The sequence below is a fragment of the Melghirimyces profundicolus genome, from assembly GCF_003054245.1.
GTDB lineage: Bacteria > Bacillota > Bacilli > Thermoactinomycetales > DSM-45169 > Melghirimyces > Melghirimyces profundicolus.
The window spans coordinates 1-57,671 of the sequence record NZ_QBKR01000012.1; the positions used below are offsets into that span (position 1 = coordinate 1).

At 56.4% G+C, this 57,671-nt stretch carries 48 protein-coding genes, 2 pseudogenes and 2 riboswitches (1 of these 52 running past the window's edge); of the genes and pseudogenes, 40 read left to right on the top strand and 10 right to left on the bottom strand.

The window, feature by feature from the left end:
* Positions 1 to 595: 595 nt before the first annotated feature.
* The 4 genes from polX (at position 596) to C8P63_RS09520 (ending at position 6,968) form a co-directional block, all read left to right on the top strand.
* Complete coding sequence (gene polX, locus C8P63_RS09505) at positions 596 to 2,332, top strand: DNA polymerase/3'-5' exonuclease PolX (protein WP_108023557.1); 1,737 nt, start codon at positions 596 to 598, stop codon at positions 2,330 to 2,332.
* Between the two features lie 149 nt (positions 2,333 to 2,481).
* Entirely contained in the window at positions 2,482 to 3,468 is a 987-nt protein-coding gene (gene sleB / locus C8P63_RS09510; protein WP_108023559.1) for a spore cortex-lytic enzyme, read from the top strand.
* Positions 3,469 to 3,787: 319 nt separating this feature from the next.
* On the top strand, positions 3,788 to 6,148 hold the full coding sequence (locus C8P63_RS09515; RefSeq protein ID WP_108023561.1) for an endonuclease MutS2: 2,361 nt from the start codon (positions 3,788 to 3,790) through the stop codon (positions 6,146 to 6,148).
* Between the two features lie 148 nt (positions 6,149 to 6,296).
* Complete coding sequence (locus tag C8P63_RS09520; RefSeq protein ID WP_108023564.1) at positions 6,297 to 6,968, top strand: NfeD family protein; 672 nt, start codon at positions 6,297 to 6,299, stop codon at positions 6,966 to 6,968.
* A 103-nt stretch (positions 6,969 to 7,071) separates the two neighbouring features.
* Here C8P63_RS09520 and C8P63_RS09525 read toward each other — a convergent pair whose 3' ends face one another.
* Entirely contained in the window at positions 7,072 to 7,350 is a 279-nt protein-coding gene (locus C8P63_RS09525; RefSeq protein WP_108023566.1) for a hypothetical protein, read from the bottom strand.
* Between the two features lie 341 nt (positions 7,351 to 7,691).
* Between C8P63_RS09525 and C8P63_RS09530 the strand changes: the two genes are divergently transcribed.
* Complete coding sequence (locus tag C8P63_RS09530) at positions 7,692 to 8,891, top strand: MFS transporter (RefSeq protein WP_108023568.1); 1,200 nt, start codon at positions 7,692 to 7,694, stop codon at positions 8,889 to 8,891.
* A 440-nt stretch (positions 8,892 to 9,331) separates the two neighbouring features.
* Here the strand turns inward: C8P63_RS09530 and C8P63_RS09540 are convergent, their stop codons facing one another.
* A complete protein-coding gene (locus tag C8P63_RS09540) occupies positions 9,332 to 10,711 on the bottom strand; it encodes an RsmB/NOP family class I SAM-dependent RNA methyltransferase (protein WP_108023572.1) in 1,380 nt (459 codons plus the stop codon).
* A gap of 199 nt (positions 10,712 to 10,910) precedes the next feature.
* Here C8P63_RS09540 and C8P63_RS09545 point away from each other — a divergent pair.
* The 7 genes and pseudogenes from C8P63_RS09545 to trxA form a co-directional block, all read left to right on the top strand.
* A pseudogene (locus C8P63_RS09545) lies at positions 10,911 to 11,105 on the top strand (SelT/SelW/SelH family protein); the annotation flags it as partial.
* Between the two features lie 225 nt (positions 11,106 to 11,330).
* Positions 11,331 to 12,818: a spore germination protein gene (locus C8P63_RS09550; protein WP_108023574.1), complete on the top strand. Its 1,488-nt coding sequence runs from the start codon at positions 11,331 to 11,333 to the stop codon at positions 12,816 to 12,818.
* A 182-nt stretch (positions 12,819 to 13,000) separates the two neighbouring features.
* The gene (locus tag C8P63_RS09555; RefSeq protein WP_108023576.1) at positions 13,001 to 14,704 is read left to right on the top strand and encodes a long-chain-fatty-acid--CoA ligase; all 1,704 of its coding nucleotides are present in this window, start codon (positions 13,001 to 13,003) and stop codon (positions 14,702 to 14,704) included.
* A 222-nt stretch (positions 14,705 to 14,926) separates the two neighbouring features.
* Positions 14,927 to 15,511, top strand: a complete 585-nt coding sequence (locus C8P63_RS09560) for a fatty acid metabolism transcriptional regulator FadR (protein WP_108023746.1) — start codon at positions 14,927 to 14,929, stop codon at positions 15,509 to 15,511.
* Positions 15,512 to 15,585: 74 nt separating this feature from the next.
* Entirely contained in the window at positions 15,586 to 16,356 is a 771-nt protein-coding gene (locus C8P63_RS09565; RefSeq protein ID WP_108023578.1) for an electron transfer flavoprotein subunit beta/FixA family protein, read from the top strand.
* Positions 16,357 to 16,379: 23 nt separating this feature from the next.
* Positions 16,380 to 17,366 carry an electron transfer flavoprotein subunit alpha/FixB family protein gene (locus C8P63_RS09570; RefSeq protein ID WP_108023580.1) on the top strand — a complete coding sequence of 329 codons (987 nt, stop codon included), beginning with the start codon at positions 16,380 to 16,382 and terminating at the stop codon, positions 17,364 to 17,366.
* A gap of 181 nt (positions 17,367 to 17,547) precedes the next feature.
* Positions 17,548 to 17,862, top strand: coding sequence for a thioredoxin (gene trxA / locus C8P63_RS09575; RefSeq protein WP_108023582.1), 315 nt, complete (start codon positions 17,548 to 17,550; stop codon positions 17,860 to 17,862).
* A gap of 387 nt (positions 17,863 to 18,249) precedes the next feature.
* Here the strand turns inward: trxA and C8P63_RS09580 are convergent, their stop codons facing one another.
* Entirely contained in the window at positions 18,250 to 19,365 is a 1,116-nt protein-coding gene (locus tag C8P63_RS09580; RefSeq protein WP_108023584.1) for a hypothetical protein, read from the bottom strand.
* Positions 19,366 to 19,695: 330 nt separating this feature from the next.
* Between C8P63_RS09580 and C8P63_RS19100 the strand changes: the two genes are divergently transcribed.
* Positions 19,696 to 19,851 carry a hypothetical protein gene (locus tag C8P63_RS19100; protein ID WP_170109591.1) on the top strand — a complete coding sequence of 52 codons (156 nt, stop codon included), beginning with the start codon at positions 19,696 to 19,698 and terminating at the stop codon, positions 19,849 to 19,851.
* 35 nt (positions 19,852 to 19,886) lie between these two features.
* Here C8P63_RS19100 and C8P63_RS09585 read toward each other — a convergent pair whose 3' ends face one another.
* A complete protein-coding gene (locus tag C8P63_RS09585) occupies positions 19,887 to 20,846 on the bottom strand; it encodes a hypothetical protein (RefSeq protein WP_146172157.1) in 960 nt (319 codons plus the stop codon).
* Positions 20,847 to 21,063: 217 nt separating this feature from the next.
* Here C8P63_RS09585 and uvrC point away from each other — a divergent pair, with 217 nt between their 5' ends.
* Together uvrC and mobA are read left to right on the top strand one after the other, a co-directional pair.
* Positions 21,064 to 22,869: an excinuclease ABC subunit UvrC gene (gene uvrC, locus C8P63_RS09590; protein ID WP_108023588.1), complete on the top strand. Its 1,806-nt coding sequence runs from the start codon at positions 21,064 to 21,066 to the stop codon at positions 22,867 to 22,869.
* The gene (gene mobA / locus C8P63_RS09595) at positions 22,869 to 23,489 is read left to right on the top strand and encodes a molybdenum cofactor guanylyltransferase (protein WP_108023590.1); all 621 of its coding nucleotides are present in this window, start codon (positions 22,869 to 22,871) and stop codon (positions 23,487 to 23,489) included. Before uvrC ends, mobA begins: the two co-directional genes overlap by 1 nt.
* 47 nt (positions 23,490 to 23,536) lie before the next feature.
* Here mobA and tatA read toward each other — a convergent pair whose 3' ends face one another.
* Positions 23,537 to 23,725 (bottom strand): twin-arginine translocase TatA/TatE family subunit, encoded by a 189-nt coding sequence (tatA, locus tag C8P63_RS09600; protein ID WP_108023593.1) that lies wholly within the window; start codon positions 23,723 to 23,725, stop codon positions 23,537 to 23,539.
* Positions 23,726 to 24,404: 679 nt separating this feature from the next.
* Positions 24,405 to 24,592: riboswitch (Lysine riboswitch) on the top strand.
* Between the two features lie 123 nt (positions 24,593 to 24,715).
* Between tatA and C8P63_RS09605 the strand changes: the two genes are divergently transcribed.
* The 9 genes from C8P63_RS09605 to sdhB all read left to right on the top strand — a co-directional run bounded on the left by C8P63_RS09605 (position 24,716) and on the right by sdhB (position 36,524).
* Positions 24,716 to 25,957, top strand: coding sequence for an aspartate kinase (locus C8P63_RS09605; protein WP_108023595.1), 1,242 nt, complete (start codon positions 24,716 to 24,718; stop codon positions 25,955 to 25,957).
* Positions 25,958 to 26,478: 521 nt separating this feature from the next.
* On the top strand, positions 26,479 to 28,116 hold the full coding sequence (locus C8P63_RS09615; RefSeq protein WP_108023599.1) for a peptide ABC transporter substrate-binding protein: 1,638 nt from the start codon (positions 26,479 to 26,481) through the stop codon (positions 28,114 to 28,116).
* Between the two features lie 95 nt (positions 28,117 to 28,211).
* On the top strand, positions 28,212 to 29,138 hold the full coding sequence (locus tag C8P63_RS09620) for an ABC transporter permease (RefSeq protein ID WP_108023601.1): 927 nt from the start codon (positions 28,212 to 28,214) through the stop codon (positions 29,136 to 29,138).
* 1 nt (position 29,139) lies between these two features.
* Complete coding sequence (locus C8P63_RS09625; RefSeq protein WP_108023603.1) at positions 29,140 to 30,060, top strand: ABC transporter permease; 921 nt, start codon at positions 29,140 to 29,142, stop codon at positions 30,058 to 30,060.
* 12 nt (positions 30,061 to 30,072) lie between these two features.
* A complete protein-coding gene (locus C8P63_RS09630) occupies positions 30,073 to 31,095 on the top strand; it encodes an ABC transporter ATP-binding protein (protein ID WP_108023605.1) in 1,023 nt (340 codons plus the stop codon).
* A 72-nt stretch (positions 31,096 to 31,167) separates the two neighbouring features.
* A riboswitch (SAM riboswitch) is annotated at positions 31,168 to 31,271 on the top strand.
* 125 nt (positions 31,272 to 31,396) lie between these two features.
* Positions 31,397 to 32,536: a homoserine O-acetyltransferase MetX gene (metX, locus tag C8P63_RS09635; protein WP_108023607.1), complete on the top strand. Its 1,140-nt coding sequence runs from the start codon at positions 31,397 to 31,399 to the stop codon at positions 32,534 to 32,536.
* A 484-nt stretch (positions 32,537 to 33,020) separates the two neighbouring features.
* Positions 33,021 to 33,662 (top strand): succinate dehydrogenase cytochrome b558 subunit, encoded by a 642-nt coding sequence (locus C8P63_RS09640; protein ID WP_108023609.1) that lies wholly within the window; start codon positions 33,021 to 33,023, stop codon positions 33,660 to 33,662.
* A 313-nt stretch (positions 33,663 to 33,975) separates the two neighbouring features.
* Positions 33,976 to 35,751, top strand: a complete 1,776-nt coding sequence (sdhA, locus tag C8P63_RS09645; protein ID WP_108023612.1) for a succinate dehydrogenase flavoprotein subunit — start codon at positions 33,976 to 33,978, stop codon at positions 35,749 to 35,751.
* On the top strand, positions 35,748 to 36,524 hold the full coding sequence (gene sdhB / locus C8P63_RS09650) for a succinate dehydrogenase iron-sulfur subunit (RefSeq protein ID WP_245920816.1): 777 nt from the start codon (positions 35,748 to 35,750) through the stop codon (positions 36,522 to 36,524). The genes sdhA and sdhB overlap by 4 nt, the downstream gene beginning before the upstream one ends.
* Before the next feature lie 249 nt (positions 36,525 to 36,773).
* On the opposite strand, the gene C8P63_RS09655 is transcribed toward sdhB, so the two are convergent.
* From C8P63_RS09655 to C8P63_RS09665, 3 genes are all read right to left on the bottom strand, one after another.
* A complete protein-coding gene (locus tag C8P63_RS09655; protein ID WP_108023614.1) occupies positions 36,774 to 37,658 on the bottom strand; it encodes a DUF1002 domain-containing protein in 885 nt (294 codons plus the stop codon).
* A gap of 120 nt (positions 37,659 to 37,778) precedes the next feature.
* Complete coding sequence (locus C8P63_RS09660; RefSeq protein ID WP_108023616.1) at positions 37,779 to 39,317, bottom strand: fumarate hydratase; 1,539 nt, start codon at positions 39,315 to 39,317, stop codon at positions 37,779 to 37,781.
* Between the two features lie 112 nt (positions 39,318 to 39,429).
* Positions 39,430 to 39,684: a DNA alkylation repair protein gene (locus C8P63_RS09665; protein WP_108023618.1), complete on the bottom strand. Its 255-nt coding sequence runs from the start codon at positions 39,682 to 39,684 to the stop codon at positions 39,430 to 39,432.
* 138 nt (positions 39,685 to 39,822) lie between these two features.
* On the opposite strand from C8P63_RS09665, the gene C8P63_RS09670 reads away from it, so the two are divergent.
* Complete coding sequence (locus C8P63_RS09670; RefSeq protein ID WP_108023620.1) at positions 39,823 to 41,469, top strand: M2 family metallopeptidase; 1,647 nt, start codon at positions 39,823 to 39,825, stop codon at positions 41,467 to 41,469.
* Positions 41,470 to 41,498: 29 nt separating this feature from the next.
* Here the strand turns inward: C8P63_RS09670 and C8P63_RS09675 are convergent, their stop codons facing one another.
* Complete coding sequence (locus tag C8P63_RS09675; RefSeq protein WP_108023622.1) at positions 41,499 to 42,344, bottom strand: hypothetical protein; 846 nt, start codon at positions 42,342 to 42,344, stop codon at positions 41,499 to 41,501.
* A gap of 202 nt (positions 42,345 to 42,546) precedes the next feature.
* Here C8P63_RS09675 and C8P63_RS09680 point away from each other — a divergent pair, with 202 nt between their 5' ends.
* From C8P63_RS09680 to C8P63_RS09690, 3 genes are read left to right on the top strand one after another with little or no spacing between them, the layout of a single operon-like run.
* A complete protein-coding gene (locus C8P63_RS09680; RefSeq protein ID WP_170109592.1) occupies positions 42,547 to 44,130 on the top strand; it encodes a spore germination protein in 1,584 nt (527 codons plus the stop codon).
* Positions 44,127 to 45,338 carry a Ger(x)C family spore germination protein gene (locus tag C8P63_RS09685; protein WP_108023626.1) on the top strand — a complete coding sequence of 404 codons (1,212 nt, stop codon included), beginning with the start codon at positions 44,127 to 44,129 and terminating at the stop codon, positions 45,336 to 45,338. Before C8P63_RS09680 ends, C8P63_RS09685 begins: the two co-directional genes overlap by 4 nt.
* Positions 45,339 to 45,351: 13 nt before the next feature.
* On the top strand, positions 45,352 to 46,452 hold the full coding sequence (locus tag C8P63_RS09690; protein ID WP_108023628.1) for a GerAB/ArcD/ProY family transporter: 1,101 nt from the start codon (positions 45,352 to 45,354) through the stop codon (positions 46,450 to 46,452).
* 52 nt (positions 46,453 to 46,504) lie between these two features.
* Here the strand turns inward: C8P63_RS09690 and C8P63_RS09695 are convergent, their stop codons facing one another.
* The gene (locus C8P63_RS09695; protein ID WP_108023630.1) at positions 46,505 to 46,741 is read right to left on the bottom strand and encodes a YczF family membrane protein; all 237 of its coding nucleotides are present in this window, start codon (positions 46,739 to 46,741) and stop codon (positions 46,505 to 46,507) included.
* A gap of 140 nt (positions 46,742 to 46,881) precedes the next feature.
* On the opposite strand from C8P63_RS09695, the gene C8P63_RS09700 reads away from it, so the two are divergent.
* The 12 genes and pseudogenes from C8P63_RS09700 to C8P63_RS09755 all read left to right on the top strand — a co-directional run.
* A complete protein-coding gene (locus tag C8P63_RS09700) occupies positions 46,882 to 47,367 on the top strand; it encodes a hypothetical protein (RefSeq protein ID WP_108023632.1) in 486 nt (161 codons plus the stop codon).
* Between the two features lie 238 nt (positions 47,368 to 47,605).
* Positions 47,606 to 47,797, top strand: a complete 192-nt coding sequence (locus tag C8P63_RS09705) for a helix-turn-helix domain-containing protein (protein WP_211308273.1) — start codon at positions 47,606 to 47,608, stop codon at positions 47,795 to 47,797.
* Between the two features lie 211 nt (positions 47,798 to 48,008).
* Complete coding sequence (locus C8P63_RS09710) at positions 48,009 to 48,455, top strand: MarR family winged helix-turn-helix transcriptional regulator (RefSeq protein WP_108023636.1); 447 nt, start codon at positions 48,009 to 48,011, stop codon at positions 48,453 to 48,455.
* A 173-nt stretch (positions 48,456 to 48,628) separates the two neighbouring features.
* Positions 48,629 to 49,471: a glutamate racemase gene (gene racE / locus C8P63_RS09715; RefSeq protein WP_281258702.1), complete on the top strand. Its 843-nt coding sequence runs from the start codon at positions 48,629 to 48,631 to the stop codon at positions 49,469 to 49,471.
* A 140-nt stretch (positions 49,472 to 49,611) separates the two neighbouring features.
* Positions 49,612 to 50,649 (top strand): GerMN domain-containing protein, encoded by a 1,038-nt coding sequence (locus tag C8P63_RS09720; protein WP_108023639.1) that lies wholly within the window; start codon positions 49,612 to 49,614, stop codon positions 50,647 to 50,649.
* Positions 50,650 to 50,788: 139 nt separating this feature from the next.
* Complete coding sequence (rph, locus tag C8P63_RS09725) at positions 50,789 to 51,562, top strand: ribonuclease PH (protein ID WP_108023641.1); 774 nt, start codon at positions 50,789 to 50,791, stop codon at positions 51,560 to 51,562.
* On the top strand, positions 51,534 to 52,187 hold the full coding sequence (locus tag C8P63_RS09730) for an XTP/dITP diphosphatase (RefSeq protein ID WP_108023643.1): 654 nt from the start codon (positions 51,534 to 51,536) through the stop codon (positions 52,185 to 52,187). The genes rph and C8P63_RS09730 overlap by 29 nt, the downstream gene beginning before the upstream one ends.
* A gap of 7 nt (positions 52,188 to 52,194) precedes the next feature.
* The gene (locus tag C8P63_RS09735) at positions 52,195 to 52,707 is read left to right on the top strand and encodes a metallophosphoesterase family protein (RefSeq protein WP_170109593.1); all 513 of its coding nucleotides are present in this window, start codon (positions 52,195 to 52,197) and stop codon (positions 52,705 to 52,707) included.
* A 677-nt stretch (positions 52,708 to 53,384) separates the two neighbouring features.
* Positions 53,385 to 54,677 (top strand): trigger factor, encoded by a 1,293-nt coding sequence (tig, locus tag C8P63_RS09740; RefSeq protein WP_108023647.1) that lies wholly within the window; start codon positions 53,385 to 53,387, stop codon positions 54,675 to 54,677.
* 277 nt (positions 54,678 to 54,954) lie between these two features.
* A pseudogene (locus C8P63_RS19905) lies at positions 54,955 to 55,127 on the top strand (ATP-dependent Clp protease proteolytic subunit).
* 176 nt (positions 55,128 to 55,303) lie between these two features.
* The gene (gene clpX / locus C8P63_RS09750) at positions 55,304 to 56,566 is read left to right on the top strand and encodes an ATP-dependent protease ATP-binding subunit ClpX (protein ID WP_108023649.1); all 1,263 of its coding nucleotides are present in this window, start codon (positions 55,304 to 55,306) and stop codon (positions 56,564 to 56,566) included.
* Between the two features lie 213 nt (positions 56,567 to 56,779).
* Positions 56,780 to 57,671 carry the 5' portion of a lipid II:glycine glycyltransferase FemX gene (locus C8P63_RS09755; protein ID WP_108023650.1) on the top strand. Its footprint extends 236 nt past the window's final position, so 892 of the gene's 1,128 nt are visible here — the first part of the coding sequence; it begins with the start codon at positions 56,780 to 56,782; the stop codon falls past the right edge of the window.

A 57,671-nucleotide genomic window follows, 5' to 3' on the forward strand; every position in this document is an offset into this window, starting at 1 on the left:
TGCACTCACAGAGCACAAGTCTCGCCTGGGGTCGCTTCACTCCCCGGTCTCGCTATGCACTCACAGAGCACAAGTCTCGCCTGGGGTCGCTTCACTCCCCGGTCTCGCTATGCACTCACAGAGCACAAGTCTCGCCTGGGGTCGCTTCACTCCCCGGTCTCGCTATGCACTCACAGAGCACAAGTCTCGCCTGGGGTCGCTTCACTCCCCGGTCTCGCTATGCACTCACAGAGCACAAGTCTCGCCTGGGGTCGCTTCACTCCCCGGTCTCGCTATGCACTCACAGAGCACAAGTCTCGCCTGGGGTCGCTTCACTCCCCGGTCTCGCTATGCACTCACAGAGCACAAGTCTCGCCTGGGGTCGCTTCACTCCCCGGTCTCGCTATGCTGTCCTGCAGAGATGTAGAAACTGTCCGTTCCGAATCATCCTGCTGCGGGCAGGGGCAAACGCCTTCGGATGCAACACAGAGAAGCTTTTGCCCCTGAACGCCCTTGCAGGCTGATCCTCCGCCGGGCAGGACATCAAAGTCGCTATTTTGGGTAAACGCTTCCCCTTTTCTCGAAACGAACATGAAATCACAACGCTTCCAGGAGGATGAGCATGAACAACAAACAGATCTCCTCCCTTTTGAATCAACTGGCGGACCTGATGGAGCTCAAGGGAGAAAATCCGTTCAAAGCCAATGCATACCGACGTGCGGCACGGGCGGTGGAGAACAGCCGCAAGCCCTTGGACGAACTGGAGAAAGGCCCGGAGGAGCTGCCGGGTGTGGGAAAAGGGACCGCTCAAGCGATCCGGGAGATCATGGAGACGGGCAGGCTGGAAACCCTGGACCGACTGTTGAAGGAGTTGCCTGCCGGCCTTCCCGGTTTGATGAGTATTCCGGGGCTCGGACCCAAATCGATCCACCTTCTGTATCACAAACTGGGAATCACCGATATCGGGAACTTGGAAGAAGCTTTGAAACAGGGACGCGTCCGGGGATTGCCCGGATTCGGGGAAAAGAAGGAAAAAAACATCCTGGAGGGGATCCGGCGGATGAAAGAACGTCCCCGGAGGTACCTTTTGATCCATGTCCTCCCCGTGGCGGAAACGCTGAAGGAACGGCTCGCCAAACACCCCGATGTGGAGAGGGTGGAGGCCGCAGGGAGTCTCCGGCGGATGACGGAAACGGTGAAAGACATCGACCTGGTGGTTGCCACGGAGAAACCGTCATCGGTGGCTGAAAGCATCGTTTCGATGCCGGAGGTCACCGAGGTGATCAATCACGGAGAAACCAAAGTGAGTGTGATGATTCACCGGGGCTTCGACATCCAGGTGGATGTCCGACTGGTCCCTCCCGACCGGTTTATCACCGCCCTTCATCATTTCACCGGTTCCAAGGAACATAACGTCCGGATCCGTCAACGCGCCAAGGAACGAGGTTGGAGGGTGAGTGAATACGGGATCCATGATCCGGAGAGGGGGGAAGTGTTTACATTCAGCGGGGAAGAGGAGATGTACCGAAAACTTGACCTCCCCTTCATCGCTCCGGAAATGAGGGAAGACCGCGGGGAGATGGACAAAAAGCCTGATGAACTTCCCCGTCTTCTGAAAACCGGTGATTACCGGGGGGACCTCCATATGCATACCCGCTGGTCTGACGGGACGGCTTCCGTCCGCGATATGGCTCTGGCTGCGCGGGAACGGGGGTATGAATACATCGCCATCACCGATCATTCCCATTCCCTCAAAGTGGCCTCCGGTTTGACACCCGATGATCTGAAGCGCCAGCGGGAAGAGATTGACGCAGTCAATGAAGAGTTGGACGGAATCACGGTTTTGGCCGGTACCGAGATGGATATCCTTCCGGATGGGAGTCTCGATTTTCCCGATGAGGTTCTGGAGGAATTGGATCTGGTGATCGCTTCCGTTCACAGCGGGTTCCGACAGGACGGAAAAACCCTGACCCGTCGCATCCTGAATGCCCTTGAAAATCCTCATGTCCATATCCTCGCCCATCCCACCGGAAGGCTGATCAACCGCCGGGATCCGTATGAAGTGGACCTGGACCGGATTTTTGAAGCAGCCCGGAAGACCAAGACGATTCTGGAGCTCAATTCCAACCCCAACCGACTGGATCTGAAGGATCTCCATCTGAAACGGGCCAAAGAGGAATACGGGCTCCATTTCTCCATCAATACCGATGCCCATTCCCCTGAAATGTTGGATTTCATCCGTTTGGGCATTGCCACGGCCCGCCGCGGATGGCTGGAAGCCGACGATGTTATTAACACGTTCTCCCTGGATCGGTTGAGAAAGCGGCTGGACGAAATCAAACAACACAAGTGAACGGAACCTCCTTCCCCCTTCGGGAGGTACGCCACTTCCTTTTGTCCATAACCTGAACCCCCTTCGGGGGTTTTTTGTATAGGTGGAACGAATCTCGGGATACTAACAGCAGAAGAAACCAACCTCACCAGTGAAAGGTTGACTTGGCCATGACAAAGCGAATGTTGCTGTTATTCTGTGCCTGTCTGCTCCTCGTGGCCGGTCTGGTCACCACCGCCGCCAGGGCGGAACCCGCCTTCGGAAAACAAACGCTGAAGGTGGGGGCCACCGGGGGCGATGTTTACGAGCTCCAGGGTCGGTTGAAGTATCTCGGTTTCTATACCGGAAAGATTGACGGCCAGTTCCGGCAGCGGACCTACCGTGCGGTCCGTCTCTTCCAATACCAGTTCGGGTTGAAAGTGGACGGAGTGGTCGGGCCCAAGACGAAGAGGCAACTGGTGGATGCGTCCAAGGAATGGGCCCCGGGAGTAAGCCCCCGGATCTACAAAAAGGGTGACCGCGGACGATACGTATGGGAACTTCAGCGAAGACTTCAGTATATCGGCTTCTACGCCGGCAAAATCGACGGCAAGTTCGGTTCCCAGACCGACCGGGCCGTACGGGACTTCCAATATGAGTTCGCCCTGAAGGTGGACGGGAGAGTCGGTCCCAAGACCAAACTGAAGTTGTGGAAGGCGACACGCGGGTGGAAACCCGGAGCGAAGGGCAAAGAAAGAGGAAAGCCGCCGGCCATGACCCGCATCAAACCGATGAACCGAGTGCCGAGAAACACCAACGGGTTATCCAGGGGAGATATCCGCGTCATGTCACAGGCGGTACACGCCGAAGCCCGGGGCGAGCCCTATGTGGGTCAGGTCGCCGTGGCCGCGGTGATCCTGAATCGATTGGAAAGTGAAAAGTTCCCTGATTCCCCCGCCGCGATTATCTACCAACCTTTGGCTTTCGAAGCGGTCTCCGACGGTCAGATTAATATGGAACCCAACCAGCAAGCCAAAAAAGCGGTCAACGACGCTCTGAACGGTTGGGATCCCAGCGGAGGTGCCCTGTATTACTTCAACCCGGCCACCGCCACTTCCGACTGGATCTGGAGCCGGCCGCAGATCAAACGGATCGGAAAACACATCTTTACGAAGTAAGCTTCTGAAGCTCACCGGCTCCCCTGTGGAAAGCCGGTTTTTTTTGCACCGCCCCGGGTTGATCCGACATGCTATAATATTGGAGGATTAGAAGCGTTGTGAAAAAGTGAGCGGCAACATTTACCCCAAGCCGCTCCGGCTGCACTCACAGAGCACAAGTCGCGCCTGGGGTCGCTTGCGCTCCCCGGTTGCGCTATGCTGTCCTGCAGAGAAGGGCAGGACAACAAAGTCGCTATTTTGGGTAAACGCTTTCCCTTTTTTGAAACGAACACTTAAATAACAACGCTTTTAGCGAACGGGAAAGAGGAGGGAGCCTTCAATGGACTCACATATGCTTCATACCTTGGAATACGATCGCATCATTCGGCAGTTGACCGATGAAGCCTCCTCGGAAACGGGAAAAAAGAGAGCGGAAGAAATCCGGCCCTCCTTTCGTGAGGATGAAGTGCGACAAATGCTTCAGTCCACGGCGGAAGCCATGGATTTTCTGCGTCTGAAGGGGGACCTTTCCCTGCAAGGGGTCCGGGATATCCGTTCCGCTCTCCGCCGGGCGAGGCTCGGAAGCGTGCTCTCATCCTCGGAACTTCTGCATGTGGCGGGAACTGCGGAGGCCGAAAAAACCGTGCGTGCTGCTTTGAGCGGAATCGATGAGGAAGACGTTTCCCTTCCGATTCTCTTGGAAATGACGGGACGTCTGGCGGAAACCCGGCAATTGGCCCAATCCATCTCGTCGGCGATCAATGAGGACGGACGGGTCATGGACGATGCCAGTCCGGAGCTGGGCAGGATCCGCCGAAACATGATTCAGCTTCAGGGAAGTATCCGGAGTACGTTGAACGAAATACTGAGGAGCTCGAAGTATCAGAAAATGTTGCAAGAGCCAATCGTGACCCAGCGGAACGACCGCTACGTCATCCCGGTGAAACAGGAGTATCGGGGTGCATTCAGCGGGATCGTCCATGATCAGTCGGCTTCGGGACAAACCTTGTTCATCGAACCGCAATCCGTGGTCAACCAGAATAACCGGCTGCGGGAATTGGAGATGGCGGAAGAGCGCGAAGTGGAGCGTATTTTGGGTGAACTGACCGTTCAGGTGAGTGAATTGGGGGAAGAGCTGGAGCACAACCTGGAAATTTTGACAGAACTGGATTTGCTACTGGCGAAAGCACGTCTGGGCCGCCGCTTGAAGGGAGTGACTCCCCGGGTGAACACCGATGGCGTTATTTTTTTCCGGAAGGCTCGCCATCCGTTGATTCCGGAAGAGGAAGCGGTCCCGATCGACGTGGAGCTGGGTCGCGAATACCGGGCCATTGTCATTACGGGACCCAACACCGGGGGGAAAACCGTCTCCCTGAAAACGGTCGGTTTGCTTACCCTGATGGCCCAGTCGGGGCTGCCCATCCCCGTTGAAGAGGAAAGCAGTGTGGCTGTTTTCAGCGGGGTGTTTGCGGATATCGGGGATGAGCAGAGCATCGAGCAGAACCTGAGCACGTTTTCCGCTCACATGACCAACATCATCCGAATCCTGGATCAAATCGATGAACGGAGCCTGGTTCTCTTTGACGAGTTGGGTGCGGGGACGGATCCCACGGAAGGGGCCGCGCTGGCCATCGCCATTCTGGAACAGGTATTGAACAAGGGATGCCGGATCGTGGCCACCACCCACTATAACGAATTGAAGCTGTTTGCCCACGCCCGCGAAGGGGTGATCAACGCCAGCGTGGAATTCGACGTGGAAACGCTGAGTCCCACTTACCGCTTGCTGATCGGGGTACCGGGGCGCAGCAACGCCTTTGAAATCGCGGAACGTCTTGGACTTTCCCGGGAGATCATCGGGATTGCCCGGTCCCAGCTTTCCAGCGAAGAAAACCGGTTGGAGGATATGATTGGAGCCCTCACCGCCGATTACCGCAAAGCCGAGGAGGAGCGGGAAGAGGCGGAAGCCCTGCGCCGGGAAGCGGAGGATTTGCACCGGGAGCTGAAGAGACAACTGGAAACCTGGGAGAACGAAAAAGAACGGCTTCGGGAATCAGCCCGCCGGGAAGCGAAAACCATCGTCACCCGTGCCAGGCGGGAAGCGGAGGAAGTGTTGGAACAACTCCGTGAATGGGCGCGGGAACGGCCCGGGGAATTGAAGGAGCACCAATTGATCGAAGCCAAAAAACGGCTGAAGGAAGCAGAACCGGAGACCTCGTTGCGCGTGTGCTCCCGGGAAGAATCGGGGCCGACCAGAAAAATCGAGGTCGGCGACGAAGTTTTGATCAAGAGTCTCGGTCAGAAGGGTCAAGTGATCGACGAGCTGGGAGAAGACGAATTTCAGGTGCAGGCGGGGTTCATGAAAATGAAGGTCCGCGCCGGGGACCTGGAATGGAAATCCTCTCCCCGACCGGAGCAGACCGACCGCGGAAGCACCTCATACCGGCGCTCTTCCAACAGCGTCCGGCATGAGCTGGACCTTCGGGGGAAGATGGTGGACGAGGCATTGCCTGAGATCGACAAATATCTGGATGACGCGTTATTGGCCGGTTTTGATCAAGTTTCCCTGATCCATGGGAAAGGAACGGGGGCTCTCCGGACGGGAGTCCAGAAATACTTGGACCGGCATCCGAGAGTGAAGAAATACCGTCCGGGCGGCCAGGGAGAAGGTGGTCTCGGAGTGACCGTGGTCGAGCTGAAATGAATAAGGATGGGTAAGGGGGAATCGGGATGTTGGCGCGATTGGCCCTGATTCTGGCTTTGATCGCACTGCTCTTTTTTATCATCGGCGCCGTCTGGTTCGCCCTAAACGCGATGTGATCGGGAAAGGTTAAGCGGATGGAGGGAACGCCATGGAATGGATGCAGGGAGCCTGGGGTGCCGCTTTGGCTGTTTTTCTGACCGGAATGCTCCTGGTGACGGAGTTTCTGGTCAAAGCCCGTGGATTGGCCGGCCTGGCCGGAGTCGCTCTGTTGGGGTGGTATGCTTATGCGCAAAATCCGGGCCTTCACTCTTGGTCCGCGGGGCTCTTGTTAGTGGGACTGGTGCTGATGATCCTGGACGGAAAAGTGATCCAGGACGGGACCTTGGCCGGGTGCGGGGTCTTGTTGATGTTGATCGGGCTGGTGCTTCCCACGGGAGACTTCCTGAAAGGAAGCCTGGTGGCGGTCATGTGGATCCTGGGACTCCTGGCGGGATTGTTATCCCTGAAAGTGCTGCCCCGACGGGAACTCTGGGACAAGATCGTGTTGAAGAGTGCGCTTACCCGGGAGACGGGATACAGTTCCCTCAATGAAAAGTACCGGGAGTTGGTGAACCAAAAGGGAACAGCCGTCTCTGACCTCCGTCCCGCCGGAACCATCAAAATCGGGGGAGCCCGTTACAGCGGGATCAGCCAGGGGGTTTGGATCAAAAAAGGAACACCGGTGACGGTGATTTCCGTGGACGGAACCCGGATCCTGGTGCAAGCCCTGGAAGAAACCGGGGAGAAAACGGATCCGGCGGACGGAGAAAAGAAAGAATAAAGGAGAAAAGCACCGCATTTTTTCGCGGTGCTTTTTACTGACGACCGAGGGGTGTAATCCATACGCACCGCAACAGCGGTGCGTGTTCTTGTCGGTCTCCTGCTCATCGGCCGGGGGAAGATCGGTCTGTCCTGTGATGGATGGCGCCGGCTTTGGCGGTTGTGGCGGGGTTTCGTCTCCTCGGCCGGATGTTGATCCGGATGTTCGCGGATTCCGTCTTTTCACCTTCGGAAATTTTTCCCGAAAGTTCCGCTTCCCGCTCCTCCTTCAGATGGTGATACATATACAGCCACTCCGGCTGGATCAATCCCATGGCCAGGGCGGGATAAAAGGAAAAGCGGGGCCGCCGTTTTTCCGTGGAATACAGAAACAGGGGATACATGGAGACACGCTCCCGGATGGAATTTGCCACAGTATATGGGGTGACGGGGTTGACTTATGCACGAAAGGGGATCCCGACGTGGTTTCCATGAAAAAGATGGCCGCGGCAGAACTTCTTTCGGTATACTCAATTTAAGCGTTCCACATGCCCCGGAACCGAAGTGCATAGCGAGACCGGGGAGCGAGCGACCCCGGCGAGACTTGTGCTCCGTGAGTGCATAGCGAGACCGGGGAGCGAGCGACCCCGGCGAGACTTGTGCTCCGTGAGTGCATAGCGAGACCGGGGAGCGAGCGACCCGGCGGGACTTGTGCTCCGTGAATAGAAGAAGAGGGGGAGGTTGGTTGAAAGAACGACTTTGGACCAGGGATTTTATTCTGCTGGGATGGGTTAATTTACTGATGTTCGGCAGCTTTTTCTTTCTGTTGCCCACCTTGCCCCTCTATGTGACGGAGGAATTGGGCGGGAGAGAGAATCAGGTGGGCTTGATCATCGGGGTGTTCGCCATCGCGGCGATCATCGCCCGTCCCTGGACGGGGATGCTCCTCGATCAATGGGGCCGCCGGAAGTTGATGCTGGTGTCTCTCGTTCTGTTCGTTTTCGCCACCGCCGGTTACTTCGGCGCGGTCACACTGATCCTGTTGCTGATCCTCCGCCTGGTGCACGGCGCTATTTTCGGGATGGCCTCCACCGCTTCGGGGACGGTGGCCGCTGATCTGGTGCCGGCTTCCCGTCGCGGGGAAGGATTGGGCTATTTCGGAACCTTCATAATCCTGGCGATGGTGGCGGGTCCTTCCGTCGGGTTGAAACTGGCTGACTTCGGATATGGTTACCTCTTTGCCGGAAGTTTGACGACCGCCCTTTTGGGGCTTGTCCTGGCCCTTTTCATCCGTTATCCGGGAAACAGCGGCACGGGGAGAGTTGATTTCCGGATCTCCCCAAATCAGTGGAAGCAGCTGATCGATAAGGGCTCCATTCCCTTCGCCGCCTCCCTGGTCGGATTGGCGGTGATTTTTGGAGGCATCACCTCTTTCATCTCTCTCTACGCCGCGGAACTGGGAGATCCCGGTTTGGCGGGCGGATATTTCTTCGTCTATGCCCTGGCTCTTGTTTTGGCCCGGGTCGTCGCCGGCAGGGTTCACGACCGTTGGGGTCCGGATACCGTGGTTTATCCGGGATTGGTTTTTTACGCCGTCGGATTGATCTTTCTCGGTCTGGCGGAGGGGATGTTCCTCTTTTACACCGCTGCCGCATTCATCGGTTTGGGCTACGGCAGTATCCAGCCTTCCGTTCAAGCGATCATCATCCAACAGGCGCCGGAAAACCGCAGAGGGGCAGCGACGGCCACCTTCTTCATGGCGTTGGATCTGGGGATCGGGGCCGGTTCGTTCCTGCTCGGATTCGTCTCCCAATGGCTGGGTTACCGGGGCATGTACCTCTTTTGCCTGTTGTTCGCCCTTCTCTCTGCAACCCAATATTGGCGGGCGAGAAAGGGCTCTCTGAGAGAGGAAAGGGGAGGCGGGCTGCAGCGGACGGGATCATAAACGAACGTCCGGCCAACGAAGGCCGGACGTTCGTTTTTTGAAAACCGTAAAGCGGGATTCCGTGGATTCTTTGCGTGTCCATCTTTGGATTCCTTCATCGGAGGAAAGAAAGCAATCTTCCGCCATGTGGAAGAAACCGCTCCGTTCCCACCACCCGGGAATTCGGATCCGTTGATGTTCCAAGTGTTCGGGATCCTGAATGCTTTCAAAACGGCAATCTTACACGAAGGGATTTCCAACCAAGCTGATCGATGGTGTCAACGATCTGGGGAAGCGTTTACCCAAAATAACGATTTGCTGTCCTGCCCAGTGGAGAATCAGTCTGCAAGGGCGTTCAGGGGCAAAAGCTTCTCTGTGTTGCATCCGAAGGCGTTTTGCCCCTGCCCGCAGCAGGTCCGGAAGGATGGTGGAGTTTACGAAAAAAGCCCGCATTGCGGGCGTTACTTGGGCTCCCACCGGAGCCGCTTGGGATAATGGTTTTTGAGCAATCCGCCGGAGACTTTGCCCCAGCCGAGGGAAAAGCCGTCGACGGTGACCAGGGTCCACCCTTTTTCCCCATCGGTGGGCAGAGCTTCCCCCCGGAGGTAGCGGTAGAGGTTTTCCTCGCCGGGGGTGAAGTCGATCCTCCGCCGGACCTGGTCGGGGGTGAGGGCCAGGGCGAGGGCGTGGGAAGGGGCGAAGTGTTTCCGTTTGGCCTGGCCCAGATAAAGGCCCGGCCGTTCCACCACCAGGCCCTTCAGAGAAGGGAGATTTTCCGGGACCTGATAGAGGTGGTCACCGAAGAGGGTGAAGGGCCCGTGGAAAAAGTCGCCGGTCAGGGTGTCATCGACGAAGGAGCGGAACACTCTTTGGGCGTCCCCGTGAACCGGAGGAAGCTTTCCCGGCTTCTGCCGGGCGCCTTCCTCCCCTTCGGTTTTTTCCAGAACCGCGACGAAGTGGCCTTCCCCCCGGAGGTGATGGGGCCATAAGCGGGCCGCTTTTTTCAGGGAGGGATCGGCTTCGGCCCACTCCGGGCGGGCGGGGGTGAAATGGCCGGAACCGGGGACCTCCCGGGGAACGAAGTGGGGGTGCCGCTCCAAAAACCGGTGGAGCACCCCTTCGTTTTCCCTGGGATTGAACGTGCAGGTGGAGTAGACCAGCCGACCGCCGGGGCGGAGCATCGGAGCCGCCTCTTCCAGGATGGAGAGCTGTAGATCGGCGGCCGCCTCCGTCGACCGGGGGCTCCAGCGGTCCCGGGTTTCCGGATCTTTGCGGAACATGCCTTCCCCGGAGCAGGGGGCATCGATCAGAATCCGGTCGAACCAGCCTGCAAACCGGGTGGAAAGATGCCGGGGATCTTCCCCCAGGATCACGGCGTTTTGGACGCCGCACCGCTCCAGGTTTTCCACCAACGCCTTTCTCCGGTCCCGGCTGATCTCGTTGGCCACGAGGACGCCCCTCCCTTTCATTTTGGCCGCGATCTGGGTACTCTTGCCGCCGGGAGCGGCACACAAGTCCAACACCGTTTCCCCCGGTTGCGGATCGAGGGCTTCCGCCGGAGCCATGGCGCTGGGATCCTGGATATAGTAGAGCCCGGCGGCGTGGTAAACGTGTTTTCCCGGACGGTCCGGTCCGTGTTCGTAGATAAAACCGGTGGGGCACCACGGGATCGGTTCCAGACGAAAAGGAAAACGCCTTCGCCCTTCCTCCAACGGGAGTTTCAGGGTATTGACGCGAAGTCCCCGGAGGGGTTCCTCCTCGTACGTTCGGATAAAAGCGGGGTATTCTTCCCCGAGAAGGTCTTCCATTTGATTGCGGTATGCTTCGGGAAGCCGGTCCATCGGTTCACTCCTTTCAATCCGTTCCGGTTGCGGTTCTCCCATTGTAGCAAAAAAGGACCGGCGGGGAAAAAGAGGGTTTTTGAACATTTGGCCCGCGGTTGTTTATAATAAGGAGGAAAAATTGGATCAAAGGGTGATTCTTTTGGAAAAGAACTACAAAGTCAGCATCGAATTTTGCATGGCCTGAAACTACGCACCGCGAGCTGCCCGTGCGGCAGAGGAACTGTTTGGCGAGTACCGCCATCAAATCAGCGAGATGACCCTGATCCCGTCCGGTGGAGGGGTCTTTGAAGTCACCGTGGACGGAAAGAAGATCTACTCCAAGAAAGAAACCGGGCGTCACGTGGAAGAAGGCGAGTTGCTCCGGTTGATGAAGAAGGTGACGGATGGATAACCCCTCCGATCCGGGGGAAGACCCCCTCCGGGCATGAAGAACCCGGCAGACCACGAAGGTGGGCTGCCGGGTTTGTTCATATCAGGAGGGGCTTGTTCCCCGCATGTCAGCCCGCCGTTTGAGACGCCACAAGCCCGAAGGCGTGAGCAGTCTCAACGCACCCACCCACTCATGCTTTTCCGCCTGTCCGGCAATACTGTGACAGACAGGAAGGTGGTGCCATCGATGGCAGACAAGAAGCAAAAACAGGATTGGAAAAACCTCAAATTGGATAAATCCCTGGAGAAAAACACCGAGATCCTGGATGAAGTGCTCGGAGTGAAAAAGAGTTTTGACATCGTCAAAAGGGATTTGAATTACGCCGGCAAAAAGTTTGCCCTGTATTTTGTGGACGGGTTTGCAAAAGACGACATCCTGAACCGGATCATGGAGTATCTCGGCCGGTTGGATCGCGGGGATTTGGCCCCCCAGCCCATCAAAAAGCTCCTGGAAACCTATGTGGGTTATCTCGAAGTGGAAACGGCGGACAAATTGGAAACGATCGTCACCGGCGTTCTGTCCGGTCCCCTTGCCTTGTTGGTGGACGGGGAACAAGAGGCTGTCATGATCGATGCCCGGACGTACCCCGCCCGCAACCCGGAGGAACCGGATACGGAGCGGGTGGTCCGCGGCTCACGCGACGGGTTTGTGGAAACCTTTATCTTCAATACGGCCCTTACCCGGCGTCGGTTGCGGGACCCCTCCCTGCGGATGGAGTATCATCAGGTGGGGAAACGGTCGAAAACCGACATCGCCATCGCTTATCTGGAGGATGTGGCCGATCCGGAACTGGTGGAAACGCTCCGGACTTCCATCAAGAAAATTCAGGCGGACGGACTTCCCATGGCGGAAAAGAGCCTGGAAGAATACGTGTTCCGAAAAAACTGGAACCCTTACCCCATGGTCCGTTACACGGAACGGCCCGATGTGGCCTCGGTTCATCTCTTGGAGGGACATGTCCTGATTTATGTGGATACGTCCCCCAGCGTGATGATCACACCCACCACCTTTTTTCACCATGTACAACATGCCGAAGAGTACCGGCAAAAGCCGGCGGTGGGGGCGGTGTTGCGCTGGGTGCGGTTTATCGCCATGTTTGTGTCCCTGTTTCTGGTTCCCCTGTGGTATCTGGCGGTGGTCCAGCCCGAGTTGTTGCCGAAGGCGCTGGAATTCATCGGGCCGAAAAAACCGGGTGAGATTCCTCTTTTCCTGGAGATGGTCATCGCGGAAGTCGGAGTGGAGATTCTCCGGATGGCCTCCATTCATACACCTTCCCCGCTGGCCACGGCCCTGGGTTTGATCGCCGCCATCCTGCTCGGGGAGATGGCGGTCCAGGCGGGGCTGTTCACTCCCGAGGTGATTCTCTATGTCGCGACCGCGGCGATCGGAACCTATGCCACCCCCAGCTATGAACTGGGGTTGGCCAATCGGATCACAAGGATGATTCTGCTGACGTTGACCGCCCTGTTCCAGGTTTGGGGATTGGTGTTGGGCGTGATCGCCTGGTTCATCCTGCTCGCCACCACGCGCTCCCTGAACGTTCCCTATCTGTGGCCTTTGATCCCCTTCAACGCCAAAGCGTTGCTGGACGTTCTTGTGCGCTCTCCCATGCCGATCAAAAGCAAACGTCCCCAGGTTTTGTCCCCGGGGGATCCCGACCGGCAACAGGGGTGAAAGGAAACCTCGTAAGTCGATTGCGTCGGTCCAACCAAAGGCCGACGCAATTTTTTCGGCAACAAGGTTCAAAAGCCGACGAAAGTTCGGTAAAATGAAAAAAAGTCAAACTGACCTGAAATTATATTTTTTCGCGCTGATTATGAATGACCATTCATTCATGACAGGGAGGGGACGAAGTCATGACTGTGAAGGAGAAAGTTTGGAAGCGCTTTTATCCCGATGAAATTCCGCAAACATTGGAGTACCCGGACAAGCCCCTGCCGCATTTTTTGGAGGAAGCGGCGAAGGATTATCCGGACCGGGAAGCGGTCCATTTCATGGGAAAACGGTTGTCCTACCGGCAACTGTTGAAGGATGTGTACCGGTTGGCCCGGGCACTGAAAAAGCGGGGCGTCCGCCGGGGGGACCGGGTTTCCCTGATGCTGGCCAATTCGCCCCAGTCGGTGATCTCGTACTATGCTGTCCTGATGATCGGGGGAGTGGTGGTCCAGACCAACCCGATGTACAAAGATCGGGAGTTGGAACATCAGTTACGGGATTCCGGGGCGGAGACGGTGATCTGTTTGGATTTGGTCTATCCCCAGCTGGAGAAAGTCCGTTCCCGGACTCCGGTCAAGCGGGTGATTGTCACGGGCATCAAGGATTACCTGCCGTTCCCCAAAAACTGGCTCTACCCGTTGAAGCTGAAAAAAGAAGGGGTTCAGGTGGAGGTCCCTTACGGGGAAGGCATTGACGCCTTTTCCGAGTTGCTGAAAAAATCAAGTCCCCAACCGGTCGAAACTGAAATCGCTTCCATGGATGACCTCGCCCTGCTGCAATATACCGGCGGTACGACGGGCTTGGCCAAAGGAGCGATGCTGACCCACCGCAACACGGTGGTCAATGTGGTTCAGTGCAGCGCCTGGCTCCATAAGGCGGAACGGGGGAAGGAAAAGGTCCTGGGCCTGGTGCCGTTTTTTCATGTGTACGGCATGACGGTGGTCATGAACTTCTCCATATACATGGGGGCCACCATGATTCTGCTCCCCCGTTTCAATGCCGAAGACACCCTGAAGGCGATCGACAAAGAGCGACCCACGCTGTTTCCGGGGGCCCCCACGATCTATGTCGCCCTGATCAACCATCCTGACACGGCGAAATACGATCTCTCTTCCATCGAAGCCTGCATCAGCGGCTCGGCTCCGTTGCCCCTGATGGTCCAGGAGAAATTCGAAAAAATGACCGGGGGCCGGCTGGTGGAGGGGTATGGCCTGACGGAGAGCTCTCCGGTCACGCACGCCAACCCCATCTGGGGAAAGCGGAAAAACGGCAGTATCGGTTTGCCGTGGCCGGACACTGACTGCCGGATCGTCAACCCCGACACCGGGGAAGAACAGCCCCCGGGGGAGCCGGGGTTGCTGCAGGTCCGGGGTCCCCAGGTGATGAAGGGATACTGGAACCGGGATGAGGAAACCGCCAAGGCCCTGAAGGACGGGTGGCTCAACACCGGTGACATCGCCACGACGGATGACGAGGGTTATTTCTATATCATGGACCGGCAAAAGGACATGATTATCGCCGGCGGTTTCAACATTTACCCCCGGGAGGTGGAAGAGGTCCTCTACGATCACCCCCGGGTGCAGGAAGCGGCGGTGATCGGTGTCCCGGATCCCTACCGGGGGGAGAACGTCAAGGCCTTCATCGTTCCGAAGCCGGGAGAATCCCTCACAGAAAAGGAAATGGACCGGTATTGCCGGGAGAAACTGGCCAACTACAAGGTACCCCGGTTGTATGAGTTTCGGGAAGAGTTACCGAAAACCACCGTGGGGAAAATCCTGAAGCGGGTTCTGGCGGAAGAGGAGAAAAAGGGGAAAGCGGAGGCGAAAGTCCCCTTGGAGGGGTGAACCTGATCCGGAACGCGGCCCTTCCGGTCGCGTTTCCTTGATTTTCTCCTTTTGTTTTGTCCAAGTGGGATCGATCCTTTATAATGGTGAATGGATGCGTTTTCAAATCCTTGGCCTTTTCTACGGGACGGAAAGTTGACAGGATGGGGAACGATCGAATACACTGATTATTGAATGAACAGTCATTCATTCGGGTATCTGATCAGAGAAGGGAAGCAGACCATGGCAAAGCGTACCGGAGAGAAATATGAAGCGATCATCGATGCGGCCATCCGGGTTATCGCCCAATACGGTTACCATCAGGCTCAGGTGTCCAAGATCGCCCGTGAGGCCAATGTGGCTGACGGCACCATCTACCTGTATTTTGAGAATAAAGACGATGTGCTCATATCGCTTTTCAATGAAAAGATGGGTGCCTTTATCTCGGATGTGGAGAAAACCCTGTCGGAAGTCCCGTCTCCGGTTGACCAGCTGCGGGAACTGATCCGCCTTCACTTTGAATACCTGGAAGCCGACCATCAGCTGGCGATTGTCACCCAGATCGAGTTGCGCCAATCCAATCCGGTGGTCCGCAAGGAGATCGGACTGATCCTGAAGCGCTATCTGAAGGTCATCGACCGGGTGATCCAGGCGGGAGTCGAGCAGGGAGTGTTCCGGGAGGATTTCGATGTAATCACCGCCCGGAGGATGATTTTCGGGACCATCGACGAAACGGTGACATCCTGGATCATGAAAGACTGCAAATACAGCCTGATGGACCAGGTGAACCCCATCCTGGACCTGTTCCTGAAAGGATTCCGCCGCTGACCCGGGGCCCGCGGGGCCTTTCATCGGCCGGAGCCCGGGGCGAGATAGACGAAGGATGAAGGAGGAACCGGTAAATGAACATTCTGGTGTGCCTGAAACAGACGTTTGACACCGAAGAGCGAATTGTCATCGAAGACGGACAGATCAGCGAAGACGGAGTCGAGTTCGTCATCAACCCTTATGACGAATACGCGGTGGAGGAGGCGATCCGTCTCCGGGACGAACACGGCGGGGAGGTGACCGTCATCACCGTGGGCCCGGAACGGGCGGAACAGGCCCTCCGCACAGCGATGGCCATGGGTGCCGATAAAGGCATCATCGTGGACGATGAAGATTTGGAAAACGCTGACGAATATTCCATCGCCAAAGTGCTGGCGGCCGTCATTGAAGACTTGGATTATGACATCATTCTGGGCGGATACATGGCGGTGGACGACGGTTCGGCTCAAGTGGGGCCCCGGCTGGCTGAATTGCTCGAAATTCCGCACATCTCCACCATTACCAAACTGACCATCGACGGGGAAACGGTGGAGGTGGAAAAGGACGTCGAGGGGGATGTGGAATACATCCAATCCAAACTGCCGATCCTGGTCACCGCCCAGCAAGGCCTGAACGATCCCCGCTACCCCTCCCTTCCCGGGATTATGAAGGCAAAGAAAAAGCCGCTGGAACGGCTGGACATCGATGACCTGGATCTGGACGAAGACGAACTGGAAGGAAAGACGGAAACCTTGGAAGTCTTCCTGCCCCCGGAAAAAGAAGCGGGTCGAATTCTGGAGGGGGAACTGGAAGACCAGGTGAAAGAACTGGTGGATCTGTTGAGAAACGAAGCCAAGGTCATTTGAGCGGAAGAGGGGGAACGGAATCGATGAGCAAAAACGTACTCGTACTGGCGGATATCCGTGACGGTGAACTGAGGAATGTGACGCTGGAAAGCCTGGCCGCTGCAACCCGGGTTGCGGACGGGGGCGCAGTGACGGCCGCCGTCTTCGGAAGCAAAGGAAAGGAAACCGTGGAGAAGCTCTCTCACCACGGTGCTGATAAAGTCGTGCTGGTTCCCAACCCGAAACTGGACCAATACACGACGGATGCCTACTTCCAGACGTTCAAACAAGTGATTGAAAAAGTGTCGCCCGAGGTCATCCTGACAGGCCATACCGCCGTCGGCCGGGATGTCAGCCCCCGGATCGCGGCCCGGCTCGGTCTGGGACTGGTGTCGGACTGCACCGAAGTCGAACGGAAGGAAGGAAAGATCGTCTTCACCCGTCCGATTTACGCGGGGAAAGCATTCGTCAAAAAAGCGGTCCGGGAAGGGACGGTCTTCGCCACCTTGCGGCCCAACAACATCCCGGCCCTGGAAGCCGACACTTCCCGCTCCGCGGTGGTCGAGGAGCTGGAGGTCGAGTTTGCGGAGGATTCCATCCGGACATTGGTCAAGGAAGTGGTCCGCAAAGCTTCCGAAGGCGTCGACCTGTCCGAAGCCCGGGTGGTGGTGTCCGGAGGCCGCGGGGTGAAGAGCGCGGAAGGCTTTCAGCCGTTGGAGGAGCTGGCGGGGGTGCTCGGCGGGGCCGTCGGTGCTTCCCGGGGGGCCTGTGATGCCGACTACTGCGATTACTCCCTTCAAATCGGTCAGACGGGCAAAGTGGTGACGCCCGACCTTTACATCGCATGCGGCATTTCCGGGGCGATCCAGCACCTGGCCGGTATGTCCAATTCCAAGGTGATCGTCGCCATCAACAAAGACCCGGAGGCCAACATCTTCAACGTGGCGGATTACGGAATCGTCGGCGACCTGTTTGAAGTGGTTCCGATGCTGACGGAGGAATTCAAAAAAGTGCTGGTTGAAAATAAATAACAGCTGACAAGGGCGGGCGGATGAAAAATTATTTTCGCCGCCCGTTTTTTGGTTTACACTATACATATACCGGGTATCCTATCATTGGCAAGTGTTTCGATTTCCGAAACACTTGTGACGCTCCGGTTTCCAGTGGTATACTGTGACTATGTGTAAAGGATCTTGTTAAGGAGGAAGTTGTATGGCGATTAAAGAAGTAACCGATCAAACGTTCAACAATGAAGTGGCCTCCGGAACCGTTCTCGTGGACTTTTGGGCCCCTTGGTGCGGACCCTGCAAAATGATCGCGCCGGTGCTTGAGGAAATAGATCAGGAAGTGGGCGACAAGCTGACCATCGCCAAAGTGAACGTGGATGACAATCCGGATACGGCCGGCCGTTACGGTGTGATGAGCATCCCCACCCTGATGGTGTTCAAAGATGGCGAGATGGTGGATAAACTCCACGGCTTCCAACCGAAAGAGCAACTGCTGGAGTGGCTGAATCCCCACTTCTGATCTTCATTTCACCGATCCGCACCCCTTGGGTGCGGTTTTTTTGTGCAGTGAAACCGATCGCGGAACGTCAACCTGGACCAAGGGACCCCCAACACCTGGCACGCTGCCCGGCACGAGCTTTCTCCCAACCACGGCCTCAGTCACGGCCCAGGGAAGCGGCATCGTCCGCATCATGAATGACGATGACTCGTACCCAGTCCATTACTGGCCTCAGGCGCATGACGCTCCGATCGAAGCGGATGGTGGGATGAAGTGGGTCCGGCAGGTGACTGAATGGAATCCCTCAAAGAAAACCGTAATGGATCGACCTGCAGATTCTCCCGGGTCTGCGATCAAAAGAAGGTCAGCCTGCAGGCTGACCTTCAACATTTGCCCTTTATTTTCTCTTCATCTGTCAATGGTCCCGCTCCATCCAGGGTCTTCGGAGTTCTTGTCAGGGGAAAGGCCGGACTCTTTCCTTTTTCCTTTATCCACTTCAGAATTTTCTTCCGGGGGAAGAAAGGGGTCCGTGAACGGATCGTCCGGGGGGGTGTTTTCCCTGTTGATTCCGTCATACGGATCAAAGCCTTTCCCGTAGTGGAAAGCGTTGGCCTCTCCGGCGTCGTTTCCATATTCCCCGGGGACTACGAGTTGCCGGAGATGGCGTTGATAACGGTGGGTGGTCAGGAGCAACCCAGCGGCCTGGGCCAGAGGAATGGTCAGGAACAGGAGCAGTATCAGGAACAGGCCGCCGGCGATCGCAGTCAGCGGGTCTTCCGATCCCTCCGGCAGGATCAAGGCCGACAGTCCTCCGATCAGGAGAACAAAGGGAAGTATGATGGCGATGTTCAAAAGGCCGGTTATCAACACTTTGCCGAAGGAGCGGAACAAAAGGCGCAGGGAAAAACGGAGAGACTGCCACGGTCCTTTGTTTTCCGTTGTGAGGATGACCGGAGCGAACATGACGCCAAAACTGTAGAGAAGGATGGCGACCAGAAGGAGCACCCAGAAAAGAAGGGCGATCCCGAAAGCGATCCCATTTCCGCTTTCCCGGGCAAACAGCATTCCCAGGTCGGAGAGGACGAATGGGATCAGGAGGGGAAGCGAAAACAGAAAAATCAACACCAGTTGGAGAAACATCCGCCCGAAAAACCGGAAGGCCGCCTGAAAGTATGTACCGAAGGAGGAACTCCCGTCCAGGACGGCTTCACTCGCCATGCCGCAGCTCCCGGCCATGTGAAAAGAGGCAATGAAAAGCTGAACCACCAGCATGAGGAGGTAGAGCACGATCAGGACGAGAAGGGCTCCGGGGTTAAAGGCGGAACTGAAGATATCCTCCGGGGGAGTGCCCGGTTGAATATGGTTCAGGTCGATGCCCGCGGAGGCGAGAAAAACGGCAGCGCCGACAAAGTAAAAAAGCACACCGACAAAAAAGGTGAGAATTTGGGTGATCAGCAAACCGACCAAAAAGGTGCCCCACATTTTCAGGCCATGTTTACCGAACACTTGAAAAAACGTTCCCATCTGAACAACCTCCCGAGATGCAGAATAAGGGCTTTCCACCATTCAATCATACGATTGAAAGGAACGGCGGTTTCGCATACAACTGCTTTCGGAACTGTTTGAATATATGTCGGCCGGTCACAAAAAACAATCCCCTTACGAAAGATTTAAATAGAAGAATTTGAGGCTGTGGACAAGCGGCTTTGGGTAAATGCTGCCTGCACTTTATCACAACGTTTTTAGAGTGTGTCTGATAATGAACAGCCCGGAGCAGATTTGCTGGGTGGTGCGGAAATCGAACCCCAACCACCTTTGTCAGTCATCTCAACCATTTCAGGGGGGAGCGTATTGATGCGAACGTTGCTGCTTTTTTTGACGGTGGGGATGTTGGCGTTTGGAGCCGGTTTTCTGTGGGTGACCGAAACCATGCAGGACTTCAAGATCGAAAAGTCACAAAAACCACCTGCTGAATTGGATCAGGTGAAAAAAGAGAAGGCCGGAGGTTGAACTCCTCCGGCCTTCACATGATGAACTCTTTTTTCTCAACTGATGGATTCCCGTTTCATCCGGTTGTCCTCCTCATCGAAAGCGGAGGGTTTCAACATCACCGGCTCCAGGTGATCCTCCGGAAAGAGCCTGTCCTGAATATGAAGGGCATATTGGCGGAAAAGTACACCATAAAAGAGGATGATGGGGAAGACTCCGAGGATCCCGAGGAGGAAAACGCCGAAAGCGCTCCCCACGATGTTGGCGATGGTACCATCCTTGAAGAATTGAAGGACAAGCCAGGGAAACGCCGCCACCAGGGAGATGACCAGCCAGCTCAACCCCCCGCTCAAAAGACCCACCAGCAAAGAGAGAAAGGCCCGACCGAATTTTACAACGGCGATGCGCAGGCCGTAACCGAAGGAACGAAACATTCCCATACTCTCCGCGAACATGACCACGGGAGAAAAGGTAATGGCGAAGAGAAGGAGCAGTCCCAAAATTCCCCCGATCCCCGCCCAGGCCATGAAATAGAGGTCGTCCCGGGAAGCCCATGGATAGAGGCCCCCCCAACCGGCGAAAAAGGCCGAGACCAAGAAGGTGTTCAGGATTCCCAGGCCAACGAGCGGGAAGAGAAAGCGAAATCCGTAGGTGTAAAAATTACCGACACTGACCCTGTCTTCCAGAGCGGCTTCCCGTACGGCCCCGATCAGGCCCGCTGAATAAAAGGCGGATGCCAGGAGGGTCAGAAAGAGCAAGCCCCCAGTGTAGGCCAGCACCAAGTTTCCGTTTTGTGTCAACGTTCCGAAAAGATGGTGGATAAAAGCTCCCGCTGTTTCCGGGGAAGCGGCCAGGTTTTTCAAATCCTCCTTCATTGAAGCCAATTCCGTTTTCAGCATCATTCCGATGAATAATTGCGGCAACAACAGAATGGCAAAGATACATAACCCCGCCACCAGGGAGCCGAACCAAATCTTGGCCCCGTGCCGGTTGACCAGGTGGAATGATTCCCCCAATCGAATCCCTCCCCCGTTTTCGTTTTTTCGCAAAACCATCGTATCTTTTCCAGGATAGCAGGACAAGCGGCAGGAATGAAAGAAAAATCTTCTTTCACTCTTTATAACGAAAGTTTCATCCGTCGGTTTCCGTCAGACGCCACTTTCAGTGAAAGGCTCCACCGCACAACGGTTTGGATCGTGTGTTATGATAAGGATCAGGAGGGAATCGGGAACCATGAAAGAGAAAATACGAGAGAAGCTCTCGCTCCTCCCCGATCTGCCCGGTTGCTACCTGATGAAAAACGACCGTGGCGATATTCTGTACGTGGGGAAGGCGAAGAGCCTCCGAAACCGGGTGCGCTCCTACTTCACCGGCAGCCATGACGGCAAGACGCAACGGTTGGTCTCCCAAATCGAGGATTTTGAATACATCGTGACGGAAAGCGCAACGGAGGCCCTCATCCTGGAAGCCAATCTGATCAAGCGTCACCGTCCCCGTTACAATGTCTTGATGAAGGACGACAAGTCCTATCCCTATATCCGCCTGACCAAAGAGACTCATCCCCGGTTGGAAGTCACCCGGAATATCAAAAAGGACGGATCGCGGTACTTCGGTCCTTACCCCAACGCGCAGGCTGCACAAGAGACGAAGAAGTTGTTGGATAAGCTGTATCCCCTGAGAAAATGCCGGACGTTGCCCAAGCGGGTCTGCCTTTATTATCATCTGGGACAGTGTCTGGCTCCCTGCGAATTCGACGTGGATCCGACCCAGTATGAAGAGATGACCCGGAACATCGTCCGTTTTTTGAACGGAGGGTACAAGGATGTTCAAAGGGATCTGGAACAAAAGATGCAGAAGGCCGCGGAAGAACTCAACTTCGAACGAGCCAAAGAACTCAGGGATCTGATCCGCCATATCGAAGCGGTGATGGTGAAACAGAACATCACGCTCAATGACGACTCCGACCGTGACGTATTTGGCTATGCCGCGGACAAGGGGACGATGTGTGTCCAGGTCTTTTTTGTCCGCCGGGGAAAACTGATGGAACGGGATGTGGCCATTTTTCCCCATTACGGGAAGGAGGAAGAGGATTTTCTTTCCTACATCACTCAGTTCTACCATGAGAAGCCCGCTTTGCCGAAGGAGATCAACCTGCCTGAAGCGGTGGACGCCCAGCTGTTGGATGACTGGCTGACCGGAGTTCACGTCCACATCCCCCGGCGGGGGATGAAGAGGCGACTCGTTCAGATGGCGAATGAAAACGCGCGGATTGCTCTGGAAGAACGGTTCAAACTGATCGAAAGAGACAAAGGTCGAACCGTGGAAGCCGCCCACAAACTGGGGGAAGCGATGGGGATCGGTTATCCCAAACGAATCGAAGCCTTTGACAACTCCAACATCCAGGGAACGGATCCCGTTTCCGCCATGGTGGTCTTTACCGACGGCGCCCCCGACAAAAAAGAGTACCGCAAATACAAAATCCGTTCGGTCCAGGGAGCAGATGATTATGAAACCATGCGGGAAGTGGTCCGGAGGCGTTATACCCGGGTGCTGAAGGAGGACCATCCCCTTCCCGACCTCGTCGTGGTTGACGGAGGCCGGGGGCAGATGTCGGCGGCCCGGGATGTCCTGGAAAACGAACTGGGGCTGTTCATCCCCGTCGCCGGACTGGTGAAAGACGAGCGGCACAAGACGGCGCGTCTGTTGGCCGGCGATCCTCCCGTGGAAGTGGATCTGCCCCGGGGAAGCCGGGAGTTTTATCTCCTCCAACGCATTCAGGAAGAAGTGCACCGCTTTGCCATCACCTTTCACCGGCAGACTCGTGGGAAATCCATGATCCGCTCGGTCCTGGACGAGATCCCGGGGGTCGGAAAAAAACGGAAACAGCTTCTCTACAAGCATTTCGGTTCCTTGGAACGGATGCGGGAGGCCAGTGTCGAGGAATATCGGAAGGCCGGAATCGGGGACAAGTTGGCCCGTGAAATTCAGTCCCACCTCCGGAAAAAGGAAAAGACGGGTGAAAGAGAGGAAAAACGGTGATGGAAGAAAAAGCGGGGTTGATCATTCTGGCCGGGGGCCGGTCCCGCCGGATGGGGCGTGACAAGGCCCTCTTGACCGTGGCCGGGGAAACCATGATCCGGCGTTTGCTGAAACAGTTCGGAGACAGGGAAGCCTGGACCCCGCTGATCAGTTCCAACCGCCCGGCTCTGCACGGGGAGGCGGGAGTCCCCGTGGTGACCGACCGGTATTGGAGAAGAGGGCCCTTGGCAGGGATTCATGCCGGGCTTCTCCGTTCTCCCCATGCCCTCAACCTGGTGATCGCTTGCGATCTGCCCTACGCTTGTCCCGAGGTGGGAGGGCGGCTTTTGAAGTTGGCGGCGGAGGGCGGTTCCGGCGCCGTGGTGCCGGTGGTCCATGGCCGGATGCAACCGCTCTTTGCGGTTTACCACCGCCAACTGGCCGGGCCCATGGGGGCCTTTCTGGAATCGGAAGACGGACAGGTGCAAAGCTTTCTGAAAACCGTGCCGACCCGTTATGTGAAGGAACCGTTTCCGGAAAACGTTTTTTTCAACATGAACCGCCCGGAAGACCATCATCGGGTGGAAGAATGGGAACGCGCCACCGACGGGGATCCGGGAGAAGGATTCACGAAAAGCTGACGAAAAATGGAACCCCCTGCAGGTCTGGCAGGGGGTCCCGTTTTCCGTCATTTCCGGTCGGCGTCCTTGGCGCCGTCGGAATCCTTTTTGTCGTCGGCCAAACCGGAGACGCTGTCTTTAAACTCCTTCAGGGTCCGTCCCGCGGCCCGTCCCAGTTCGGGCAGCTTGCTCGGTCCGAACAGCAGGAGTGCGGCCAGGATGATCAGAATCAATCCGGGAACACCAATGGTACTCACAGAGCTCAACTCCTTGTGCACCGGTCTGCGGGACCGGCATGTATCATCAACCGAAACGTGGTTATTCACCCGCATCTTCCTACCCCGTATTATACTTTCCCGATTCCCGGATGCCAAGTTAACGTTTCATGTCAGGCGTGTTGATGATCCATTAATCGAAAGGAAGTCGTGTTGCCATAGCGAGCCACCCCGCGAGACTTGTGCTCTCTTGAGTGCATAGCGCTCTTTACCATCCTGCCTGGCGGAGAGCTGCAGGGAAGGCGTTTAAGGGGAACCCGTCTTTTTTGTGAAGCGTTAAACGGCTTTTCTCCTGCCCTTGCCGGTGATTCGGAGGGGAAAGGTCGCACTTCGATGCCGGATGGCCGGGATCTGAAGGGATGAATGGGAGTCGGGAGGAGTCCCGAGTCATTGACAAATCGGGAGTGAAACCTTAGAATCATTCAAAAACGAATGTGGCTGTGCCCCTCACAGACCCGCTGTGGTGTCCGATTTTTTTCACAGGACGAAGGAGCGCAACGAGAAGGAGGATTTCTTATACAGAGCACTTCATCATCCGTTGTTCTCCGCTTGTGGGGTCGGGAGAGACTGTGTTAACATCAGTAGCAACAACGGGAGAGACTCGAATTTGACGTTTTCATTTTGCTCCCAAAAGGAATTGAATAAAGGAATCCTCACGTTCGTGTGAACTAGAGGAGCGGTTGTCATCAGTACCTGCCGTGAGGTGCGGCGCCTGTGACCGGCAGGGAAAGGGACGTCCGCCGAAGTTTTCTCCCTGTGCCGCCGGGAGGGAAGACTGGGACCGGATCCGAACAGGGACGGGACTGTCACGTTGCGCCATAAGGGCGTTCGTGGAGCACTACGTGTCACAGGGAGCGAGCGAGGCTGTTTTTTGCCGTCAGTTAAGGCGACAGCTGGACCTTCCTGCTGTCGCCTTTGCTGTTCAGCGGGTCGAAAACCATTTTAATTAAGGAGAGGAGCTCTCAAACCGACATGGGACTTGTGGTGCAAAAGTTTGGCGGAACATCCGTCGGAAGTGTGGAACGAATCAAACATGTCGCGGAACGGGTGGCCCGCACCCGGGCGGAAGGTCATCAGGTGGTGGTGACCGTCTCCGCGATGGGAAAGACCACCGATGAGCTGACCGCCCTGGCGGGAAAGGTCTGCGACCGTCCGCCCAAGCGGGAGATGGATGTTCTGTTGACGACCGGGGAACAGGTCAGTATTTCACTCCTGTCCATGGCCCTCATGGAGAAAGGAGTGAAAGCCCGGCCCATGACCGGCTGGCAGGCCGGAATCCAGACCGACCCGATCCACGGCAAGGCGCGGATTGAACATATTGACACCGGGAACATACGCGAATCCTTGGAACGGGGAGAGGTCGTCGTCGTGGCGGGCTTCCAGGGCGTCTCCCCCGAGGGAGCCATCACCACCCTGGGACGCGGAGGTTCCGATACGACTGCGGTGGCTCTCGCAGCGGCCCTCGATGCCGACCGTTGCGAAATTTACACCGATGTGACCGGAGTCTTTACCACCGATCCCCGGATGGCTCCCAAGGCGAGAAAGTTGTCCGAGATCTGCTATGAAGAGATGCTGGAACTGGCCAATTTGGGGGCGGGTGTGTTGCACCCCCGTTCCGTGGAGTGTGCCATGTCCCACCGGGTCCCGCTGGTGGTCCGGTCCAGCTTTGAGGATGAAGAAGGAACCTGGGTGAAGGAGGCCGATCGGATGGAAGAAGAATTGAACGTACGGGGGATTGCCCACGATTCGGAAGTGGCGCGGGTGAAAGTGATGGGACTTCCCAATCGCACCGAGATGTTGACGCTGTTGTTCAACAAACTGGCGGACGCCCACATCAACGTCGACATGATTGTCACCAGCGAGCACGATGACGAACGGATCGATGTGGCTTTCAGCGTCCATGAGGATGAGTTGGAACAAGCCGGACAAGTCATCGAATCCCACCGGGAGGAACTGGATTACCTGAAGCTTCTCTCGGAGACGGGGCTCGCCAAAGTGTCCGCCGTGGGAGCCGGCATGGTGACCAACCCGGGGGTGGCCGCCAAAATGTTTACCTCCCTCTCGGATGCCGGCATCCGGATCAAGATGGTCTCTACCTCCGAGATCAAAATCTCCTGTGTGATCGCCAAAGACCAGGCGGCCAAGGCGGTGCAGGAATTGCACACCGTCTTCGGACTCGATGTCGAGGAAGCGCTGGCGACGGTCAGCTCCTGAGGCCGCTGCGTACGCTCACGGATTGTTTCAGAAGGCGCCGGAACCACCGGCGCTTCTTTTCTGTTCGGGGATGACGGTTTGATCGAAAGCCCATGACGGAGAAGAAATTTTCACCTCCCGCTTCTGTCCGTCGTCGGAAAGAGATCGACCTTGTTTTCTGCAACGGGAAGCGTGAAATTTAAATTGAAAAATGGAACCGGGTCTCGATGGTTCCCGATCCCGGAAAGGACGGGGAACCGGAATCGATGTGTTTAAAGCAGGAAAACAGACCGATGCGAAACGGAAGCCTGAGCGTTCTCTGTTTTTTTGTTTTTATAACATAATTCATGAAGAAAAAATAAAAGAAAAATTGAAACAACACAGCAGGATTTTTTCGGGGGAAGACGAATATAGATTAATGGGACGGGTGAAGCAGTCCAACTTTCGGGGACATCATCCCTTCGTCCTAACGGACGTCACCCGGTAACGGCAGTCGGAGTGACCGAGCTTCGAGCCGTCACATTACTCAAGGGGGTTTTGACATGTCAAAGCATCTGACGAAGATGGTCGCACTTCTGGCCATCCTCAGCATGACCTTCCTGGCCGCCTGCGGCGGCGGGAGCGACGCCGGTGGCACGGAAGAAGCGAAACAGGTACTGAACGCCGGTTATGCGCCATCCGAGCCGCCGGATCTGAACCCGAACACGGCGACGGATTCCACGTCCGGTTTTGTTCTGCGTCACACGATGGAAGGGCTGACCCGGATGAGCGAGGACGGGCAACCGATTCCCGGGGTCGCCGATAAATGGGAGCCCAACGAGGACGGAACCAAGATCACATTCCACCTCCGGGACGACGCCAAGTGGTCCAACGGCGATCCGGTGAAGGCGGAAGACTTCGAATACGCCTGGAAACGGGTGCTGGATCCGGAGACCGCCGCGGATTACGCCTACCAGCTCTTCTACCTGAAAAACGGGGAGAAGTACAACGCCGGCAAGGCCGACAAGGATGAAGTCGGGGTGAAAGCCGTCGACGACAAGACGCTGGAAGTCGAGCTGGAAAAGCCGACCCCGTACTTCATGAGCCTGACCTCCTTCTACACCCTGTTCCCCGTGAACAAGAGCGTGGCGGAGGAGAACAAGGACTGGGCCGCCGACGCCAAAACCTTCGTCGGCAACGGTCCCTTCAAGCTGAAGGAATGGAAGCACGACGAAAAACTGACTTTGGTGAAAAACGAGAATTACTGGAACAAGGGCAAAGTGAAACTGGATCAGATCAACCTCCCGATCATCACGGATGCGAAGACGGGCTACCAGCAGTACAAGTCCGGGGAATTGGATGTGGGCGACAGCACCATCCTGCCGACCGAGCTGGTCGCCTCGGCGCTGGAAAAGGGAGAGGCGAAGTCCGACAAGATCCCGGCTTCCTACTTCTACATGTTCAACACGAAAGAGAAGCCCTTCAACAACGCGAAGATCCGCAAAGCCTTCGCCTTGGCCATCGACCGCAAGTCGATCGTGGAAAACGTGTCCCAGGGCGGACAGGGCCCGGCCACCGGTTTCGTGCCGTGGCAGATGCCGGACCACGCCGAGGAGAAACCCTGGGTGGAAACCCGCGAGGATTACCTCCAACCCACCGCCCAAGCCGATGAAGCCAAGAAGCTGCTGGAAGAAGGCATGAAAGAAGAGGGCATCGACAAGCTGCCGGAGATCGCCATCAGCTACAACACCGACGAAGGGCACAAGAAGATCGCCGAAGCGATTCAGCAGATGTGGAAAAAGAACTTGGACGTCGATGTCAAACTGAACAACATGGAATGGAAAGTCTATCTGGATAAAACCAAGTCCGGCGACTACCAGATCGGACGCCTCGGCTGGCTGCCCGACTACATCGACCCGATGACCTTCATGGACATGTGGGTGACCGGCGGCGGCAACAACGACACCAAGTGGAGCAACAAAAAATACGACAAGCTGATCAAGGAAGCCAAGTCCACCGATGATCAGAAGGTGCGGATGGAGAAGATGCATGAGGCGGAAGAGCTCCTGATGGAGGAAATGCCGATCATGCCGATCTACTTCTACACCCAGAATTATATGCAGCAGGATTACGTCAAAGGGGTCAAGCGCCTGCCTGATACCAGCACCGACTTCAGTGAGGCCTACCTGACCGGGAAGTAAGGTTGAAACTGAACATAAGGGCTTAGGCAAGGTCACCCCGTCCGGGGTGACTTTGCCGTGCCCGATTCTTTCTGACAGCCGGAGGTGATGGACGGATGTCTCGATATATTGGGAAACGCTTGGTTTTGATGCTGGTGACGCTGTGGGTGATTTCCACTCTCACCTTTGTCCTGATGCACTCCATTCCCGGAGACCCCTTTTCATCGGAGAAGAAACTGCCCAAGCAAACCTTGGAGAACCTGAAGGCGAAATACCATCTGGACGAGCCGTTGCCGGTTCAGTATGTCCTCTATATGAAAAACCTGGTGATGTTTGACTTGGGGGTCTCGATCAAAAGTGAGACCCGGACCGTCAATGAATATATCTCGGACGGTTTCCCGGTATCGGCGGAATTGGGCGCCTATTCCATGATCCTGGCCTTGGTGCTCGGAATCGGCATGGGCGTTCTGGCGGCATTCCGGCAGAACAAGCTGGCCGATTACAACGTGATGGTATTGGCCGTTCTCGGCCTCTCCGTCCCCAGTTTTGTGATCGCTCCATTTTTTCAAAAATGGTTCGGAGGAGACTGGCTTCCCCTGATGGGGTGGGGGGATTTTAAACATGCGATCTTGCCGGCGGTCGCCTTGAGCTTTTTGCCTTTGGCGCTGGTCACCCGACTGATGCGTTCCAGCATGTTGGAAGTGATGGGCCAGGATTACATCCGGACCGCCCGGTCCAAGGGACTGCCGCCCTGGCGGGTGATCACCCGGCACACCCTGCGGAACGCGATCATGCCCGTGGTCACCATCATCGGCCCGCTGGCGGTGGGGATTCTCACGGGAAGTTTTGTGATTGAGCACATCTTTTCCATTCCCGGCATCGGAAAATACTTTGTCGACAGCGTTTTAAATCGGGACTACTCATTGATCATGGGGATCACCATCTTTTACTCCGCTTTGCTGATTTTAGTGAATTTTCTGGTGGACCTGGCCTACGGGCTGATCGACCCCCGGATCAAGGTCGGCGGAAAGGAGGCGAATTGACATGGCGATTCCCGCGGAAAAATTTCGACGGGTGGAACGCAGGCAGACGGAAGCGGAATCCATCCGCCGGCCCAGTGTTTCTTTCTGGCAGGATGCGTGGCGCCGTCTGAAGAAAAACTGGGCGGCCATGATGGGGCTGTACATGATCATTTTTCTGGTGGTCATGGCCATCATCGGTCCGTGGATGACGGAACACAATTATTATGAAACGAATCTGGCGGAGGGCAAGAACCTGGAACCTTCCGGTGAGCATTGGTTCGGGACGGATGAGCTGGGCCGGGATGTGTTTGTGCGGACTTGGTGGGGAGCCCGTATTTCCCTCACCATCGGGATCACCGCCGCGCTGATCGACCTGGTGATCGGTGTGATATACGGCGGAATTTCCGGATATAAGGGGGGACGCACGGACGAGATCATGATGCGGATCGTTGATGTGCTTTGGGGTCTTCCTTACCTTGTGCTGGTCATTCTGCTGTTGGTGGTGATGGAACCCGGGGTGTTCACCATCATCGTTGCCTTGAGCATCACGGGGTGGCTCAACATGGCCCGCGTGGTTCGCGGGCAGGTCCTGCAGTTGAAAAGCCAGGAATTCGTCATGGCCGCCCGGACTCTCGGGGCCGATACGAAACGGCTGATGATGAAACACCTGATTCCCAATACGATGGGACCGATTCTTGTCATCCTGACGTTGACGATCCCCACAGCCATTCTTTCCGAGGCGTTTCTCAGTTTCCTCGGGCTGGGCGTGCAGGCGCCGGTGGCCAGCTGGGGGACGATGATCACCGATTCCACCGTGGTCATCCTTACCGATGAATGGTGGCGCCTGTTCTTTCCCGCATTTTTCCTCAGCATGACGCTTTTGTCTTTCAACTTATTCGGGGACGGATTGCGGGACGCGCTGGACCCGAAAATGCGGAAGTGAGGAGGGAACTAGATGAAGCCACTGTTGGAAATCAACAACCTGCATGTGTCCTTTAATACTTATAACGGGGAGGTCCAAGCGGTCCGGGGGGTGAATCTTCACCTGAACAAAGGGGAAGCCCTGGCCATTGTGGGGGAATCCGGAAGCGGGAAAAGCGTAACCGCTCAATCCCTCGTCCGCCTGATTCCTTCGCCGCCGGGGCTCATCAAACAAGGGGAAGTCCTCTTTGATGGAAGAGATCTGACCCAGGTCAGTGAAAAAGAGATGTTCAAGATCCGGGGATCGGAGATCGGAATGATCTTCCAGGATCCGATGACCTCCCTCAACCCGACGATGACCGTGGGCAAGCAAATCATGGAGGGGTTGATGTGGCACCAGGGTTACGGGAAAGCCCAGGCCCTTCAAAAAGCGGTGGACATGCTCCGGCTGGTGGGGATCCCCAATCCGGAGAAGCGGGTTCACCAGTATCCCCACCAATACAGCGGGGGAATGCGGCAACGGGCCATGATCGCCATCGCACTGGCCTGCAATCCCAAAATCCTGATCGCCGATGAGCCGACCACCGCCTTGGATGTGACGATCCAGGCCCAGATCCTGGAGCTGATGAAGGAGCTGCAGGAAAAGATGGAGACCGCCATCATCCTGATCACCCATGACCTGGGTGTGGTGGCGGAGATGGCTCAGCGGGTGGCGGTGATGTACGGGGGCAAAGTGGTGGAGACGGGGACGGTGGAGGACATCTTTTACCGTCCGCGTCATCCCTACACCTGGGGATTGATCCAATCGATGCCCCGGCTGGACCAGAAGCGGGAGGAAGACCTCATCCCGATTCCGGGTTCACCGCCGGATCTGTTGGATCCCCCCAAGGGGTGCCCCTTCGCCGACCGGTGTCCTCATGCAATGCAGATTTGCCACGAGGAAATGCCGGAATGGACGAACGTGTCCGATGTGCACCGGGTCACCTGCTGGTTGGAGCACCCTGACGCCCCTCCGGTGGAACGGGAGGAACCCAGGGTGAACATCGTCTCCAGATAAAGTGGCTTTTCACCTTGACATTTGAGCTGAATCGTCTTATGATAAACCCAATTCCATATTGCGATTCACTTCTTCTTATCCAGAGCGGTGGAGGGACTGGCCCCATGAAACCGCGGCAACCACCCTGTCAAGGGAAAGGTGCCAACTCCTGCGGGGGTAACCCCGGAAGATGAGAAGAGGTTGGTGAGGTTGCCGTTTGATCACACCGCCCTCTTCCTTCCGGAAGAGGGCGTTTTTATTCGAAAGGCTTAAGTCGGGATCCGGTCGCCATTGATGCGTAACATCGTCAGGAAGGAAGGGGATGCTCATGCCGGTCACTGCCCGGATCTTCGAAAGACGAACCGTATCCGTGGGATCCGTTCGCCTGGAAGGCGGCGGGACCCTCCCGGAAGTGGAAGTTGCTATGGAAACCGCTGGGCGGGCACCAGAACCGGACGGAAGCAATGTGGTGGTGGTGTGCCATGCTCTTACCGGTGATGCCCACGCGGTGGGGGACGAAGAGGATCCCGGCTGGTGGGACGGTCTGGTCGGCTCCGGCAAAGCGGTCGACACAGACCGCTTCCACGTTGTGACCATGAACGTATTGGCCGGTTGCAACGGAACGACGGGTCCTTCCTCCGTCAATCCGGATACAGGGCGCCCCTACGGTTCCTCCTTTCCCTTTGTCAGTATCCGGGATATGGTGCATGTCCAAAAACGTGTCCTGGAGCAGCTGGGAATCGACCGGGTCAACATGCTGATCGGAGGCTCCATGGGAGGAATGATGGTCCTGGAATGGGGAGTGATGTTTCCCCGGTTCGCCCGCAAGCTGGTCCCCATCGCCACGGCCTCTTCCCTCACACCCACCGCCATCGCCTACAACGACATCGGGAGACAGGCGATCCTGTCGGATCCCGATTACCAAGGGGGTCATTACTATCCCGGGCAGGGACCGGTCAACGGGATGGCGTTGGCCCGGATGACGGCAATGGTGACCTACCGGACCCCGCAGCTCTTTGAGAAGCGCTTCAGCCGGAAGCTGCAGGCGGAAGGGCCTGTAACCCGGATGAATTCCCTGTTTCAGGTGGAGAGTTATCTTCGTTATCAGGGGAAGAAGCTGGTGGACCGGTTTGACGCCAACAGTTATCTCTATCTGCTGAAGGCCATGGACACCCACGATCTGGGACGCGGACGGGGCGGCGTGGAGAAGGCCCTTTCCCGGGTCGAAGCCGAGGTGCTGGTGATCGGGATCCGGGAGGACCAGCTGTTTCCCATCCACCAGCAACGGGAGCTCCATCAGACGTTGAGCCGGCTGGGTAAAAGCTGTGATCTTCTGGAGATCTCTTCGGATTACGGTCATGACGCCTTCTTGGTCGACTTCGAAGAAACGGGGGAGCGGATCCGTTCCTTTCTGGAAACATACGAGGTGCAAAGCGGGAGTCCGAAAGACCGGGTCGGTTGACGGACCTCCCTCTTTTATTGTTTGAGCCGGGAGTTGCTGCCGGTGCGGAGTCGGTATTTTTCGGTTGGCCGAGAGAAGTTTCACCAGCGGGTCCTTCTTTGTGAAGCTTTCCGAAGGGCTTTCTCCATGAGCTGAACGCTTCCCCTTTTTCTCGAAACGAACATGAATTCACAACGCTTCCAGGGTTGCGTGGCAGAAGCCCATCTCCCTGCCCGGTAAAATGGGTCATCGGCAACCTTGAAATTTGATGTGTTCTTTGTCCCTGCCAGGGGTATTTTACCAAGTGAGCCGGTAAGCACAACTTGACGCTCTGTCAAAATTGGGAGTACAATGAAATTGTCATTGGCATGAAACTGTTCTTCCTGTCAACTGAAGATTTATTCAACCATACCGGCGGATCGCCGGTCGCATTTTTGAAGGGGAGAAGGTTTCCGTACCAAGTAACCGTTATACTTACCAATAGGGGCAAATGGGGGGCAGATGAATGAAGCACCGCAGTTTTTTTCACAGACGGTTGCACTCCCTGCTGGGTGTCATCCCAGTCGGCTTTTTTTTGGTTGAGCATTTGATTACGAACCATGAAGCAACCAAAGGTGCCGCGGCTTATGTTGAGCAGGTGGAGTGGATCTGGGGCATCCCGTTCCTGCCGGTATTGGAGATCTTTTTTATCTTTCTTCCTCTCCTGTACCATGGTGTCTACGGGTTATACATCGCTTTCACGGCGGAGAACAATCTCTCGAACTTCAGTACTTTTCGGAACATCATGTTTATGCTCCAGCGCGTAACCGGTGTCATCACGTTGATCTTCGTCACCACGCACGTATGGGAGACCCGGTTGAAAGTGGCGTTGTACGATTACAATGCCGAGCAGTTGACCAGCCTGACCGCGAACCTGTTGTCCGATCCATTGACCCAAGTATGGTATGCGATCGGGATCGTGGCGGCCGTGTTCCATTTCTCCAACGGCATGTGGTCTTTCCTGGTATCCTGGGGGGTCACCGTCGGTCCCCGGGCCCAGCGGATTTCCTCCTATGTGTGGGCGGTCGTGTTTGTCCTGGTCAGCTATGTCGGACTCCGGGCACTTTTCGCGTTCAGTGAACTTGCCAATCAATTGGCTCAGCGTTAGAAAGGGGCATTGCCATTGGGGGCTTGCAGAGCCACAAGCCCGGATCGGACCAACCTGAGCCCTGCGAGGGTTGCGTCAGGAGCGAATGGATCGGTACCATGGGATGCTTCCCCCGTCCCATGCTCTGCGTCGGGTGGTAAGGGTTCAGCCAATGCTGCCTGCACTTAAAACCGCTCCATCACCTTGGTGAGGGGATCTTTATCCCGCGAAAGCGGAGTGCGGTGAAAACCGCAAAGAATGGGGGGCTGACGCCCCCGCCCATATTTCCTCCCCATGTCTCAAGACAGGGGTTTCCATATGGAGGTAGCGTGCGATGAAGAAAGAAAAAGTTATCATCGTCGGCGGCGGCCTCGCCGGTTTGATGGCCACCGTCAAAGTGGCCGAAGCGGGAGCCGACGTCGACCTGTTTTCGATCGTACCTGTCCGCCGTTCCCACTCCGTCTGTGCCCAGGGAGGTATTAACGGAGCAGTGAACACCAAAGGGGAAGGGGATTCCCCCTGGGAACACTTCGACGATACCATCTACGGCGGCGATTTTCTTGCCAATCAGCCCCCGGTTAAAGCGATGACGGAAGCGGCTCCGGGGATCATCTACCTGATGGACCGGATGGGCGTTCCCTTTAACCGGACGCCCGAGGGACTGTTGGATTTCCGCCGTTTTGGGGGAACCCGACATCACCGGACGGCCTTCGCCGGCGCCACAACGGGTCAGCAACTGCTGTATGCCCTCGATGAACAGGTGCGTCGCTGGGAAGTGGCGGGAAACGTTACTAAATACGAACACTGGGAGTTTTTGTCCATCGTTCAGGATGATGAAGGGCGCTGCCGCGGGATCGTCGCCCAGGACCGGCGCAGCATGGAGATTCGGGCGTTCCGCGCCGATGCGGTGATCATGGCTTCCGGCGGCCCGGGGATCATCTTCGGAAAATCGACCAACTCCATGATCAACACGGGAACGGCGGCCAGCGCCGTCTACCAGCAGGGCGCTTATTACGCCAACGGGGAATTCATCCAGGTGCACCCCACCGCCATCCCGGGGGATGACAAGCTGCGGCTGATGTCGGAATCTGCCCGGGGGGAAGGCGGACGCGTCTGGACCTATAAAGACGGAAAACCCTGGTACTTCCTGGAGGAAATGTACCCCGCCTACGGAAACCTGGTGCCGCGGGACATCGCCACCCGGGCCATCTTCAAGGTTTGTGTGGACATGAAACTGGGGATCAACGGGGAAAACATGGTATACCTCGACCTTTCCCACAAAGATCCCAAAGAGCTGGACATCAAACTGGGCGGCATCATCGAGATCTACGAGAAGTTCATGGGAGAAGATCCCCGCAAGGTTCCCATGAAGATCTTCCCGGCGGTTCACTACTCCATGGGCGGTCTCTGGGTGGACTTCAATCAGATGACCAACATCCCGGGACTGTTCGCCGCAGGCGAGTGTGAATACCAATACCACGGTGCCAACCGTCTGGGTGCCAACTCCCTTCTCTCCTGCATCTTCGGCGGAATGGTGGCCGGCCCCAACGCCCTGGAGTACATCCGAGGGTTGGACAAGTCGGCGGAAGATCTCTCTTCCACCCTCTTTGAGGCCCAACAGAAGAAGGAGCAGGAAAAATACGACAACATCCTCAAGATGGACGGGGACGAAAACCCGTATAAGCTGCACAAAGAGCTGGGTGAATGGATGACGGACAACGTGACCGTGGTCCGTTACAACGACCGTCTGAAGAAAACCGACGACAAGATCCAGGAATTGATGGAACGCTGGAAACGGATCAACGTCGGCGACACCAGCACTTGGAGCAACCAATCGGCCTCCTTCGTCCGCCAGTTGTGGAACATGCTGGAGCTGGCCCGGGTGATCACCCTCGGCGCCTACAATCGGAACGAAAGCCGCGGGGCCCATTACAAACCGGAATTCCCCGAACGGAACGACGAAGAATGGTTGAAGACAACGAAGGCCAAATACACGGAAAACGGGCCGGCCTTCGAATACGAGGAAGTGGACACCTCCCTCATCAAGCCGCGCCCGCGCCGTTATGACGTGGCCAAACAAGCTGAAGAGAAGGGGGCGGAGAGCCAATGAGCGAACAGCAGACGATGACGGCGGACGAGAAAAAAACCGTTCGCTTCATTATCACGCGTCAGGATTCTCCGGAGAGCGAACCTTATGAGGAAGAGTTCGAGCTGGAGTACCGCCCCAACATGACCGTGAACTCTTCCTTGATGGAGATTCAGCGCAATCCGGTCAATGCCAAGGGAGAACGGGTGTCTCCCGTCGCCTGGGAGGCCAACTGCCTGGAGGAGGTCTGCGGGGCCTGTTCCATGGTGATCAACGGCACACCCCGTCAGGCTTGCTCCACCTTGGTCGATGAGCTGGAACAGCCGATCCGGGTACAGCCGATGAATACGTTCCCGGTGATGCGGGACATGGTGGTGGACCGGAACCGGATGTTTGATACGCTGAAACGGGTCAAGGCCTGGATTCCCATCGACGGGACCTATGATCTCGGTCCGGGGCCGCGGATGCCGGAAGTGGAACGGCAATGGCGGTACGAGTTGTCCAAGTGCATGACCTGCGGGGTTTGTGTGCAGGCTTGTCCGAATGTCAACTCCCGATCCAACTTTATCGGTCCTTTTGCCGTGGCACAGGTCGACCTTTTCAATTCCCATCCCACCGGGGCGATGAACAAGCACGAACGGACCGATGCCCTCTTGGAGGACGGCGGTCTGCAGGAGTGCGGGAACTCCCAGAACTGCGTGCAGGCTTGCCCCAAAGGAATCCCCTTGACAACGGCCATCGCCCGGATGAACCGGGAAGGAACCAAGCACATGTTCCGCAAATGGCTTTCCCGTTAACGGCCGAAACAGCGAATACCAAGCACCCTCCGAAAGGAAGGGTGCTTTTTGTTTTGTCTTTGGGCTCAAGGATGGATCAGGGAGGTGGTATGGTTGCAACCACCGGGCTGGATCCCAAAAGAACGATCATCCGGGAGTATGCCCGCTGCAGGACCGGGGAAAAAGAGAAGCCGTAGCAGGCAGTGATGACTCCGATCTTCATGAAAAAAACCGGCCGAAAGTTCCTTCGCCCGGTTTCATCTCATTTCCTCAGGATGAGAAGGCTTTTTTCAGTGAATCAATCAGTTCGGCCAGCCAAGTAAACAGCTTGTCGAGGAAGCTTTTCGCCTCTTCGGAGTTGACCACCTGATCCAGGTTTCTCTTCAGCTGGTCCAACTGGCTGCTCAGGCTGTCCCAGTCGATGTTCAGCTCCGAAAATTTGACCATCAGATTGGTGATCCGTTCGATGTCTTGGTCGTTCAGGTTGATGTTCATGTCTCCGGCCACGTTGACAATGATGTCGCGCACTTCTTTCGCGGATTGAGGTTGTTCCTGGGCGATTTCATCCTTGACCCGGTTCATGAATTCGACAGCCTTCTCTTTGTCTCCGATGGATTGACCCAGCTCGGAGGTCCGGACCATCTCTTCATTGGCGACCTGTTTTTGTTCTTCTGTGATGTTCTTGCCGGCGGCCGCTTCAAAAGCTTTCAGGATTCCCGTCAATCCCGCGGTTCCGGAGACTTCCATCGGTGCCGTGACATACACCTCTGCATCTTTCACCCCGGCCGTGACCAGGGCGTTGGCATACATCTGATCGGTGATGGTGCTGATATTGTTGGTTTCGACCTGAATGCCGGACCCTTTTTCCGTCAGGGTGATTTTTGCGGAGGAAAGGGCGCGGCTACCGATGGTGGCCTCATCCAGGTATTGGCCCAGGTAGCGGTGCTCCTCTTCGTTGGTGACCGTGATCTGTTTCACGTTGTTGTCGACATTCATCTCTTGAAGGATCTGTTCCTTTTGCTGGGGGGTCAGATCCTGCCCGAGCGTCACCACCGTCTCACCCGTCACAGCATCGGCGAAGGCGGTGCTTGGAACGGCAACGGCAAAAAGGAAAAGGCCGATGAGTGCCCACAGGGATTTGTTTTTCTTTTTCATTTCCGAAAACCCCCTTTCACCCATATATAGACGATGATAAGGATCGGAATGTTTCATCGGATGAGCTGGATGAAAAAGGGGCTGCTGACGATCCATCATTGTCAGCAGCCCCAAACCGCTTCAGGCGAAGACTTTTTCCCTGAATTGGGCCAGCCGTTCCAGGGAATCCAGTTCGACATCCTTGTGAAGGCTGTTGCCGTGTGCGTCCATGGTGACGATGGCGGCGAAGTTCTTCACCCTGAGGTGCCACATCGCTTCCGGAACCCCGAATTCCATGAAGTGAACGCCTTCGACCCCTGTGATGCAATCGGCGTAGTACTGGGCGGCGCCGCCGATGGCATTCAGATAGACGGCGCCGTGTTCCTTCAGGCCTTCCAGGGTGCGGGCGCCCATGCCGCCTTTACCGATCACGGCACGGATGCCGAACTTTTTGATGATATCGGCCTGGTAGGGTTCTTCCCGAATGCTGGTGGTGGGGCCCGCCGCCTTGACCTCCCAGTTTCCATCCTTGTCTTTCAGCATCACCGGGCCGCAGTGATAGATGACACCGCCTTCCAGATCGACGGGAGCATCGTGGTCGATCAGGTATTTGTGGAGCGCGTCCCGGCCGGTGTGAATCAGCCCGTCCAGAATCACCACATCCCCGACCGAGAGGTTTCGGATGTCTTCTTCGGAGATGGGGGGCGTCAACCGGACTTCCCGCGTGGACGAGGCGGGAGCTTCCTGTTTCGGCTCGGACACCGTGACGGATTCAAACTTGGGTTCGTCCTTATAGAGCCAACGGTTGATGTTTCCCGTTTTCGGGTCGATGCTCACTCCTTGACGGCGAAACGCCCAGCAGTTGTATGCCACCGAGACGTAGAAGCTGGCCGGAATCCGGTGCATGGATCCGATTTTGCAGCCGAGGAGGGTGGTGTTTCCGCCGAAGCCCATGGTGCCGATGCTGAGCTTGTTGGCGTTTTCCATGATGTAGTCCTCCAGGCGGGCCAGATCCGGATGGGGATTGGTGTCATCCGCTTTGCGGAAGAGTTGCTTTTTCGCCAATTCATAACCGGTGGTCCGGTCGCCTCCGATTCCCACACCGATGAAACCGGCGCTGCACCCCTGACCTTGGGCCTGATAAACGCTGTGGATGATGCACTTTCGGATGCCGTCGAGATCCCGTCCGGCCCGGCCCAGTCCTTCCAGTTCACAGGGGAGGCTGTATTGGATGTTTTTGTTTTCACAGCCGCCCCCTTTTAAGATCAGACGGACATCGATCTCGTCTTTGTCCCACTGTTCATAGTGGATGACCGGAACGCCTTCGCCCAAGTTGTCTCCGCTGTTCTCGCCGGTCAGGGAATCGACGGAGTTGGGGCGGAGTTTTCCGGTGCGGGTCGCTTCCACGACGGCTTCCCGGATCGCCTGCGTCATCTTCAGTTGGTTGACGCCGACGGGAACATGAATATAGAAGGTGGGCATGCCCGTATCCTGGCAGATGGGGGAGACATTCTCCTCCGCCATTTGGATGTTGTCGGAGATGGTGGACAGGGCCAACGCAGCCCGTGTCCCGGCATTCTCCCGTTCTTTCGCATTCCGGATGGCTGCGCGGACATCCGGGGGGAGGTTGGTGGAGGTTTCCGTGATTAACTCCAGGATCGATTCTTTTAATGATTCCATGGGACCAACAAACTCCTTTGTGTCAGGTTCCTCTCACCTCCCATTATACAGAAAGAATGAGCCCGGGAACACGGGGTTCCCGGGCATCGATCGACGGACGGAAAATCGGGGATCAAAGGCAGGGCTCCCCGGTCCCCCGGCGGGCCGTTTTGATAAAGCGTTCCTCCGGGTCGATGACACCGCAAACCCCGCATTGGACCCGGCGGCTTTCTCCCCGGTAAGGGGCCTGGAGGGGGTCGCTATCGTCCACTTCTTCCACAATCTCTCCGGTTCGCGGATCTTTTTTCACGGGGTGGACCACCTGTTCAATCAGATTGAAGCGGCTTCGGTTGGTTCCGCAGGCGGGGCACAGATAGGGGTTATCCATGGCTGACACCTCCTGGGCACAGTTTTCCCCCTATCAGCGATCTCATGTGCACCCTGTCTCACAAAAGGAGAAAACGCTGACGGGGAAGAAGAACAGGAGGGGAATCCAGTGAAATACAAATAGAAAGGGGACAGGGAGTTGGAGAACGGAGCACGATCCTTTCTGCAAGAAACGCTGCCCGCCATCCGCGAAATGGAACAGAAGCTGGCCGAAACCCACTGGAAGGCGTCGACCACGGGAAACCGGGAATTTGAGGCGGAATACGCCCGGCTCCTCAAGGAGAAAAGGGAGTTTCTGGCCGACGCGGAGCGCCTCAAGAGGTTGGAAGAGATCCGGAAGGAACCGCCGGAAGATCCCCTCTTGGCACGGCAGCTCGACCTTTTGTACCGGGAATTCGCCGCCTGTCGGATGGAACCGGATGAGATCGAAAAGCTGGTGGAGATGGAAACGGAGATCGAAAGCACCTTCGTCCATTTCAGAGCCGATTACGGGGGAAAGAAAGTTTCCGACAATGAGCTGAAGAACCTCCTTCGGACGGAATGGGACCCCTACAAACGGAAAGCCGCATGGAAGGCCGGCAAACAGGTGGGGGAAGTGGTCGCCGGGAACATCCGTGAGCTGGCCAAGCTCCGAAACCGGATCGCCCGAAAGAGCGGGTATCCCAATTTTTACGATATGCTCCTTCAATTCAACGAGATCGATCAGGGAGAACTTTTTCGGGTGTTGGAACGGTTGAAGGAAGAGACCGATCTTCCTTTTTCCCAAGTGAAGGCGGAACTGGACAAGGCCGTGGCACGGCCGTATGATTTTCTGCGTCCGGAAGGGGTCCGCCCCTGGCACTATACCGACCCTTTTTTCCAACACGCCGATCCCATATTCGGGGTGGACACGGACGAGTGGTTACGGGAGTGGAAGCTGGAGGAGTTGGCGAACCGGACCTTCCGGGAGATGGGGCTGGAAACCGAAGAGGTCCTACGCCGGAGCGACCTATACGAGCGGGAGGGAAAATCCCGGCATGCCTTCTGCCTCGATATCGACCGGGAGGGGGACACCCGGATCCTGTGCAATCTTCGGCCCGATGCTTCCGGGTTGGAGACGTTGCTCCATGAGCTGGGTCACGCCGTTTACGATCAGTACCACGATCCGGATCTTCCCTGGCTGTTGAGACAACCGGCCCATATCGCCGCCACCGAGGCGATTGCCATGCTGACGGGCCGCATGACGAAGGTGCCGGCTTGGTGGGAACGGGTGGTGGGGGTGTCCTCCGACGAACTGGACAAGATGAGGGGGGAACTGGAAAAACAGGCGGTGCTGGACAGGCTGGTCTTCATCCGGTGGAGTCTGGTGATGGTTTATTTTGAACGGGATCTGTATGCTGACCCTGACCGGGACTTGGATACGCTCTGGTGGGATTATGTGGAACAGTTTCAGTTCGTGCCGCGGCCTGAAGGACGAAAAGCCCCTGACTGGGCGGCCGAGATTCATCTCGGAACCGCGCCGGTCCACTATCAGAACGATCTCTTGGGGGAATTGATCGCCTCACAAATTCTGGAGGCGATGAAGAAAACCTTTCCCGGGGCGGAACATCCGCTGGTGAACAACCCGGAAGCGGGCGAATATCTGAAAAAACGGATCTTCCAACCGGGAGCAAGGGAATCCTGGCAATCGATCCTGGAGAAGGCGACGGGGGAAAAGCTGAATCCGGGCCCTTTCCTCCGGCACTGCGTACTGGAAGTGAAGGAAGAAAAAAGGCCCGGGAAACCCTCCCGTCCCGCCAAAAAATGAACAGAATGACCCCCGCCGTCGGGCGGGGGTCATTCTTTCTCTTCTTCTTCCGGCGGGGGAGCGATCAGGGCTTCAAACCGGTCGTTTAACTGACGGAAATGCTCCCGGATTCTGGATTTGCTCCACCCCTTTTCCGTCAAGAGGAGCAGGTGGTCCAACCAGAGCGGGGACCAGGAGAGCTCCATCGTTTCCTGGGTGAAGGAGTGGGCGGCGATTTCCCTGAGGCGGTAAACCCGCTGCCGGAAAACAAAGGGCCCCCAACGTTTTTTTCGGACTTTGGGCAGCCGGTGATCGGCCCGCCCGAAGCGCGTGGATTCCAGGTGATGGAACCATTCGTGGTACAGGTGAAGGGCGATCAAATCATCTTCCGCCACCCGGTGGACCGATTGTTCAAAGAACGTTCTCAGCTGATCCATGGAGGAACGGTAGATTTCGATGGTGGGCGGTTTGGGCCGGTATTGGGCTCGTACCCACCCTCCCGGATCCGTGACTTTCCGTCGGACGAAGTCAACCCGAACGCCGGAACGGAGGATCCGGTTGATCAGGCGGGTAAGATCTCCCCCGCAGGATTCACCCTTGGCAGCCTCACGGCCGAATGCCATCGCTTCCTCCAAATATCGGGGAATCAGGCGCGTGGGGAGAAAGGGATACATTTCATCCTGTTCCAATTCGGTAAAAGCGAGGGCGTCAGCTGGAAGGGTCGGCCAAAACTTCTCCAGAGGAATGGTTTTCAAGCGGTGTTCACGGGGGGGAGTCACCGTCCCCGTGCCGCGGATGTCGGTTCGGCCCGTCTTCCATCCCCCCTCTGTTCGTGGTGATGAGCGGAAGCACGCCCTTCCCGTGAAGGCGGTGTCTTCCACTTCCGTCTTTCCCATGCTATGTGATCGGCGGCTTGACCTATCACCGCAAAACGTTCCGAAGGACCGGGGAGTGGTTTCTTGATCCCGACGGTCGTCGGCTTCATACCGCAGGTCGATGGGGCCTTATGAAGAGTTGGCCGGGAACTGGGTCAAGAGAAACCACTGCATAAATCTACCACCGGATTGGCAAATTACAACAGAAGACGAGGTGAGCCGTATGCGGAAGAAGAGAAGCGCCAGGAAGGGTTCCAAAAGCCTGCCCAAGCAGTTGCAGTACCGGGATCAGGATCGGCTGTTTTCCTCCTTGGAAGAGAATCTGTCAAAAATCCAGCAGGAGATGGGCCACAGCTCCGACCTGGTCATTCGGCGGATCGAAGCGGGAACAGATCCGAAGCATTCCGTTGCCTTGGTGCAGATCGAAGGGCTGGTCGATGACCGACGGGCCGACGAGTTTTTGACCAAGTCGATCATGGTGGACTCCGCCCCGATGGATGTGGAGACCCCCTTTTATGATTTTGTCAAGGAAAATGCCCTCAGCATGAGTAACGTGCAGCTCGTCTCAAGGTGGGAGGAACTGTTTCACGCCTTGTTGGACGGAAAGACCCTGGTGCTGGGAGAGGGATGGCCCGAAGCCCTGTGCGCCGACACAGCCGGTGGCGACAAGCGGCCCGTCACCGAGCCCGCCCTCCAGACCGTGATCCGGGGTCCCCGGGACAGTTTCACGGAGACCTTATCCACCAATCTGGCCCTGGTGCGCCGACGGATCAAGAGTTCGAAACTGTGGGTCCAATCGCAGCAAGTGGGAAAAATGACCCGGACCGAGGTCGCGGTGCTGCACCTGGAGGGGATCGCCGATCCGGACACGGTGAAGGAAGTCATCCGGAAGATCCGGCAAATCAACATTGACGGGGTCTTGGAGTCGGGCTATCTGGAAGGCTTCATCCAAGACAAAACCCGCACTCCCTTCCCCACGGTCTACAACACGGAACGGCCGGATGTGATTGCCGGCGGGCTCCTGGAGGGGCGGGTCGCCATCCTCATGGACAATACCCCGGTGGCTCTCATTGTACCCACCACGTTTTTTCAGTTTTTAACTTCGGTGGAGGAGTACTACCAGCGTTGGGACATCGCCACCGCCACCCGGATTTTGCGGTTTCTCATCTTCACCATTTCCCTGATGGGGCCGTCCATCTATGTGGCGTTTAAGGCCTTTCATCCCACGTTGATCCCCACGGAGCTGATGGTCAACCTGATGGCCCAACGGGAGGGAGTCCCGTTCCCCGCCATCGTCGAGGCGTTCCTGATGGAAATCACCTTCGAGATTTTACGGGAGGCGGGGATCCGGACGCCCCGTCCCCTGAGTACGGCGGTCACCATTGTGGGGGCGATCATCATCGGGGAAACGGCCATCCGGGCGGGCCTCGTCACCCCGAGCATGGTGATCGTGGTCTCGATCACCGCCATCGCCAGCTTTGCCACCCCGTCCTATTCCCTCGCCAACTCCGCCCGGCTGATCCGTTTCGGCCTGATGCTCAGCGCCGGGCTCTTCGGTCTGTTGGGGCTGACGTTGGCCCTGATCGTGTTGGTGGCCCACATGAATTCCCTGCGTTCCTTCGGGACCCCGTATCTCATCCCGGTCGCTCCCTTCGTTCCGAGGGACCAGAAGGACTTGTTCATCCGTATGCCTTGGGAGGCTCTGAGCACCCGGCCCCGTACAGCCCGTCCCTTGGACGATCAACGCATACCCGAGGGGCAGGATCCGGAGCCGACCCGGGATCCCAAGGAGGACGACCCCTCATGAAGCGGCTCCTGTCCGTCTTTCTACCCCTCTGTCTTTTAACGACGGGGTGCTGGGATTACAGAGAATTGGATAATCGGGCAGTGGTGATGGGGATGGGAATCGACAAAGCGGAAGACGGGCGCTACCGGATCTCATTCCAGATTGCCAACCCGAACCGGGTTGCCCAGCAAGCCGGCGGCCAATCCGGCGGCGGGGGTCCCGCCGGTTCCCCGGTCACCACCTATGCGGTGACGGGTTCCAACATCACCGAGGCGATCCGCAAAGCGACGGAGAATGTGCCGAGGCAAATCTTTTTAGCCCACCAGCGGTTGGAGGTGATCAGCGAGGCGGTGGCGCGGGAAGGAATCGGGCCGCTGTTGGACGTGATGGAACGGGACCCCCAGGGGTCGATCCATATCCCCGTTTTGGTGGTCCGGGGAGGAACGACGGCGGAAGCCGTGTTGAGCACCCTGCCCCCCCTGGAGGAGATCCCGGCGACAAAGATTTATGACCAACTGAAGACCCATGAAGAGATGTCCGGGGAAACCTACGCCGTGGATGTGACGGAAGTGTTGCGGGCGTTGACCCAAAAGGGAAGACAGCCGGTGTTGCCCGGAGTGCGGCTGATCGGGGATCCCGCGGTCGCCGAAAACATGGAGACCATGGAACACGCCCTGCCCCTGGCCAAAGTGAAGTTGGACGGCATGGCCATGTTCAACCGGGACGGGAAGCTCGTCGGATGGATGAACGGCGCCGCCGCCCGGGGATTGGCCTTTATCAACAACAAAATCCAAAACACCGTGGTCCATTTGGATTGCAAGGGACGGAAAAAGGAAGTCTCCGTGGAAATCCAGCGGGTGAAAACCTCCATCCGTCCCCGGTGGAATCACGGGAAGTGGACCTTTCACATTCACCTCACCGGGGAAGGGAATGTGCACGAAGTCAACTGCCCGTTAAATCTGGAAGATCCCCGGATCCTCGACCGGTTGGAAACCCAATTATCCCGGGAGGTGAGCCGGGAAGTCCGAGAGGCGGTCCGTGCCGCCCAAGGGGCGGGAACCGACGTGCTGGGGCTGGGAGAGGCGCTGCACAGAGAACGGCCCGACCTGTGGAAACGGTGGGAAAAAGACTGGCACCGACGCTTTCCCAAGGTGAAGGTGCAAGTCTCTTCCACCTTTGTCCTCCGAAGGACGGGAATGCGGTTCAATCCCCATCAGAAAGAGCAGTGAGGAGGGAAGGGAAATGGAACGGGAAAGCATCAGCCCATTCCAACTGTTTCTGCTGGTGATGCTTTTTGAATTGGGAAGCGCGGTCGTGGTTCCCCTGGGTCTGGACGCGAAACAGGACGCGTGGATCGCGATCCTGTTGGCGCTGGTTCCGGCCGTGGGTCTGATATGGCTATACAGCTTCCTGCATCGCCGGTATCCGAATCGGACCCTGATCGGCACCCTGCAAACGTTGTTGGGAAAACCCACCGGGTGGACGGTCGGACTGTTGTACGTCACCTATTTTATGTACATCGCCACCCGGGTGTTGCGCGATTTCGCCGAGCTGTTGGACGCCTCCTTCTTTCCGCAGACCCCCATGATGATCGAGACGGTGCTGATGGTCTTTTCCATTGCTTATGTTGTCTCATTGGGGATCGATGTGATCGCCAAAACAGGGCAGATCTTTGCGTGTTTGTATCTGTTGTCCCTCCTGGTGGCTGTGTTGTTGTTGCTCTTTTCCGGTGCCGTCGAAATGGAATCCCTTCAGCCGGTCGCCGAGGACTGGAAGCGGATCTTCGAGGCGGCGTTTCCGGTGGTTTATACGTTTCCCTTCGGGGAAATGATCGTGTTCACCATGTTGTTTCCCTACGTACGGCCAAAGAGTAACGTGATGGGAACCGCGATCGGGGCAATGGTGCTGAGCGGTTTGGTGATCAGCTTGGTGGTTGCGACGGAAATTGCGGCATTGGGGGCGAACATCGTGAGTCGGGGTTCTTTCCCTCTGTTGACCACCATCGCGAAGGTCAACATCGCCGACTTTATCCAGCGGGTGGAGGTCTTGGCCCTTTTGATCCTGATCGTCGGGTTGTTCTTCAAAATCGCCCTTTTCTTTTACGCCGCCCTGATCGGGGCGGCGGAGCTGTTCCGCCGGAAATCCCACCAACCCTTGGTCCTCCCTTTCTCCATCATTCTGATCCTGCTTTCCATGATGATCGCCGGCAATCTTCCGGAACACATCCAGGAGGGGCTGAAGGCGGTGCCTTGGTATCTGCATCTGCCGATGCAGACCGGGCTGCCGGTCTTGCTCTCCATCATTGCTTTGATTCGGGGCCGTTCCCGGAAAGCCGGTGTCTGAACACCGTCCCTTCTGAAACGCGAACATGGTGGGAAAGGGGATCCGGTTTTTCTCACTCCCATGTGCGCGCTTTCCCGTTGCCTTTTTTGAATCGATTCCAAACCAACCGAATGACGGGGAGTGCCAGGAGTCCGATGGTCGTGAGGAATTCGACAGGATCCATGACCCAGAAGGGATTCCGAAGGCGGAAGAGCATTTCTTGGACCGGTAAACCCTGGATCCAATCCATCCAGAGGGTGACGGCTACCAGGAGAAGAAACATCAAGAGGGAAACCAAGAGCACCTTCATAACCAACCTCCTCTCTCTACGTTGTGATGGGTTCGTTCCATTCTTATGCTCTACAATCCGGCCCTTCCTCAACCGAAAAGGAAGCGGGATGAAACACCCGCAATGTTGGCGGACCCAAACATGAAGGAGCGTGGCGGATCATGTTTTTGCACGGCATTCCCTATGTCCATTTGGTCAAGCAGTTTCCGGTTTTGGAAGCCGACGGAAAAAAAGACCGGAAAAGCGCAAGCCAAAAATCCGACGCCCGGCATTTGGTCCGGCAGATGGGGTTTGAACCGATCCATCTGCTCCGTACTGGCCCGGGGTATGCCCTGGTGGAATGTGTCCGGGAGTGCCTCCGATACGGAGACACGGTTCTGGCTTTTTCCGGTCTTCCTTATCCGCGGATTCAACTGAGCCGGCACGAATGGGGCGTCCCCCGCCTGGAGATGGGATGCGCTTCCTGGATCCTGACCACCCGGGATTCCGCCGCCGGTTGGCTCAAACGGCATCTGCCCCGGGTTCCCGTGCTGATGTGGGAAGAAGCGGGGAGAGAGGGGAGTCGCCGGGACGTCGGCGGTTCCGGTCGCAAGAGGGACAGGCTGTCAGGTGATCCCGACCGAAGCGGGCCGTGTTGGATTTCCTGAAACCGCCCAAGGCTTCCGGCGTCACCCCTTCTCCTCAGGTGACATAGGATAACATTGTCCCCTTGGATTTTACGAGCCGGTGCCGAAGCAGAAAGAATGCCCAATTTTCAACGTCTTCGCACCACGACCAGAGCCTGTTCATAAGATAACGTGACCTGAGTCCCTGACCCTCGTGTTCTAAGAGTCCGAACAAGGAGGGGTGACGCACTTGGCGAGCAACCAGAAAGGGAAACCCTTGATGACCAACAGGGAAAGGGAAGTATTCGAGCTGTTGGTGCAGGACAAGACAACCAAAGAAATCGCTCAGCAACTGTTCATCAGCGAAAAAACCGTCCGCAATCATATTTCGAACGTGATGCAGAAACTCAACGTAAAAGGACGGTCCCAGGCAGTCGTGGAATTGGTCCGGCTCGGTGAACTGAAGATCTAGTTTCCCCCTTTGGCCCTACCGTCCGCGTAGGGTTTCTTTACTTTCCACCAGGGATACTTGTCTGAACCTTCATCATCCGTTACGATTAAAGCAAGTCTTGGTTGATGTTTCCGGCGGGTCCCGGAAAATGGACCGGTTACCCGGTTGAAAACGGATTCATGTGGAAAAACTGGCAGGTAACCGGTACGAAGACCGTGAAGGAGTTACCGCAATGAGTGCACAAACGGATTTATCAAAAGAGTTGGTGGCGGAGATCGAACGTCTGGTAAGGGAAATCAGCGTGGTGGTGAAACGGAAGGGAAGGGAGATTCTCAACGAATTTCCCATTACGCCTCCCCAGTTCACCGCCCTTTTGTGGTTGAACGAAGAAGGGGACATGACCATCGGCGACCTGAGCCAGAAGATGTATCTGGCATGCAGCACCATGACCGATCTGATCGACCGGATGGAAAAGAACGGATTGGTGGAACGGGTGCGGGATGAACGGGACCGGCGCGTGGTCCGGATCCATCTCCTCGAAAAGGGGAGGTCGATCATCTATGATGTGATGGAAGCCCGGCTGGCGTATCTGAGCGATGTCCTGTCCCGTTTTTCGAAAGAAGAAGTGAAGGAGATGTCCAAACACCTCTCCCTGCTTCACCGGGAAATGAATAGATGATCCCCGGCAGGGGGATTTTTTCCTCCGTGAAACCATTCCCGTCTTCAGGGTCGTTTGGTACAATAACGGAAATGCCGGGAGACCGGCATATACCGGAGTCGTCGGACCGTCATATGCTAAACATGTGAAGGAAAACGACCGAGCCATTTATTGTATACTGGAGGATGGAAGGTTTGACGGATCAGATCTCATCCCAAAGTGCCGTCGGCATCTTGGACTCCGGAGTCGGTGGCCTGACAGTGGTCAAAGAAGTTTTTCGCCAATTGCCCAAGGAAAGAGTTCTGTATTTCGGTGACACCCTTCGTTGCCCTTATGGACCGCGGACTCCGGAAGAAGTGCGCAGGTTCACCCTGGAAATAGTCCGTTATTTATCGTTATATCCTCTGAAAGCTTTGGTCATCGCTTGCAACACCGCCACTGCTGCGGCCCTCGAGGAGGTCCGTCGCAACGTGTCCGTTCCCGTGCTGGGAGTGATCGAGCCGGGGGCCCGTGCCGCGATCACCCTGTCCAGCCACGGCCGGGTCGGGGTCATCGGCACCGAAGGAACCATCCGGAGTTCGGCATACGAACGGGCACTGAAACAAATCGATCCCGATCTCTATGTCGTCAGCCACTCCTGTCCCACCCTGGTTCCTTTGGTGGAGAGCGGAGGAGAGGATACTCCACAGGCGAGGCAGATCGTTCGGCTGGCCCTCTCTCCGTTGAAAAAACACCGCCTGGATTCGCTCATCCTGGGTTGCACCCACTACCCTTTGATCTCCGGTCTCATCGGACGGGAGATGGGGAGCGGGGTGACCCTGATCAGCTCCGCCGAAGAGACGGCGAGGGAACTGAGTGCGGTTCTTCATCACAAAGGGCTGCTTTACGAAGGCCCCGCCCGGCAGCCCCATGATCATCTCTTCTTTACCAGCGGAAGGCCGGAAGCTTTCCGATCCATCGCGGAAAATTGGCTCGCCCAGCGGGTGTCGGTGGAGCCGGTGGTCCTGCCGGCGCTGGAGGAAAGTCCGGTGGGCTGAAGCTTACGAAAAAAGATTCCCCATAGGGATCTTTTTTCTTTTTTTGTACGACGATTTCCGGGCGGGGACAAACAGTAGTGATAATTTGCCGGGGGGCCCGTATACATGTACTAGAACATTGTCCCAGGAGGGAAGCGCCTATGCGGAGCAAATGGTTCAAGGGAATCGGGCCCCTGTTGATTCTTCCGTTGGTTCTGACGGGATGCCTCTTCGGTCCCGAAAAAGAATCGGCCCCCATCGACCCGCCCCCCAAGGAAATGGAAAACAAACAAAAAGATCCGAAGCCTTCCGATGACGAGTCCGCCACCGGGAAAAAGGACGAGCTGGAACTGTACTTTCTGACCGATTCGGGATACGTGGTTCCCTATTCTCTGAACGTCCCCAAAGTGGAGGGGATCGCCAAAGAGGCCATCGAGTACATGGTGAAAGGAGGACCGGCGGAGTCCCAGCTTCCGGAAGGGTTCAGCGGTATTCTGCCCCAAAACACCCAGGTCAAGGGACTGGATATCCGAAAGGGCACTGCCACCGTCGACTTTTCCAAGGAATTCCTGGATTACGATGCCAAGATGGAAGAAAAGATTCTCAGTGCCGTGACCTGGATGCTCACGGGGTTCGACTCCGTGAAAGCCGTCGACATCCGGGTGGACGGACGTCCGCTGGAAGCCATGCCCAAGAGAAAAACCCCGGCTCAAGATCTGACCCGGCTGAACGGCATCAACCTGGAACTGGCCCAAGGAGTCAACGTGGGGGAAAGTATGCCGGTGACACTCTACTTCATGGGACAGACCCCGGATAACACGGTGTACTATGTTCCCATTACCCGGATGATCCACCGCCAGAAAAACGTGGCGGAAGCGGCGATGAAGGAATTGGTCAAAGGGCCCCAGCACGGTTCCGAATTGGTCGGCGCCCTGGCGGAGACCACACAGGTGAATGGGGTGAAGATAAAAGGAGATACCGCGGTGGCCGATTTCGGAAAGGAACTTCTCCAATACAGCGACGAGCGGAAAGCCTCCCGGAACGCACTGAACACCATCGTGCTTTCTCTCACAGAAAACACGTCTGCAAAAAAAGTGCAAATCACCGTGGATGGAAAGTCGGATGTCAGCACCGACGGAGGCGGCCATTTCGACAAGCCGGTGACCCGTCCCAAGCGTGTCAACCCCACGGGACTTTGAACGAATTCGAAGACAAGAAAGCGAATCAGACCCAGCGAAAGAGGTGACCGGGCACCTCTTTTTTTTATCGAACGGGGTTCTCGATCCACCTTAAGGCCCTGTGTTATAATAATGAAACTACATATTGGAGGGGTATGATTTGAGGGTAGACGGACGTCAGTACAACGAAATTCGACCAGTGGAAATGACGCTTGGCTATATCAAACACGCGGAAGGGTCCGTCTATATCTGTGTCGGGGACACCAAGGTCATCTGCACGGCCTCGGTGGAGGAGCGTGTGCCGCCTTTTCTCCGGGGCGCGGGAAAGGGATGGGTCACGGCGGAATATTCGATGCTGCCCCGCGCAACCCAGTCACGGACGATCCGGGAATCCAGCAAAGGAAAAGTGGGCGGGCGGACCATGGAGATCCAGCGGTTGATCGGGCGGAGTCTGCGTTCCGTCATTCAGCTGGAACAACTCGGCGAGCGCACGCTTTGGCTGGATTGCGATGTGATCCAGGCGGACGGGGGAACCCGCACGGCTTCCATCACCGGGGCTTTCGTGGCCGCAACGCAGGCTCTTCATAAACTGATCCGGTCCGGGATGCTGGACACGATGCCGATCACGGATTATCTGGCTGCCACCAGTGTGGGAATCGTGAACGGACAGCCCAGTCTGGATCTTTGTTACCAGGAAGATTCCCAGGCCAAAGTCGATATGAATGTGGTGATGACCGGGTCCGGAAAGTATGTGGAGGTGCAGGGAACGGGGGAAGAGTCCCCCTTTTCCCCCGAGGAACTGAATCTTCTTTTGGAATTGGCCAAGCACGGGACGGAACAATTGATCGCTCAACAACGGGCGGTGCTGAAGGAAGCCGGCGAATGGATCGGGGGAGGCAAACGGGATGGCGACAACACCGTGGCGATGGACTGAGCTCATTTTCGCCACCCGCAACCGGCACAAGGTGAAAGAGCTGGATGCCATGTTCCGCGAAGCGCTCGGGATCCGGGTGAAGGGGTTGGAAGGGATGGAAAACCTCCCGCACATTGTCGAGGACCGGGAAACATTTGAGGGAAACGCCGTGAAAAAGGCCGAAACCATCGCCGGGGTCCTCGGCCGCCCCGTGGCCGCTGACGATTCCGGGCTGGCAGTCGATGCGTTGCAAGGGGCCCCCGGTGTGTACTCCGCCCGGTATGCGGGCCCGGATGCGACGGATGCCGAGAACAACAGGAAACTTCTGATGGAATTGGAGGGCTTGCCCGAAGCGGAAAGGAAAGCCGCTTTCGTTTGCGCTCTTGCCCTGGCGGTTCCCGGGGATGAGACCCGGGTGGTCCGGGGGGAGTGTCCGGGTCGGATCGCACTCCGACCCCGTGGGGAGAACGGGTTCGGCTATGACCCTCTGTTTTTCCTTCCGGAACGGGGATGTACCATGGCAGAGCTTCCGCCTGAGGTGAAGAACCAAATCAGCCACCGGGCGCGGGCGACGGAACGTTTGATCCGCTTGTTGAAGGAAACCTTCGATTTCGGGAGGTTCAAGGGGCGTAAACGGAAGGAGTGATTTTCCCGTGCGTGTGCTCATCGTGAGCGATTCCCATGGCGACGCTGGCCTCGTGAAGTCCGTGGTGGAACGGGAGCGGGCCGATCACCTCATCCACTGCGGGGACTTCTGTACCGGACGGGACCGGCTGCCAAGCGGCCCCTTGACGGTGGTAAGGGGAAACTGCGATTGGGAAGAGGTTCCCGAAGAAGCTTGGTGGGACGGGGGCGGTCATCGGTTCTACGTCACCCACGGACACCGCCGCCAGGTTCAGTCGTCGCTGTTACCGATCCGGTACCGGGCCGAAGAAAACGGGGCCGGGATCGTCTGTTTCGGTCACACCCATTTTCCGGTGTGTGAGCAATCGGAGCGTGTCCTCTTGATCAACCCCGGGAGTTTGGTGGCTCCCCGCGGGTTTCCGTCACCGTCTTACGCTGTTCTGGAAACCGGGAGAGGAGCGGAAGTGACAGTCACGTTTCATACCCCCCGGGGGGAGGTCATCCCGGAAAGGGGCGGCACCTATCGGGTCCGTGACCGTTGAAGGGGTCTGTCTTGACGGAGAAACCATCCGTGGTATAATATAACTTACGCACGGAGCGTGTGACTTCGTCCATGGGTCCCAGTAGCTCAGCTGGATAGAGCAACGGCCTTCAAATCAGGAGCCTCTGTGGGGAAACGGAAACTCACAGAGTGGACGACACTGTATCGGTGAAGCCTTAACGGGTCATGCCGATGGTGACACCGAGGAAACTTACGATCTCCCGGAGGGGAGAGGGAGGGGTTTTGAAGGCCCGGGCCGCAGGGCTCGGGGGTAGAAACCCCGAAAGATCTTCCGTTGCATTTGAATGCGCGAGAAGATCGTGAGGTTCCGTAGAGACTATACGTGTCGCACCTGAAACGGTGAAGATATAGTCCAGACCACAAACAACCGGTCGGTTGGTGGCGAAAGCCATAGTGGTATGCTAAGCCGTTGGTCGGGGGTTCGAATCCCTCCTGGGACGCCATATGTTCCGTTCTTCCGCGGTGAAGAACGGATTTGCCTGTATTTTGGCCCCGAGCCGGGGCTTTTGTTATGCCCGGAACTCCTTGGGGTTCTCTTGCAAAGGGCGTTTCATATGGTATAATGAAGCAGTTGCATTGGAGCGGAACCCTTTGGGGGGAGGTGCCCCCCTTCCCCTGCGGTTTCTAATAGAGTTCGTCAGGAGGGTAAGGAAACTGATGAAGGCTAACTGGGAAAAAACCGAAAACAACCGTGGCGTGCTTACGGTTGAGGTGGATGAAAAACAATTTTCCGATGCCTTGGACCGGGCGTTTCGGAAAGTGGTCAAGAAAGTGAATGTTCCCGGTTTCCGGAAAGGGAAGGTGCCGCGCCCGATCTTTGAAAAGCGCTTCGGGGTGGAGGCCCTTTACCAGGATGCGGTTGAAATTCTGGTGCCGGAAGCTTACCAGGCGGCCGTCGAGGAGACGGAAATCGAACCCGTGGACCAGCCCGAGATCGATATTGAACAGCTGGAAAAAGGCAAGCCCTTTATCTTTAAGGCGACGGTCACGGTGAAACCCGAGGTGAAATTGGGCGAGTACAAAGGCTTGGAAGTACCGGAAAAGGATTTCTCCGTCAAAGAAGAAGACGTGGAAGCCGAGCTGAAAAAAATGCAGGAACGCCAGGGTGAACTGGTGGCCGTGGAAGAAGGTCAGGTGGAAGAGAAAGACCGCGTCATCATCGACTTTGAAGGGTTTGTCGACGGAGAAGCCTTCGAAGGCGGAAAAGCGGAGAAATATACGTTGGAAGTGGGCTCCGGCCAGTTTATCCCCGGGTTTGAAGAGCAGCTCATCGGCATGAAACCGGGGGAGGAAAAAGAGGTCAAAGTGACCTTCCCCGAGGATTATCACGCGGAAGAACTTGCCGGCAAAGAAGCTGTCTTCAAAGTGAAGCTCCATGAAATCAAACGGATGCAGCTTCCGGAGCTGGACGACGAATTTGCGCAGGACGTCAGCGAGTTTGACACCCTGGATGAATTGAAAGCCGACATCGAGAATAAACTGAAAGAACAGAAGCGGCAGGAAGAAGAGAATTACAAACGCAACACGCTGGTGGAGAAAGCCGCTGAAAATGCCGAGATCGATTTGCCCGAAGTGATGATCGAACAGGAAATCGATCACATGCTGCGCCACTTCGAACAACAGTTGCAAATGCAGGGAATCTCGCTGGACCAATACTCCCAGTTCACCGGTCAGGACAAATCGGCCATCCGCGATCAGTTTAAGGAAGACGCCGAGAAAAAAGTACGGGCCAACCTGGTGTTGGAAGCCATTGCCTCCGAGGAGAATGTGGAAGTCGCCGATGAGGAAGTGGAAGAAGAACTGAAAAAATTGGCAGAACAGATGGGACGCGAAAAGGAAGAAATCCGCAAACTCCTGCAAGCCCAAGGCGGAGTGGGTCAAATCAAGGATGAATTGAAGGTTCGAAAAACGATCGACCTACTTGTATCCAACAGTAAAAATGCGGCATAATGAAAATAGGACGATGAAAAACGAGGCACGTTTGACGCGTGCCTTGTTTTTAAACATACAATTGGGAAAGGAGGAACCCGATTGAATTTGATCCCCGCGGTTGTGGATTGGACTCACCGGGGGGGAGCGTGCCTGTGATGGGTATTCCCGGCTGTTGAAGAACCGAATATGCAACGTCGCCATCGCTTAAGCGCCTGTTTCCGGCGGCGGATGATCCGGATCAGAATATGACTCTGTACATATCTCCCCATGGGGCTCCATCACGGCGGGGATGGCGATGGATGACACCATACCATACATAAACGGATGTTTCCCCATTTGCATAGGGATGGCTGCCAGTATGGGATTATTCCTGCCGGCGGCCGAACCAAAGGGAAACGATTCGCTTTGCCCAACAGCGAGGTGATGATTCACCAACCGCTCGGAGGTGTGTGCGGCCAAGGCCGCTGATATACACAAAACCCGAAGAAAATCAACCGGATCCTGTCCGAACGAACGGATTAACCGTTTTCCGAAGTGGAATGGGATTCGGCCTGCGACTCCTTCAAGGGTGCTCAGGAAGCCAAAGAAACCGGTTGGGTGGACCAAGTGATCACCCGCTAAAGATTTTGAGAGGGGTGATACGGATGTTCAAATTCAACGAAGAAAAAGGGCAGCTGAAATGCTCTTTCTGCGGTAAATCACAGGACCAGGTCCGGAAATTGGTGGCTGGTCCCGGGGTGTACATCTGCGATGAGTGCATCGAGCTTTGCAACGAAATCGTGGAGGAGGAGCTCGGCGGCGAAGAGGATATCGACCTCCAGAACCTTCCGAAACCCCAGGAGATCAATGAAATTCTGGACTCCTATGTCATCGGGCAGGAGGACGCAAAGAAATCCCTCTCCGTTGCCGTTTACAACCATTACAAGCGGATCAACTCTTCGCAGAAGAATGACGATGTGGAGCTTCAGAAGAGTAACATCGTGATGATCGGGCCGACGGGGAGCGGGAAAACCCTTCTTGCCCAGACGATGGCCAAAATCCTGAATGTGCCGTTTGCGATTGCCGACGCCACATCCCTGACGGAAGCAGGTTATGTGGGAGAAGATGTGGAGAACATTCTTCTGAAACTGATTCAGGCGGCCGACTATGACGTGGAGAAGGCGGAACGCGGGATCATTTACATCGACGAGATCGATAAAGTGGCCCGCAAATCGGAAAACCCCTCCATCACCCGGGACGTATCCGGCGAGGGGGTTCAACAGGCCCTTCTGAAGATCCTGGAAGGAACCACGGCCAGTGTCCCTCCGCAGGGAGGGCGGAAGCACCCCCATCAGGAATTCATCCAGATCGACACCAGCAACATCCTCTTTATCTGCGGCGGTGCTTTTGACGGACTGGAGTCCATCATTAAACGCCGGATCGGGAAAAAGGTGATCGGTTTCGGTTCCGAAAGCAACGCTGCCGATCTGAAACCGGGCGAATATCTGAAGATGGTGCTGCCCGAGGATCTGTTGCGTTTCGGTCTTATCCCGGAATTCGTGGGACGTCTTCCGGTCATCTCCACACTGGAGCCCCTGGACCAGGAGGCGTTGGTCAGGATCTTGACCGAACCGAAGAATGCACTTGTCAAGCAGTATCAGAAGCTGTTGGAGATGGACAATGTCCAGCTTCGTTTTGAGGAGGGCGCTCTGAAAGCCATCGCTGACGAGGCGATCAAACGAAACACAGGAGCCCGCGGCCTCCGGGCCATCATCGAGTCGATCATGCTGGATGTGATGTTCGACCTTCCGTCGCGGGATGATGTGACGGAATGCGTGGTGACGGAAGCGACGGTTCGGAACAAAGTGGCGCCCCGACTGACCACCCGGGAAGGCCGGACGGTCAACAAAAAAGAAGAAAGTGCCTGAATGGAAACGCACCCTGAAAAGGGTGCGTTATATTTTTTGGGTGAAGGCCGGCAGTGCATTCCCTGCCGCACTTGGATCGATTTGTGATAGAATAGCTATTGTGCAATCGGAGATGTTCTTTTGAAATTGGCATATTTTCCTCATCGTTTTTTTATTAACCGAAAAACGCTTGAACGAATGGGTCGAAAACTTTAAAACGGAGCTGTGGTTTGCATGAGGCAAGTGGAAGTGGTTTCACGCGAGGATTATCTTTCATTTATCGAAAAGCAACCTTGGGGCAACTTTATGCAGTATCCGTCTTGGGCTGAAGTGAAAACGGAATGGAAAAACGATCTTCTCGGTTGGTTTGACGATGAAGGACACATGGTCGGATGCGCTTTGGTTCTGTACCGTAAACTCCCGGGTTTAAATAAATACCTGGCCTACATCCCCCGGGGACCGGTCATCGATTGGAATACCAAGCAGTTGCAGGAATGGTTTGAACCCTTCTTCGAATACCTTCGGCGTAAAAACGTGTTCAGCGTCAAAATGGAACCTCCGGTTGTCCGGGCCAAGTGGAAGACGCCAACGATCAGGAGCTACCTGAAAGAGGTCCGGGCACACGGGTTGAAAGGAAAAACACTCCGGGATTTGGGCCCCGACGAAGTGGACGGGCATGCCGAATATATCCAGCAGGAGCTGGAACGGATCGGCTGGAAGTTGAAAGAAAGCGAGGGGGGCTTCTCGGCGATTCAACCCCAGTTCGTTTTCCGCCTTCCCCTGAAGGGCCGCTCACTGGAGGACGTGTTTGCCGGATTCCATACCAATTGGCGGCGCAATGTGAGGAAAGCGGAGAAGCAAGGCGTCAAAGTGACGGTAGGCGGGGAAGAGGAGCTGCCGGAATTCTATGAACTGCTGAAAGTAACCGCTCAGCGGGACAACTTTGTGGTGCGTAATTATTCCTATTTCGAGACGATGTATCGTTCCCTGAAGCGGGAAGACCCGAATCGCATCCAGCTGTACTTGGCAAGATATGACGGTAAGCTCTTGGCCTCCACCATCGCCATTCACGCCAACGGCCATACTTGGTATCTCTACGGGGCCAGCGGCAACGAAATGCGCGAGA

Coding starts and splice junctions, on each gene's coding strand:
- polX (WP_108023557.1), top strand. CDS start 596: ATGAGCATGAACAACAAACAGATCTCCTCCCTTTTGAATCAACTGGCG.
- sleB (WP_108023559.1), top strand. CDS start 2,482: ATGACAAAGCGAATGTTGCTGTTATTCTGTGCCTGTCTGCTCCTCGTG.
- C8P63_RS09515 (WP_108023561.1), top strand. CDS start 3,788: ATGGACTCACATATGCTTCATACCTTGGAATACGATCGCATCATTCGG.
- C8P63_RS09520 (WP_108023564.1), top strand. CDS start 6,297: ATGGAATGGATGCAGGGAGCCTGGGGTGCCGCTTTGGCTGTTTTTCTG.
- C8P63_RS09525 (WP_108023566.1), bottom strand. CDS start 7,350: ATGTATCCCCTGTTTCTGTATTCCACGGAAAAACGGCGGCCCCGCTTT.
- C8P63_RS09540 (WP_108023572.1), bottom strand. CDS start 10,711: ATGGACCGGCTTCCCGAAGCATACCGCAATCAAATGGAAGACCTTCTC.
- C8P63_RS09550 (WP_108023574.1), top strand. CDS start 11,331: ATGGCAGACAAGAAGCAAAAACAGGATTGGAAAAACCTCAAATTGGAT.
- C8P63_RS09555 (WP_108023576.1), top strand. CDS start 13,001: ATGACTGTGAAGGAGAAAGTTTGGAAGCGCTTTTATCCCGATGAAATT.
- C8P63_RS09560 (WP_108023746.1), top strand. CDS start 14,927: ATGGCAAAGCGTACCGGAGAGAAATATGAAGCGATCATCGATGCGGCC.
- C8P63_RS09565 (WP_108023578.1), top strand. CDS start 15,586: ATGAACATTCTGGTGTGCCTGAAACAGACGTTTGACACCGAAGAGCGA.
- C8P63_RS09570 (WP_108023580.1), top strand. CDS start 16,380: ATGAGCAAAAACGTACTCGTACTGGCGGATATCCGTGACGGTGAACTG.
- trxA (WP_108023582.1), top strand. CDS start 17,548: ATGGCGATTAAAGAAGTAACCGATCAAACGTTCAACAATGAAGTGGCC.
- C8P63_RS09580 (WP_108023584.1), bottom strand. CDS start 19,365: ATGGGAACGTTTTTTCAAGTGTTCGGTAAACATGGCCTGAAAATGTGG.
- C8P63_RS19100 (WP_170109591.1), top strand. CDS start 19,696: ATGCGAACGTTGCTGCTTTTTTTGACGGTGGGGATGTTGGCGTTTGGA.
- uvrC (WP_108023588.1), top strand. CDS start 21,064: ATGAAAGAGAAAATACGAGAGAAGCTCTCGCTCCTCCCCGATCTGCCC.
- mobA (WP_108023590.1), top strand. CDS start 22,869: ATGGAAGAAAAAGCGGGGTTGATCATTCTGGCCGGGGGCCGGTCCCGC.
- C8P63_RS09605 (WP_108023595.1), top strand. CDS start 24,716: ATGGGACTTGTGGTGCAAAAGTTTGGCGGAACATCCGTCGGAAGTGTG.
- C8P63_RS09615 (WP_108023599.1), top strand. CDS start 26,479: ATGTCAAAGCATCTGACGAAGATGGTCGCACTTCTGGCCATCCTCAGC.
- C8P63_RS09620 (WP_108023601.1), top strand. CDS start 28,212: ATGTCTCGATATATTGGGAAACGCTTGGTTTTGATGCTGGTGACGCTG.
- C8P63_RS09625 (WP_108023603.1), top strand. CDS start 29,140: ATGGCGATTCCCGCGGAAAAATTTCGACGGGTGGAACGCAGGCAGACG.
- C8P63_RS09630 (WP_108023605.1), top strand. CDS start 30,073: ATGAAGCCACTGTTGGAAATCAACAACCTGCATGTGTCCTTTAATACT.
- metX (WP_108023607.1), top strand. CDS start 31,397: ATGCTCATGCCGGTCACTGCCCGGATCTTCGAAAGACGAACCGTATCC.
- C8P63_RS09640 (WP_108023609.1), top strand. CDS start 33,021: ATGAAGCACCGCAGTTTTTTTCACAGACGGTTGCACTCCCTGCTGGGT.
- sdhA (WP_108023612.1), top strand. CDS start 33,976: ATGAAGAAAGAAAAAGTTATCATCGTCGGCGGCGGCCTCGCCGGTTTG.
- sdhB (WP_245920816.1), top strand. CDS start 35,748: ATGAGCGAACAGCAGACGATGACGGCGGACGAGAAAAAAACCGTTCGC.
- C8P63_RS09655 (WP_108023614.1), bottom strand. CDS start 37,658: ATGAAAAAGAAAAACAAATCCCTGTGGGCACTCATCGGCCTTTTCCTT.
- C8P63_RS09660 (WP_108023616.1), bottom strand. CDS start 39,317: ATGGAATCATTAAAAGAATCGATCCTGGAGTTAATCACGGAAACCTCC.
- C8P63_RS09665 (WP_108023618.1), bottom strand. CDS start 39,684: ATGGATAACCCCTATCTGTGCCCCGCCTGCGGAACCAACCGAAGCCGC.
- C8P63_RS09675 (WP_108023622.1), bottom strand. CDS start 42,344: ATGGGAAAGACGGAAGTGGAAGACACCGCCTTCACGGGAAGGGCGTGC.
- C8P63_RS09680 (WP_170109592.1), top strand. CDS start 42,547: ATGCGGAAGAAGAGAAGCGCCAGGAAGGGTTCCAAAAGCCTGCCCAAG.
- C8P63_RS09685 (WP_108023626.1), top strand. CDS start 44,127: ATGAAGCGGCTCCTGTCCGTCTTTCTACCCCTCTGTCTTTTAACGACG.
- C8P63_RS09690 (WP_108023628.1), top strand. CDS start 45,352: ATGGAACGGGAAAGCATCAGCCCATTCCAACTGTTTCTGCTGGTGATG.
- C8P63_RS09695 (WP_108023630.1), bottom strand. CDS start 46,741: ATGAAGGTGCTCTTGGTTTCCCTCTTGATGTTTCTTCTCCTGGTAGCC.
- C8P63_RS09700 (WP_108023632.1), top strand. CDS start 46,882: ATGTTTTTGCACGGCATTCCCTATGTCCATTTGGTCAAGCAGTTTCCG.
- C8P63_RS09705 (WP_211308273.1), top strand. CDS start 47,606: ATGACCAACAGGGAAAGGGAAGTATTCGAGCTGTTGGTGCAGGACAAG.
- C8P63_RS09710 (WP_108023636.1), top strand. CDS start 48,009: ATGAGTGCACAAACGGATTTATCAAAAGAGTTGGTGGCGGAGATCGAA.
- C8P63_RS09720 (WP_108023639.1), top strand. CDS start 49,612: ATGCGGAGCAAATGGTTCAAGGGAATCGGGCCCCTGTTGATTCTTCCG.
- C8P63_RS09730 (WP_108023643.1), top strand. CDS start 51,534: ATGGCGACAACACCGTGGCGATGGACTGAGCTCATTTTCGCCACCCGC.
- tig (WP_108023647.1), top strand. CDS start 53,385: ATGAAGGCTAACTGGGAAAAAACCGAAAACAACCGTGGCGTGCTTACG.
- clpX (WP_108023649.1), top strand. CDS start 55,304: ATGTTCAAATTCAACGAAGAAAAAGGGCAGCTGAAATGCTCTTTCTGC.